At 45.0% G+C, this 57,671-nt stretch carries 57 protein-coding genes and 1 other RNA gene (2 of these 58 running past the window's edge); 31 read left to right on the top strand and 27 right to left on the bottom strand.

Translation table 11 applies throughout. The features are described 5' to 3' along the window. The 7 genes from AC07M6_RS12420 to rpmB form a co-directional block, all read right to left on the bottom strand. On the bottom strand, positions 1-100 hold the 5' end (the start) of the coding sequence (locus AC07M6_RS12420) for an AIR synthase related protein (protein WP_494889813.1). 1,082 nt of this gene lie to the left of the window's left edge; the window shows 100 of its 1,182 coding nt (coding positions 1-100); it begins with the start codon at positions 98-100; its stop codon lies beyond the left edge, outside the window. 40 nt (positions 101-140) lie between these two features. Beyond that, the gene (bshC, locus tag AC07M6_RS12415; RefSeq protein WP_494889811.1) at positions 141-1,742 is read right to left on the bottom strand and encodes a bacillithiol biosynthesis cysteine-adding enzyme BshC; all 1,602 of its coding nucleotides are present in this window, start codon (positions 1,740-1,742) and stop codon (positions 141-143) included. Between the two features lie 387 nt (positions 1,743-2,129). Beyond that, entirely contained in the window at positions 2,130-3,467 is a 1,338-nt protein-coding gene (rimO, locus tag AC07M6_RS12410) for a 30S ribosomal protein S12 methylthiotransferase RimO (RefSeq protein ID WP_494889809.1), read from the bottom strand. A 107-nt stretch (positions 3,468-3,574) separates the two neighbouring features. Continuing rightward, positions 3,575-4,537, bottom strand: a complete 963-nt coding sequence (ftsY, locus tag AC07M6_RS12405; protein ID WP_494889808.1) for a signal recognition particle-docking protein FtsY — start codon at positions 4,535-4,537, stop codon at positions 3,575-3,577. Positions 4,538-4,729: 192 nt separating this feature from the next. After that, entirely contained in the window at positions 4,730-4,885 is a 156-nt protein-coding gene (locus tag AC07M6_RS12400; RefSeq protein ID WP_494889807.1) for a DUF4295 domain-containing protein, read from the bottom strand. 54 nt (positions 4,886-4,939) lie between these two features. Next, complete coding sequence (gene rpmG / locus AC07M6_RS12395; RefSeq protein ID WP_194106904.1) at positions 4,940-5,122, bottom strand: 50S ribosomal protein L33; 183 nt, start codon at positions 5,120-5,122, stop codon at positions 4,940-4,942. 82 nt (positions 5,123-5,204) lie between these two features. After that, on the bottom strand, positions 5,205-5,438 hold the full coding sequence (rpmB, locus tag AC07M6_RS12390) for a 50S ribosomal protein L28 (protein ID WP_494889805.1): 234 nt from the start codon (positions 5,436-5,438) through the stop codon (positions 5,205-5,207). 260 nt (positions 5,439-5,698) lie between these two features. Here rpmB and acs point away from each other — a divergent pair, with 260 nt between their 5' ends. The 7 genes from acs to surE all read left to right on the top strand — a co-directional run bounded on the left by acs (position 5,699) and on the right by surE (position 13,206). Further along, entirely contained in the window at positions 5,699-7,600 is a 1,902-nt protein-coding gene (gene acs, locus AC07M6_RS12385; protein ID WP_494889804.1) for an acetate--CoA ligase, read from the top strand. Between the two features lie 726 nt (positions 7,601-8,326). Then, positions 8,327-8,512: a CsbD family protein gene (locus AC07M6_RS12380; protein WP_494889803.1), complete on the top strand. Its 186-nt coding sequence runs from the start codon at positions 8,327-8,329 to the stop codon at positions 8,510-8,512. A gap of 210 nt (positions 8,513-8,722) precedes the next feature. Further along, complete coding sequence (locus tag AC07M6_RS12375) at positions 8,723-9,640, top strand: carbohydrate binding domain-containing protein (protein ID WP_494889802.1); 918 nt, start codon at positions 8,723-8,725, stop codon at positions 9,638-9,640. Between the two features lie 38 nt (positions 9,641-9,678). Further along, positions 9,679-10,365: a hypothetical protein gene (locus AC07M6_RS12370; RefSeq protein WP_494889800.1), complete on the top strand. Its 687-nt coding sequence runs from the start codon at positions 9,679-9,681 to the stop codon at positions 10,363-10,365. A 60-nt stretch (positions 10,366-10,425) separates the two neighbouring features. Then, positions 10,426-11,361, top strand: a complete 936-nt coding sequence (locus tag AC07M6_RS12365) for a T9SS type B sorting domain-containing protein (protein WP_494889798.1) — start codon at positions 10,426-10,428, stop codon at positions 11,359-11,361. 44 nt (positions 11,362-11,405) lie between these two features. Then, positions 11,406-12,383: a PorP/SprF family type IX secretion system membrane protein gene (locus tag AC07M6_RS12360; RefSeq protein ID WP_494889796.1), complete on the top strand. Its 978-nt coding sequence runs from the start codon at positions 11,406-11,408 to the stop codon at positions 12,381-12,383. A 52-nt stretch (positions 12,384-12,435) separates the two neighbouring features. Beyond that, a complete protein-coding gene (gene surE / locus AC07M6_RS12355; protein WP_494889794.1) occupies positions 12,436-13,206 on the top strand; it encodes a 5'/3'-nucleotidase SurE in 771 nt (256 codons plus the stop codon). Here surE and AC07M6_RS12350 read toward each other — a convergent pair whose 3' ends face one another. Beyond that, entirely contained in the window at positions 13,207-13,761 is a 555-nt protein-coding gene (locus tag AC07M6_RS12350; RefSeq protein ID WP_494889792.1) for a hypothetical protein, read from the bottom strand. 158 nt (positions 13,762-13,919) lie between these two features. Here AC07M6_RS12350 and AC07M6_RS12345 point away from each other — a divergent pair, with 158 nt between their 5' ends. Then, a complete protein-coding gene (locus AC07M6_RS12345) occupies positions 13,920-14,342 on the top strand; it encodes a hypothetical protein (protein ID WP_494889790.1) in 423 nt (140 codons plus the stop codon). An 86-nt stretch (positions 14,343-14,428) separates the two neighbouring features. Here AC07M6_RS12345 and AC07M6_RS12340 read toward each other — a convergent pair whose 3' ends face one another. The 3 genes from AC07M6_RS12340 to pgi form a co-directional block, all read right to left on the bottom strand. Then, positions 14,429-14,908, bottom strand: a complete 480-nt coding sequence (locus AC07M6_RS12340; protein ID WP_494889788.1) for a GyrI-like domain-containing protein — start codon at positions 14,906-14,908, stop codon at positions 14,429-14,431. 1 nt (position 14,909) lies between these two features. Then, entirely contained in the window at positions 14,910-15,344 is a 435-nt protein-coding gene (gene tnpA / locus AC07M6_RS12335; protein WP_494889786.1) for an IS200/IS605 family transposase, read from the bottom strand. A gap of 343 nt (positions 15,345-15,687) precedes the next feature. Further along, positions 15,688-17,334 (bottom strand): glucose-6-phosphate isomerase, encoded by a 1,647-nt coding sequence (pgi, locus tag AC07M6_RS12330; protein ID WP_494889784.1) that lies wholly within the window; start codon positions 17,332-17,334, stop codon positions 15,688-15,690. Positions 17,335-17,659: 325 nt separating this feature from the next. Here pgi and AC07M6_RS12325 point away from each other — a divergent pair, with 325 nt between their 5' ends. From AC07M6_RS12325 to AC07M6_RS12280, 10 genes are all read left to right on the top strand, one after another. Continuing rightward, complete coding sequence (locus AC07M6_RS12325; protein ID WP_494889782.1) at positions 17,660-18,097, top strand: hypothetical protein; 438 nt, start codon at positions 17,660-17,662, stop codon at positions 18,095-18,097. A 175-nt stretch (positions 18,098-18,272) separates the two neighbouring features. Further along, entirely contained in the window at positions 18,273-19,241 is a 969-nt protein-coding gene (locus AC07M6_RS12320) for an ABC transporter substrate-binding protein (protein ID WP_494889780.1), read from the top strand. After that, complete coding sequence (locus tag AC07M6_RS12315; RefSeq protein WP_494889779.1) at positions 19,241-20,107, top strand: ABC transporter permease; 867 nt, start codon at positions 19,241-19,243, stop codon at positions 20,105-20,107. Before AC07M6_RS12320 ends, AC07M6_RS12315 begins: the two co-directional genes overlap by 1 nt. Then, on the top strand, positions 20,104-20,853 hold the full coding sequence (locus tag AC07M6_RS12310) for an ABC transporter ATP-binding protein (RefSeq protein ID WP_494889777.1): 750 nt from the start codon (positions 20,104-20,106) through the stop codon (positions 20,851-20,853). Before AC07M6_RS12315 ends, AC07M6_RS12310 begins: the two co-directional genes overlap by 4 nt. Positions 20,854-20,977: 124 nt before the next feature. Beyond that, positions 20,978-21,229, top strand: coding sequence for a hypothetical protein (locus tag AC07M6_RS12305; protein ID WP_494889776.1), 252 nt, complete (start codon positions 20,978-20,980; stop codon positions 21,227-21,229). A 247-nt stretch (positions 21,230-21,476) separates the two neighbouring features. Further along, the gene (locus tag AC07M6_RS12300; RefSeq protein ID WP_494889774.1) at positions 21,477-21,869 is read left to right on the top strand and encodes a hypothetical protein; all 393 of its coding nucleotides are present in this window, start codon (positions 21,477-21,479) and stop codon (positions 21,867-21,869) included. Positions 21,870-22,042: 173 nt separating this feature from the next. Further along, positions 22,043-22,141, top strand: an RNA gene (gene ffs / locus AC07M6_RS12295) — signal recognition particle sRNA small type. Between the two features lie 86 nt (positions 22,142-22,227). Beyond that, positions 22,228-22,887: a fructose-6-phosphate aldolase gene (gene fsa, locus AC07M6_RS12290; RefSeq protein ID WP_494889773.1), complete on the top strand. Its 660-nt coding sequence runs from the start codon at positions 22,228-22,230 to the stop codon at positions 22,885-22,887. A gap of 262 nt (positions 22,888-23,149) precedes the next feature. Further along, complete coding sequence (locus AC07M6_RS12285) at positions 23,150-25,345, top strand: penicillin acylase family protein (RefSeq protein WP_494889771.1); 2,196 nt, start codon at positions 23,150-23,152, stop codon at positions 25,343-25,345. A gap of 267 nt (positions 25,346-25,612) precedes the next feature. Continuing rightward, a complete protein-coding gene (locus tag AC07M6_RS12280) occupies positions 25,613-26,110 on the top strand; it encodes a hypothetical protein (protein ID WP_494889769.1) in 498 nt (165 codons plus the stop codon). 171 nt (positions 26,111-26,281) lie between these two features. Here the strand turns inward: AC07M6_RS12280 and AC07M6_RS12275 are convergent, their stop codons facing one another. Then, positions 26,282-28,357, bottom strand: coding sequence for a TonB-dependent receptor (locus AC07M6_RS12275; protein WP_494889768.1), 2,076 nt, complete (start codon positions 28,355-28,357; stop codon positions 26,282-26,284). 232 nt (positions 28,358-28,589) lie between these two features. On the opposite strand from AC07M6_RS12275, the gene AC07M6_RS12270 reads away from it, so the two are divergent. The 3 genes from AC07M6_RS12270 (at position 28,590) to AC07M6_RS12260 (ending at position 32,239) form a co-directional block, all read left to right on the top strand. Next, positions 28,590-29,456, top strand: a complete 867-nt coding sequence (locus tag AC07M6_RS12270; RefSeq protein WP_494889766.1) for a ThuA domain-containing protein — start codon at positions 28,590-28,592, stop codon at positions 29,454-29,456. Between the two features lie 131 nt (positions 29,457-29,587). After that, complete coding sequence (locus AC07M6_RS12265) at positions 29,588-31,750, top strand: alpha-galactosidase (RefSeq protein ID WP_494889764.1); 2,163 nt, start codon at positions 29,588-29,590, stop codon at positions 31,748-31,750. Between the two features lie 273 nt (positions 31,751-32,023). Continuing rightward, positions 32,024-32,239, top strand: coding sequence for a hypothetical protein (locus AC07M6_RS12260; protein ID WP_494889762.1), 216 nt, complete (start codon positions 32,024-32,026; stop codon positions 32,237-32,239). 10 nt (positions 32,240-32,249) lie between these two features. Here AC07M6_RS12260 and AC07M6_RS12255 read toward each other — a convergent pair whose 3' ends face one another. The 4 genes from AC07M6_RS12255 to AC07M6_RS12240 form a co-directional block, all read right to left on the bottom strand. Then, on the bottom strand, positions 32,250-33,452 hold the full coding sequence (locus AC07M6_RS12255; protein WP_494889760.1) for a sensor histidine kinase: 1,203 nt from the start codon (positions 33,450-33,452) through the stop codon (positions 32,250-32,252). A gap of 109 nt (positions 33,453-33,561) precedes the next feature. Next, a complete protein-coding gene (smpB, locus tag AC07M6_RS12250; RefSeq protein WP_494889758.1) occupies positions 33,562-34,014 on the bottom strand; it encodes an SsrA-binding protein SmpB in 453 nt (150 codons plus the stop codon). Positions 34,015-34,200: 186 nt separating this feature from the next. Continuing rightward, positions 34,201-36,111: an Nramp family divalent metal transporter gene (locus AC07M6_RS12245; RefSeq protein ID WP_494889757.1), complete on the bottom strand. Its 1,911-nt coding sequence runs from the start codon at positions 36,109-36,111 to the stop codon at positions 34,201-34,203. Then, positions 36,108-36,758 carry a metal-dependent transcriptional regulator gene (locus AC07M6_RS12240; RefSeq protein ID WP_494889756.1) on the bottom strand — a complete coding sequence of 217 codons (651 nt, stop codon included), beginning with the start codon at positions 36,756-36,758 and terminating at the stop codon, positions 36,108-36,110. The genes AC07M6_RS12245 and AC07M6_RS12240 overlap by 4 nt, the downstream gene beginning before the upstream one ends. A gap of 117 nt (positions 36,759-36,875) precedes the next feature. Here AC07M6_RS12240 and AC07M6_RS12235 point away from each other — a divergent pair, with 117 nt between their 5' ends. Beyond that, positions 36,876-37,346 (top strand): Lrp/AsnC family transcriptional regulator, encoded by a 471-nt coding sequence (locus tag AC07M6_RS12235; protein WP_494889755.1) that lies wholly within the window; start codon positions 36,876-36,878, stop codon positions 37,344-37,346. Positions 37,347-37,434: 88 nt separating this feature from the next. Here the strand turns inward: AC07M6_RS12235 and ung are convergent, their stop codons facing one another. Next, positions 37,435-38,112 carry a uracil-DNA glycosylase gene (gene ung / locus AC07M6_RS12230; protein WP_494889753.1) on the bottom strand — a complete coding sequence of 226 codons (678 nt, stop codon included), beginning with the start codon at positions 38,110-38,112 and terminating at the stop codon, positions 37,435-37,437. Positions 38,113-38,185: 73 nt separating this feature from the next. Here ung and AC07M6_RS12225 point away from each other — a divergent pair, with 73 nt between their 5' ends. Continuing rightward, positions 38,186-38,731, top strand: coding sequence for a DUF2892 domain-containing protein (locus AC07M6_RS12225; RefSeq protein ID WP_494889752.1), 546 nt, complete (start codon positions 38,186-38,188; stop codon positions 38,729-38,731). Between the two features lie 77 nt (positions 38,732-38,808). On the opposite strand, the gene AC07M6_RS12220 is transcribed toward AC07M6_RS12225, so the two are convergent. The 4 genes from AC07M6_RS12220 to AC07M6_RS12205 form a co-directional block, all read right to left on the bottom strand. Further along, the gene (locus AC07M6_RS12220) at positions 38,809-39,093 is read right to left on the bottom strand and encodes a hypothetical protein (RefSeq protein ID WP_494889751.1); all 285 of its coding nucleotides are present in this window, start codon (positions 39,091-39,093) and stop codon (positions 38,809-38,811) included. Between the two features lie 239 nt (positions 39,094-39,332). Further along, entirely contained in the window at positions 39,333-40,037 is a 705-nt protein-coding gene (locus AC07M6_RS12215; RefSeq protein ID WP_494889749.1) for an SDR family NAD(P)-dependent oxidoreductase, read from the bottom strand. A gap of 101 nt (positions 40,038-40,138) precedes the next feature. After that, positions 40,139-41,914, bottom strand: a complete 1,776-nt coding sequence (locus tag AC07M6_RS12210; RefSeq protein WP_494889747.1) for an aromatic amino acid hydroxylase — start codon at positions 41,912-41,914, stop codon at positions 40,139-40,141. Positions 41,915-42,087: 173 nt separating this feature from the next. Further along, positions 42,088-43,017 carry a lysylphosphatidylglycerol synthase transmembrane domain-containing protein gene (locus AC07M6_RS12205; RefSeq protein WP_494889745.1) on the bottom strand — a complete coding sequence of 310 codons (930 nt, stop codon included), beginning with the start codon at positions 43,015-43,017 and terminating at the stop codon, positions 42,088-42,090. A gap of 254 nt (positions 43,018-43,271) precedes the next feature. Here AC07M6_RS12205 and AC07M6_RS12200 point away from each other — a divergent pair, with 254 nt between their 5' ends. From AC07M6_RS12200 to AC07M6_RS12170, 7 genes are all read left to right on the top strand, one after another. Then, a complete protein-coding gene (locus tag AC07M6_RS12200; RefSeq protein ID WP_494889743.1) occupies positions 43,272-44,141 on the top strand; it encodes a carbon-nitrogen hydrolase in 870 nt (289 codons plus the stop codon). 111 nt (positions 44,142-44,252) lie between these two features. Next, positions 44,253-45,299, top strand: coding sequence for an agmatine deiminase family protein (locus tag AC07M6_RS12195; protein WP_494889741.1), 1,047 nt, complete (start codon positions 44,253-44,255; stop codon positions 45,297-45,299). A gap of 719 nt (positions 45,300-46,018) precedes the next feature. Further along, positions 46,019-46,579: a hypothetical protein gene (locus AC07M6_RS12190; RefSeq protein ID WP_494889739.1), complete on the top strand. Its 561-nt coding sequence runs from the start codon at positions 46,019-46,021 to the stop codon at positions 46,577-46,579. Positions 46,580-46,752: 173 nt separating this feature from the next. Then, positions 46,753-47,589 carry a LiaF transmembrane domain-containing protein gene (locus tag AC07M6_RS12185; RefSeq protein WP_494889737.1) on the top strand — a complete coding sequence of 279 codons (837 nt, stop codon included), beginning with the start codon at positions 46,753-46,755 and terminating at the stop codon, positions 47,587-47,589. Between the two features lie 23 nt (positions 47,590-47,612). After that, on the top strand, positions 47,613-47,948 hold the full coding sequence (locus AC07M6_RS12180) for a DUF4288 domain-containing protein (RefSeq protein ID WP_494889735.1): 336 nt from the start codon (positions 47,613-47,615) through the stop codon (positions 47,946-47,948). Positions 47,949-47,970: 22 nt separating this feature from the next. After that, positions 47,971-49,005 carry a sensor histidine kinase gene (locus AC07M6_RS12175; protein WP_494889733.1) on the top strand — a complete coding sequence of 345 codons (1,035 nt, stop codon included), beginning with the start codon at positions 47,971-47,973 and terminating at the stop codon, positions 49,003-49,005. Beyond that, positions 49,002-49,742 (top strand): LytR/AlgR family response regulator transcription factor, encoded by a 741-nt coding sequence (locus tag AC07M6_RS12170; RefSeq protein ID WP_494889731.1) that lies wholly within the window; start codon positions 49,002-49,004, stop codon positions 49,740-49,742. The genes AC07M6_RS12175 and AC07M6_RS12170 overlap by 4 nt, the downstream gene beginning before the upstream one ends. Before the next feature lie 82 nt (positions 49,743-49,824). Here the strand turns inward: AC07M6_RS12170 and AC07M6_RS12165 are convergent, their stop codons facing one another. From AC07M6_RS12165 to AC07M6_RS12155, 3 genes are all read right to left on the bottom strand, one after another. Beyond that, positions 49,825-51,117 (bottom strand): HAD-IB family phosphatase, encoded by a 1,293-nt coding sequence (locus AC07M6_RS12165; RefSeq protein WP_494889729.1) that lies wholly within the window; start codon positions 51,115-51,117, stop codon positions 49,825-49,827. Between the two features lie 91 nt (positions 51,118-51,208). Beyond that, positions 51,209-52,648: a DUF3943 domain-containing protein gene (locus tag AC07M6_RS12160; RefSeq protein WP_494889727.1), complete on the bottom strand. Its 1,440-nt coding sequence runs from the start codon at positions 52,646-52,648 to the stop codon at positions 51,209-51,211. Positions 52,649-52,865: 217 nt separating this feature from the next. Beyond that, positions 52,866-53,705 carry a sugar phosphate isomerase/epimerase family protein gene (locus tag AC07M6_RS12155; RefSeq protein ID WP_494889725.1) on the bottom strand — a complete coding sequence of 280 codons (840 nt, stop codon included), beginning with the start codon at positions 53,703-53,705 and terminating at the stop codon, positions 52,866-52,868. A gap of 266 nt (positions 53,706-53,971) precedes the next feature. Here AC07M6_RS12155 and AC07M6_RS12150 point away from each other — a divergent pair, with 266 nt between their 5' ends. After that, the gene (locus AC07M6_RS12150) at positions 53,972-54,379 is read left to right on the top strand and encodes a VOC family protein (RefSeq protein ID WP_494889723.1); all 408 of its coding nucleotides are present in this window, start codon (positions 53,972-53,974) and stop codon (positions 54,377-54,379) included. A 65-nt stretch (positions 54,380-54,444) separates the two neighbouring features. On the opposite strand, the gene AC07M6_RS12145 is transcribed toward AC07M6_RS12150, so the two are convergent. The 3 genes from AC07M6_RS12145 to hutI form a co-directional block, all read right to left on the bottom strand. Then, a complete protein-coding gene (locus AC07M6_RS12145) occupies positions 54,445-54,903 on the bottom strand; it encodes an SRPBCC family protein (RefSeq protein ID WP_494889721.1) in 459 nt (152 codons plus the stop codon). Positions 54,904-54,946: 43 nt separating this feature from the next. Then, entirely contained in the window at positions 54,947-56,581 is a 1,635-nt protein-coding gene (gene ftcD, locus AC07M6_RS12140; RefSeq protein WP_494889719.1) for a glutamate formimidoyltransferase, read from the bottom strand. A 131-nt stretch (positions 56,582-56,712) separates the two neighbouring features. Then, positions 56,713-57,671: the 3' portion of an imidazolonepropionase gene (gene hutI, locus AC07M6_RS12135; protein WP_494889717.1), read on the bottom strand. Its footprint extends 268 nt past the window's final position; only the last 959 of its 1,227 coding nucleotides appear in the window; its start codon lies beyond the right edge, outside the window; the stop codon is at positions 56,713-56,715.

The raw sequence follows: 57,671 nt of genomic DNA, 5'->3' as shown, positions 1-57,671 counted from the left end.
CCTGGGGAAATATACCCTTATCAATGTTTTTGATGGCATTGTGTACATCATCCTTTGAGGCGGATACGCCCCGCTGGTCATACCTTTGCGAAGAAGTCATGGGCAAATATAAGGAAATTGTCAGCAATGACAATTGGTTATTACTCGGCCAAAATACTAAACTCAAAAGCCAGCGGCTGGAAATTGCGGATAAGCTCGTCAATAAAGCTTTGGCCCCATTTTACATAGAACAAGCCAAAGTTTTCGGTACGTTCCTGCAGGCTGTCTTTAGGGAATAAATCGGCTTTAATATGATCTATCTGGGTAAGCCGCGTACTATAATTGCGTTTTTCGGCACGGGTGAACTTCTTTTCAAGGTTATCCATGGCGTGCTTTAACCGGGCTTCTACCGCAGCGGTTGATGGGGCAAGGGTAGGGTCTATTTGTGTTGCACGCTCTTTTATGCTTTTAAAAATAGCGCCTAATTGCTCCCATTCCTTTTGCAGGCTCAGGTCTTTGTCGGTATTCTGCTTGATCCAGTAGTTTTTCAACTCATCGGCAGGTTTAAAAAAATCCTGAGGGGATAAACCCATCTTAGCTATTTTGGGTGTGTATTCTTTGGGGATAATCAAGCCCGAGTTGCGCAGGATCAGGATAGGGAAATCAACTTTGTAATGATCGAAGTTGGCTTTCAGTTCCAGCCAGTAAACCATCTCGGCGCCACCACCTATGTAGGCAATGTTGGGCAATATCACTTCCTGGTAAAGCGGGCGCATTACTACGTTCGGACTAAAACGTTCGGGATGCGCGGCTATTTCCTGCTTCAGTTCCGCCTCCGAAAAAGCGATTTCCGTATTTAAAACCTTATAGCTGTTATCTTCAAATACAATCCGCTCGCGCAGGCTATCCTTCAAATAAAAGAAATTGATCTCGCGCGGGTTAACCTGGATATGAACATCAATGGCTTGCAGTAGTTTATTAGTTTCAGTAATATGTTTAAAGCTGTTTTGCTCAATAATATCCTGCTCGATGATAGGGGCGAATTGCTTTTTCAATTCATGATCGTCAGCATCAATGATCACTAAACCGTACTGACCGAACAAAGCATCCACCATATACCGGGTAGCATCGGCCAGTTTGTCAAATTTGGTATAGGCGGTGCTCACTATTTCGCCAAGCTCTAAAGCATAACCATCCAAGCCCAGTACGCCTTTATATTGATTTAATGCCTGGCGGATGGTATCAGGATTGATGCGACCGGTGGCGCCGCTGGCCTCGTACCACCAATGTACTTTTTTACCGCCTATGTTGGTGTAATTGATCTCGGCAAAGTCGTGGTCTTCGGATGCCATCCAGTAAACCGGTACGAAGTTTTTATCCGGGAAGGCTTCCTTTAACTGGCGACTAAGCTTTATGGCGGTAACTATTTTATAAATAAAATACAGTGGCCCTGCAAATATGTTGAGTTGATGGCCAGTAGTTACGGTAAATGTATCGGGCGATTTTAACAGTTCGATATTGGCCAGCACGGTTTGGGCATTGTGGCTTTTACCTTTTTCGTTATCAAAATATTGATGAGTTAACACCCTGGCCAGCAATTCCCTGTCGGCCACAACTTTTTTATGATTAAAAAGTTCGGCAAAGCCTTCCATAGTAGGGCGATGGCTATAAAATGAGCGCAGATCGGGCGCATCGTCCAGGTAGTTTGCAACTGTTGGCGAGAAAAACCCGGTGTCTTTATAGCTGATACAACTGATGTCCATGTAAAAAGTTCGAAATGCGAAAGTTCAAGTTCGGAATTAAAACAAAACCCGCTTACAAAAATCGAATTTAGATTTTATATTCTTAATACAAACATCGCCGCAAGGCAAACCGTATTATTTTACAATTTGTCCATAAAGGTCAAAATCCTCGGGCTCAACAAAATTTCGCGATAGGGATTGCAGAGGAAAGCCCGGAGCCGTGGTGGACGGTGCGTGGGAATGGCGAGGACTTGGAACGAAAAGCCCGGGCCGCAGGCATCGCCATATAAATTTTCTACCGATCCTAATTTATAAGGATTATTGTTCATGAAGTCACAGACTTCATTTATCTGTAGGCTTCAGTCGCAGACTGAAGCCAGTCGTACGCAGACTCAAAGCCATATAAACTTATTTCACTATTCCCCCATAAAGGTCAAAATCTTCGGCGTTGTCAATTTTTACATTTACAAAACTGCCAACGGTGGCGTAATTCACCTTCGCGTCAATCAGAACTTCGTTATCTACCTCGGGCGAATCGTATTGGGTACGGCCCACAAAAAAGTCGCCGTCCTTTTTATCAATCAGTACTTTAAAAGTCTGACCGATCTTTTCCTGATTTTTATCAAACGAAATACCCTGCTGAATTTCCATAATAGCATCGGCACGTTCCTGTTTTACTTCTTCGGGCACGTCATCAATCAGGGTATGGGCATGTGTTTTTTCCTCGTGCGAGTAGGTGAAGCAACCCAGACGGTCGAATTTGGTATCGGCTACCCATTGCTGCATTTCCGCAAAATCCTGTTCGGTTTCGCCCGGGTAACCAGTAATAAGTGTGGTACGCATGGCAATGCCCGGCACCTTATCGCGGATCTGGTTCACCACGTCGATGGTTTTTTGTTTGGTGATCCCGCGGCGCATCGATTTCAGCATGTTATCGCTGATATGCTGCAATGGCATATCCAGGTATTTGCAAATATTCTCGCGCTCGTTCATCGCATCCAAAATTTCCATCGGGAAACCGGAAGGGTAGGCGTACTGCAAACGGATCCACTCGATGCCATTTACGTCGCTCAGGCGGCGTAATAACTCATCCAGGTTGCGTTTACCATACAGGTCTAATCCGTAGTAAGTTAAATCCTGGGCTATTAAAATCAGTTCTTTAGTGCCGTTTTTAGCCAGATGCTGTGCATTACGCACCAGTTCGTCCATCGGTGTGCTCAGGTGCTTACCGCGCATCAATGGGATGGCGCAAAACGAGCAGGGCCGGTTACAGCCCTCGGCAATTTTAAAATAAGCAAAGTGCGATGGGGTGGTCAGCATGCGTTCGCCAATCAGCTCATGGCGATAGTTAGCGCCTAAGGAACCCAGCAGGTTTTGCAGATCGTTAGTACCGTGCCACGAATCTACATTGGTAATTTCGGCTTCCAACTCGGGCTTGTAGCGTTCGGACAGGCAGCCGGTAACAATTACCTTGCCTATTTTACCCTGATCCTTCAGCTCGCTGTATTGCAGAATGGTATCGATAGATTCCTGCTTGGCATTATCAATAAACCCGCAGGTGTTAATGACAACAATGTCGTTCTTATTCACTTTATCCGCCTCGTGCACCACATCAAATTGGTTACCGCGCAGTTGCCCCATTAATACTTCGCTATCGTAAATGTTTTTGGAGCAGCCTAACGTTACAACGTTCACGCGCTGTTTAACCGGTTGCTTTGGTGTTTTGCTTACTTCTTTTGTTCTCATTACCTATTATTATGTCATTGCGAGCGATAGCGTGGCAATCTCGTAGTTTGATTTGCGTACTACGAGATTGCCGCGTCGCTACGCTCCTCGCAATGACAATTTGTATTCTATTTGAATAATGACTCTACAAAACTCTTCCTATCAAACAGCTGCAAATCATTCATACTTTCACCAACCCCTATATACTTCACCGGGATCTTAAACTGATCGGAAATGCCAATCACCACACCGCCTTTGGCCGTGCCATCCAGTTTGGTGAGGGCTAAGGCATTAACGTTAGTGGCTTCGGTAAATTGCTTGCATTGCTCAATGGCGTTTTGCCCGGTTGATGCATCCAGCACCAGCAAAATCTCGTGCGGCGCGCCGGGGACTACCTTTTGCATCACGTTTTTAATCTTGGTCAGCTCGTTCATCAGGCCAACTTTATTGTGCAGGCGGCCGGCTGTATCTATTATCGCTACATCATCGCCATTGGCTACGGCCGATTTAAGCGTATCAAAAGCCACCGAAGCGGGGTCCGACCCCATAGGTTGCGCCACCACCCTTACATCTACACGTTTGCCCCAAAGCAATAACTGGTCTACAGCCGCCGCGCGGAAGGTGTCGGCAGCGCCTAATACTACCTGGTTGCCGGCTTGCTTTAGCTGATGCGCCAGTTTGCCGATGGTAGTGGTTTTGCCTACACCGTTAACACCCACCACCATAATTACATAGGGTTTGTGCGTGCCGTATTCAAAGCTGCTGAAATCGTTACTGTTATTTTCGGCCAGCAGTTGCTGGATCTCGTCGCGCAGGATGCCGTTCAGTTCGGATGTGCCGATGTATTTATCGCGGGCTACGCGGGCTTGTATACGCTCAATAATCTTGAGGGTGGTTTTAACGCCCACATCTGAAGTGACCAGGATCTCTTCCAACTCGTCCAGCACATCATCATCAACGGTTGATTTGCCGGCAACGGCCTTAGTTAACTTGGCAAACAGGTTATCCTTGGTTTTTTCTAAACCGGTATCCAGCGCCTGCTGTTGCTGCGGGGTAGTTTCCTTCTTTTTAAAAAAATCAAATAAGCCCATTATGGATATGCAAATGTGTGGATGTGCAAATATGCAGATTATTGTTCGACCCTGATTTTCAAGATTGGAAGGATCGCATGATTTTACATAATCCTGTAAATCCTTAAATCCGTTTAATCACGGTTCAGACCGATAATAAAAAAAGCCCTCTCGTAAATACAAGACGGCTTTTATATTCTTTTATGCTCGTAATTAGTTCTTACCAATCACGTCCTTAACCATATCATTAGGAACAATTGCTTCCTTAAATGAATAAGCACCTGTTTTTGGCGACTTGGTCATGGTGATTACTTTTGAGAATTCTTTGCCTTTACCTGTTTGCAGGGTTGCAACTACTTTCTTTGCCATCTCTTTTTAATTATTGAGTTATTGAATTAGTGAATGATCGATAGATCAGTTCAACTATTTAATTTCTTTATGAACGGTTACTTTTCTTAATACCGGGTTAAATTTTTTCATCTCTAACCTTTCAGTGGTATTTTTCTTGTTCTTGGTGGTAATGTAACGAGACATACCCGGCATGCCGCTTTCTTTATGCTCGGTGCACTCTAATATTACCTGAACCCTGTTGCCTTTTTTTGCCATTGTAGTATGATGTTGTGATCGGGGCGATTTTTAAGGGACATCAGTTTCACAACTAAAGCCCATCGCCAGATCTAATTTACTATTAAATTTTTCCTGTTTTTACAAATTTGTTGATGCAGGCAGTGATGCCGTTCTTAGTAATGGTTTTTACAGCCGAAGTAGAAACTTTCAGTGTGATCCATTTATCTTCCTCAGGGATATAAAACTTTTTCAGTTTTAAATTCGGGTAAAATCTGCGTTTGGTTTTACGGTTCGAATTAGAAACGTTGTTACCGGTCATAGCAGCTTTTCCGGTTAAATCACATATTCTTGACATGACAAATCTTTTTAATTGTGTTCTTTTTCTCAAAAGAGTTTGCAAATATCAGGTTTTTATGTCAAATATTCAATAGGGTGTTCAAAATATTTTTAAATTCTTTTTGATGGGGTAATCAGCCATTTGTTAACCCTAAAACTTGCTGATGAGAACGGTTGCAACATAAAGTAATCCGGTAAATGGTATAATCCTGTATTTCTGATATTTTTCATTTACACATCAAGCAGAAATTACTAATTTACGCCACCATTTACTTAGTTATGAAAATTACCTCTTTCGACGAATACAAGCAGATCTATCAGCAAAGTGTAGAGCAACCCGAGCAATTTTGGGCAGGCGTAGCCGATACCTTTCAATGGCGAAAAAAATGGGATAAAGTGCTGGATTGGAACTTTACCGAGCCTAAAATACGCTGGTTCGACGGGGCGAAACTAAATATCACCGAGAACTGCCTCGACCGGCATTTAACAACCATTGGCGACAAGCCTGCTATTATATGGGAGCCTAACGACCCATCCGAAGACCACCGCGTGCTGACTTATAAACAACTGTATGATAAGGTTTGTGAGTTTGCCAATGTGCTAAAAAACAACGGCGCTAAAAAAGGCGACCGTATTTGCGTTTATATGCCCATGGTGCCCGAACTGGCTATCGCTATTTTGGCCTGCGCCCGTATCGGCGCTATCCACTCGGTAGTATTCGGGGGATTTTCGGCACAATCTATTGCCGATAGGATCCAGGACGCAGAGTGTAATATCGTGATCACTGCCGATGGTGGTTTCCGCGGCGCCAAGGATATCCCGTTAAAGAATGTAATTGACGATGCGCTGGTACAGTGCCCCTCGGTTAAGCGCGTAATTGTGCTTACCCGTACCCGTACACCAGTGGCCATGATAAAAGGCCGCGATGTATGGTGGGAAGATGAAGTTAAAAAAGTAGAGACACAAGGGAACAAAGCCTGCCCGGCCGAAGAAATGGAAGCCGAAGACATGTTGTTTATCCTGTATACATCCGGCTCAACCGGTAAGCCTAAAGGCGTGGTGCATACCTGCGGCGGCTATATGGTTTACGCCGGGTATACGTTTGATACCACCTTCCAGTATCAGCCTGAAGAGATCTTTTTCTGTACGGCCGATATCGGCTGGATCACTGGCCACTCGTACATTGTATACGGGCCGCTATCGCAGGGGGCTACCTCGCTGATGTTTGAAGGCGTGCCTACCTGGCCGGATGCCGGGCGTTTTTGGGATGTGGTAGATAAGCATAAAGTTAACATATTATATACCGCGCCAACCGCCATTCGCTCGCTGATGAGCTTTGGTGAAGAACCGCTGAAAGGTAAAAACCTGAGCACGCTGACTAAATTAGGATCGGTAGGGGAGCCGATTAACGAAGAAGCCTGGCACTGGTTTGATGAAAAAATAGGTCACGGTAAATGCCCAATTGTGGATACCTGGTGGCAAACCGAAAATGGCGGTCACATGATAACGCCTATTGCCGGCGTTACACCGCTTAAACCTGGCTATGCCAGTTTCCCGTTGCCGGGCGTGCAACCTATTTTGGTTGACGAAAAAGGTAACGAGATTGAGGGTAACGGTGTAAGCGGCAACCTGTGTATTAAGTTCCCGTGGCCCGGAATGCTGCGCACCACTTATGGGGATCATGAACGCTGCCGTTTAACCTATTTTGCCACATATCCCGGCAATTACTTCACCGGCGATGGCTGCCTGCGCGACGAGGATGGCTATTACCGCATTACCGGCCGTGTGGATGATGTGCTGAATGTATCCGGCCACCGTATTGGTACGGCCGAGGTGGAGAACGCCATTAATATGCACAGTAGCGTGGTAGAATCGGCCGTGGTGGGCTATCCGCATGATATTAAGGGACAAGGCGTATACGCCTTTGTAGTAAGCCCTAATCAGCATGGTGATGAAGAGTTATCCCGCAAGGATATCATGATGACTGTGGCCCGCATTATAGGCGCTATCGCCAAGCCAGATAAGATCCAGTTTGTAAGCGGATTGCCTAAAACACGTTCGGGTAAAATTATGCGCCGTATTTTACGCAAGATAGCCGAAGGCGATACCAGTAATTTGGGCGATACTTCTACACTATTAGATCCGGCTGTTGTTGAGGAGATCAAGGCGGGGGCGTTATAGTCATTTCGCTGCGCTGTCATTATGCTTCGCGTCATTGGGTCATTCTTCGTCTCCGCAGGGTCTCTCGGTTATTTAAGTTAACCCATAAAACCAAAACCTTTTATTTAGGCTAAAGGGCATCGCCCCGGTTCATATTTTAGCAACGGATTTCAATCCGTTGATTAATGGAATAGTTTATAGGAGAGCCGTAGGTTCGGGCCATATCATTATCGTTACTATATTCGACAGAATATTTGCCGTTCCCATGGAACTCCTGTTGGTTTTATTCATTAATCAACGGGTTAAAACCCGTTGCTACAAGATATTTCGTCCGCTATGCGGACTTGCTAACAGTATTTATAGCAAATTTGTGGGTTAACTTAAACTCGGGGAAGGCCCTGTGGAAGCATGAAGGTCCGACAAATATCCGCTTTGCAGCCGTGCGTAGGGTCCTCTACGAGAGGCGCGGCGATAACAAAAATGTGAGCCCTGCGGACCGCTATTATAGGATCCTATCCGATACAGGGTTAACACGACTTAACACTATTTCGAGAATAATTAATAATAAATTATTGATAATCAATTAATTAATTCAAAAATCAGGTAAATCATGTTAAGCCAAAATTTTAGAACTTTTCCTCCTCTCCGAGAGAGCCTGTGAAGACGTTGTAACTGATTTACCTTATCGTTTTAAAACCAATCCCTTTTCCCAGTGTTCTTCTAATACATCTAAAAAAGAAAAACACCATGGACAGATTAGAAATTAAAGGCAAGTGGAACGAGATAAAAGGCAAGGTTAAACAAAGCTATGCCGACCTGACTGATGATGACCTGAAATACGAAGAGGGCCAGGATGACGAATTGTTAGGCCGGCTCCAGCAAAAAACGGGCAAGGCCCGCGATGAGTTAGTGAATTGGATAAACAATTTGTAACACTAAAAAAGACCCGATTGTTCGGGTCTTTTTTTTTTATACCGGAAATCTGAAATTGCTTAGAAGTTATAACGCAAAGTAATAAAGAGATTAATATAAGTAACTGTTAAGAATTTTATTATCCTAATATGAAATAAATCGTAACTAAAGCTAATGCTTTGCCGTACAACGTATTGTTGTATTGATTAAAGTATTACCGGGGTTGGATTTATGCAGGGGATTTATACTAAACAATTTACGCTTTCTTATTATTCCGTTTTGCCGTTTGTTATCGGCGGGCTATTGTTATTCCTGTTCGGGAGCGCCGGCGCAATTTTTAACAATAGCAATAACTCATCCAAAACATCCAATACCAATACCGCTGCCGCGCGTGCGCCGGAAATATGCCAGATCTCGGCTGATGAAACCATCACCAAATGTGGCACCAGTGTAGTATTACATACCGATCCGGGTGTCAGCAATTATACCTGGAGCAATGGCGCGGTTGATCCGGATATGACGGTTACCCAGTCCGGCCAGTATTGGTGGCAATTTATTGATCTGAGCCGTAATACGGTTACCAACGGTAATTTTACTAATGGCCGCAACGGCTTCAGCAGCGATTATACTTATATCAGTCCAACCGGTTCAACCGGATCGTTCGGCGCCCTGAGTGCCGAAGGTTACTATTCGGTTAGTACCAGTCCGCGCGTTACCCATACCAATTTTTCAAACTTTGCCGATCATACAACCGGCAGCGGCACTATGATGGTGATCAACGGATCGCCGGTAAATAACGCCAAAGTATGGTGGCAGAACATTGCGGTTGAGCCCAACACTACCTACATATTCTCTATCTGGGCAGCATCGGCGCATCCGGCTAACCCGGCTAAACTTAATTTTTCTATCAACGGCTCACAATTAGGGGTAATACAACTAACCGCAAATACGGGCGTTTGGACAAACTTTACCGTACAGTGGACATCGGGTACCAGCACATCTGCGACTATTGGCATTATTAATCAAAACACCATTGCCAACGGCAACGATTTCGCGCTGGACGACATTGTTTTTGCGCCCATTTGCCGCAAGTATTTTAATGTTACGCTAAACCCTAATCCGCCAAAGCCAACTATAACTGGGAATTAACACACGCACAGACACAAACTATATAACTATTAAATAACATGTATTCATTTATTAAAGCAACACTAACTATTTTATTATCTGTGGCAACCATGGCTGTTTTTGCACAGTCGGTTACGCCCGGTCCAAGCGATGCTATTACCGCTCCGCCAGCCAGTGCCTCGGCTGTGGCGCAGGTATTATGTTATGGGTCCACTATTAGTTTAAAAGGCCCTGCTGATCCGGGATCTACCTACAAAAAGTATCAATGGTACAAAATGGATAATGCCGGCAACAAGCAATTAGCTAAAGATGGTACCGATAACACCTATACCGAAGTTTCGACGGGTGCGGGTTATTATACCTATCAACTGGTAATTACCAACACAAACGATTGCTCGTCTGATATCTCCGATCCGTTTAAGGTTTACGTATTGCCGCAGTTAACGCCGGCCATCACACCAACGGGTAATGTTACCTCGGTTTGCGAGAAGGGGGCATCAACTACGATATTAACTGCAAGTGTGGCTAATACCAATTTTACTTACACTTATCAGTGGACAAGAAATGGTACCGATATAGCCGGGGCTAATACCAATACCTACACCGTTACCGAGCAAACGGCCGGCAGTGTAACCTTTGGTGTAAAAGTGGCTTACACGCTTAATAATAGCTGTACGCAAACTGCAACGCAGGTAATAACAGTAGTACCTGTGCCAGGTAAACCGGTAATTGTAGCCGGTCCGTAACCAGGATAAACCATACAGACCTTGCGGTACAAATATTACATAGCTGTTATCAGCATACTAATGCTTTGGATAAATGCCTTTGCCTTTAATAAGGTAAAAGGCATTTATGCCAACGGCAATGTAATTGTTTTACAACCAGGGCAAAAAGTGGTGTTACATGCCGGTGTAGCTAACGCTGCGGCCTATCAATGGTATAATCAAAAAAAGGCTATACCCGGCGCGGTAAAAAGCGAGTATACGGCTTCGGCAGCCGGGATGTACACGGTAATTGCCTATAATAAAGAGAGCTGCCCTTCTGATGAATCGGAGCAGTTGCAGGTAATTATGGCCACCTCAACCATATCTACACAGGTAGATTTAGATGTACTAAAAGTAGTTGAGGCCAAACCCGTAGCAACCGGCGAGGTATTTATTTACCGGATAACAGTAGGGAATAAAACCGGGCAAATTGCAACCAATGTGAAAATGAGGGATGCTTTACCGCTTAACCTGGTGTATGTGGGGATAAAAGGGGCAACTACCGGCACCGGGCAATATGATGCAGACAGCCGGACGATTACCTGGTATATAGGCGATTTAAAAGGGAAAAGCAATGCCGAGATCCAATTACTGGTAAAGGCCGGCAAGCACGGTATGGTAAGTAATACGGCCATTGTTAGCTCGGCCGAGATTGATATCGATCCGTCTGATAACAGTTCGACCGCCATAAAAGATATTAAAGGGCTAAACGTGCCCAATGTATTTACCCCTAACGGAGATGGGGTGAACGATACGTTTGAGATACCCGGTTTAACAGATTATCCGGATAATACCATCGATATTTTTAACCGTTGGGGCAACAGTATTTATCACAAACAGGGATACCTGAGCGACTGGACAGGGAATGGCCTGAACGAGGGTACCTATTTTTATGTGCTGCAGGTTAAGGATGCCAACGGGGTATCCGAAACATATAAAGGATATATCACCCTGCTGCGTTCGCGGGGTGCGGAATGATAGTCCCTCCCTGGGAGTTGGGCTGATAAATTTAAAAGGACAAAATGATGAAGCGTTTTTTATGGATTTTTTTATGCCTGTCGGCCGGGATGGCCAGGGCGCAACAGGATACGCAATACAGCCAATACGTGTTTAACGGGCTGTTTATTAACCCGGCTTATGCCGGTTATAAGCAGGATATTTACCTGCAAAGCTTTTACCGCTCGCAATGGACGGGACTGGATGGGGCGCCGAAAAGTTTTTCGGTATCGGCCGATGCTGCCTTAAATGATAACAGGGTAGGCCTTGGGCTGCTTGTAGCGCAGGATAAAATAGGCGCGCAAAGTACGCTGGCTGCTTATGCCAATTATGCCTATAAATTACAAATAGGCGATAACGAAAATAGCCGCTTATCTTTTGGTATAGGGGGCGGTTTTGTACAGGCTGGCATTGATGGCTCGCAACTGCATGCCGTACGTGATGACGATACCTATGTGCCCGCCGGCTATCAAAGTACTTTACTGCCCGACGCGCGTTTAGGCATATTGTATACCAACGACGATATTTTTGTGGGCCTTTCGGCTGATAACCTTTTGGCGCAGCATTTAAAGCGCGATCAGTCGCTGCTGGTACCTATCCCCAAGCCGCATTACTACTTTACAGCGGGCGCCTTATTTGAATTAAACGATGCTACTAAATTTAAACCATCGTTTTTATTGAAAGATGATGCCGCCGGGCCAACCAGCCTGGATATTAACGCCTTCTTTTTATTAGGTGAAAGAATTTGGATAGGCAGCACTTACCGTACAGCCGTGCCGCTGTATGCTAAACCGCATTTGCAAAGCAACCTCCAAAAATCTAATTCAATTACCGGGATGGCCGAGTTTTTTGCTACGGAGAAGTTTAGGGTAGGTTATGCGTTCGACTATTCGCTTACGCCTATCGGCACAACTAACTACGGCACACACGAGGTATCGGTAGGGATCTATTTAGGTTCGCGCGGCAGCGGCAGCCGGGATGGCCGGCCTAAGTGTTATTTTTAAGAGTGTATAGTATTATTTACAGACTATTGGCGGATATCGTTAATTTCGCACCATGAAAACCCAACCTACCATACTTGTTGTAAACGACGACGGCATAACCGCTCCCGGTATTAAGGCCCTGATTGATGTAATGAAAGAGCTTGGGAATGTGGTTGTGGTTGCGCCCGATAGCCCGCAATCGGGCATGGGGCACGCTATTACCATTGGCAAGCCGCTACGTTTAGATAGGGAGGAAGTGTATGAGGATGTAGAGATGTACCGCTGCTCGGGCACACCTGTTGATTGTGTGAAACTGGCCGTTACCCGGGTGTTTAAAGGTAAAAAGCCCGATTTGTGCGTATCGGGCATTAACCATGGTTTAAACAACGGCATCAATGTGCTGTATTCGGGCACCATGTCTGCAGCGGTTGAAGGGGCTATCGAAAGCATTCCATCCATTGGTTTTTCGCTGGATGATTACACCATGCAGGCTAATTTTAGCCATTGTTTAAAATATGTAAAGGAAATTGCCCAGCAGGTATTACAAAATGGTTTGCCTGTGGGTACCTTGCTGAACGTAAACTTTCCTAATACCCCGCATATTAAAGGCATTAAGATCTGCCGCCAGGCCAACGCCAAGTGGGCCGAAGAATTTGATGAACGGGTTGACCCTTATAAACGCTCCTATTACTGGCTTACAGGGGTGTTCCAGTTAAACGATAACGGGCAGGATACCGACTCGTGGGCGCTGGATAACCACTACGCGTCAGTAGTGCCCGTACAATTTGATATGACGGCGCACCATGCTATCCCAGTATTAAACAGCTGGACTTTTAACGTGTAATTATTTCAGATCGGTAAACGAATAATCTATTCCGCCCGAACTGCCTTTCATGGCTAAAGTAAGCGGGAAATCGGGATTGTTTAAGATCCATAGGGATGTTTTTCCATCGGCTGTTGCTGCAAAAGTGGCGTCCATAACCTGGCCGCCAATTTTAAAGCCATCGGCGTTATCTTTAACTACATAGGTAAGTCCGCTGTAGATAAACGTTTTGTTTTTTACCAGGCTTTGATAGGCCGATTTGGAAATGCACATAAAAGTTTCCTCATCGGTTAATGCAGTAACTGCATCCGGTGTTGGTTGGTCGCCGCCAAATTTGGTTCCGTTTTCCAGCGCTTTGGCTTTCATGGCAAAGGTGCCACCGCTGCCGGATACATTCCAGTCGATATTAATCACATCGCCCATACTTTTAACAAGTATGCCTAATTGCAAAGGCTGTCCGTGGTAGTCCAGGTCCATAGCAGCAGCAGTGCCTGCTTTTATTACCGGCTTCACTTTTTGTGCCATGGCGGCGGTGCTTAACAGAGCTATAATAGCCAAAAGATATATTTTTTTCATAAAAATGTATAGGTGTTGGGTGCCTGACTAAGATAAGCAATTAGTTTTATATAAATAATTACAGGCCAACAAACTATTTACATTTTACCGACGTATAATTAATATAAATACTGCTACCTTTATTTTAAATAAATCAGCAGCTTACCGCGCCGTTATTAATGAATAAATATTTAAGATATTGTACTGTCTTGTTTGCCTTGCTCAGCATAACCGCGGGTTGCAAGAAAGATGATGGCGTGCAAAAAAAGGCTGAAAGTAAACTGGTACAAAGCACCATAGCCGGGGTTAACGGGCCTACCACAGGATCGGTTAACCAGGAGCTTACTTTTAGTATTATATGGCAAAATACAGCAGGCACTACAAAGTTTGATCATCTGAAGGATTCTACATCCGATAATACCAAATTCATCAGGTTGTTTGCTTTAACCAACGTGCCTGATACCGCCTCCGTATCTCCAGGCGGCCCCAATTCAGTTACTTATAAATTTAAAGCAGCCACTGCAGGTACTTATTACCTTAAGTTCTACAACTCGGATAATTCTGATAAAACCGCTATTGTGGATACGCTGATTATTAAATAATTAATCCTTTTGTCTTCGTGCATTTTTTCACAAAGCTAATCCCGGTCATTGGAATCAGGGTGCATGGTAAAATACTTAGATAAAAGCTACCTGGGTTTAACCGGGATCCAGATCTCTTCCTCCGAATTTGGGTCTTCCTGTTTATACTTTTCGCCCATAACGGCAAAATGTGGCCGGTCATCCAATAAGTAGGCTGAATTTGGCAACCAGGTTTGAAAGATATATTGATAGGTCTGCGGTCCGTTGCTGGCTGGCCCCACATGTAAAAATACAGCATATTGCCCTGCTGGTGCGGTTAAGGTTTCCATATCGGCGGGTACAGCCTCCAGATTCTTTACTTCTACAGCCGCCCATTTTTCAAACTCAACAGCTGGATTAAATTGTTTAAAGTATCCCGCGGGATAAACTTCCATGGAGTACAGATCGGTGCCGATGCTGTTTTGAATTTCCTTACGCCGGGGCATAAAGCTTTGCCACAGTTTAAAGGTTTTGTTTTGGGTGAACGACATAGTGAACTGTTTACCGATGAAGTGTTTTTTGGGGATGGATTCTACTCTAAAGAACATGTTAATCTTTAATAATCTCCCAGCCGTACCTTCTCATAAACTCATCCACTTCTTCAGCAAATGACTTTTTTGAATGATGTTTCTCCTGGTTTTTAATGTAACCGACAACTGCTGCAACCTGCGATTCGCTTATCGAAACAGCAAAGTAATCGTCCTGCCAGCTAAATTTATCGGCAAGAAAACTATTTTGGTTGATCCAGAATGATGATTCGCCTTTAATAAGCTGACTTATTTTGGCAACAGTTTGATCTTTACCTAACGAAATAAGGCAATGTATGTGATCTGTATAACCATTAATAGCTTGTAAAAAAATGTCTTTGGCTAAGCAATTTTCAGCAATGTGCTTATATACATCGTACCTGAATTCATTTTTCAATAACGGCTCGCGGTTTTTTGTCGCGAAAACTAAATGAATCCAGATCTTTACAAATGACATGGTTTGATATATGAATGAAATTTACGCTTGTGTAAAGTTTAGTTTGGCTAAAGCCAATAGTTAACGCCTGTTTATCCGTCCCATAAATGGGGCGGCAATGAATTTCCTTGCTTCGTTCTATTCATTGCCGTTGGCTTCAGCCAACGGGATAGCAAAGCAAGGTTCTTGGCTTTAGCCAAACTTCTATTCTCGATGTTCAGTTTGGCTAAAGCCATTTAGTTAATGCCTTTTTATCCGTCCCATAAATGGGACGGCAATGAATTTCCTTGCTTCGTTCTATTCATTGCCGTTGGCTTTAGCCAACGGATAGTAAAGCAAAAGTCTTTGGCTTTAGCCAAACCCCTTACCGCCAAGCCTTATACAAATTAATCAACCCATTAGTCGATGCATCATGCGATGTTACTTCCCCATCGCCCTTTAGCTCTGGTAATATTTTACCGGCTAATTGCTTGCCGAGTTCAACACCCCATTGGTCAAAGCTGTAAATATTCCAAACAATGCCCTGAACAAATATTTTATGCTCATACATGGCAATCAGCGAACCCAGGCTGCGCGGGGTGATCTTTTTAACCAGGATAGAATTGGTTGGGCGGTTACCCTCAAATACTTTAAATGGTGCCAGTTTCTCAATCTCCGCATCACTTTTTCCGCTGGCTTTTAGTTCGGCTACAACCTCATCATAAGTTTTACCGTTCATCAGCGCTTCGGTTTGCGCGAAGAAGTTAGAGAGCAACATGGTATGGTGTTCGCCCAGCGGATTGTGCGATTGTGCAGGCGCTATAAAATCGCAGGGGATCAATTTACTGCCCTGGTGTATCAATTGGTAAAATGCGTGCTGACCGTTAGTACCCGGTTCGCCCCAAATAATAGGGCCGGTTTGGTATTCCAAAGCCTTGCCGTTACGGTCGGTTGATTTGCCGTTACTTTCCATATCGCCTTGTTGAAAGTAGGCAGCAAAGCGGTGCATGTATTGGTCGTACGGCAGGATAGCCTCGGTTTCGGCTTCGAAGAAATTGTTATACCAAATGCCATTCAGCGCCAGTATCACAGGGATGTTCTCCTCAAACTCAGCCGTACGGAAATGTACATCCATGGCATGGGCGCCGGCCAACAGTTCGTTAAAATTGTCGAAACCAATGCTTAGGGCAATGGATAGGCCAATAGCGCTCCACAGCGAGTAGCGGCCGCCAACCCAATCCCAAAATACAAACATATTGGCGGTATCAATACCAAAAGCTTCAACGGCCTTTGAATTGGTAGATAGGGCCGCGAAATGCTTGGCTACATCAGCATCCTTTGCACCTGCAGCCAGGAACCAGTCGCGGGCCGAGTGGGCGTTGGCCATCGTCTCCTGAGTGGTAAAGGTTTTACTGGCAATCAGGAACATGGTAGTTTCGGGATCAAGTCCTTTCAGCGTTTCCGCGATATGGGTACCATCCACGTTGGATACAAAGTGCAGGTTAAGCCGGGTTTTGTATGGCTTTAAAGCTTCGGTAACCATCACCGGGCCCAGGTCCGAGCCACCAATACCAATGTTTACCACATCGGTAATTGGCTTGCCGGTATAGCCCTTCCAGGTACCACTAATTACAGCTTCGCTAAAAGTTTTCATTTGCTGCAGCACCGCGTTTACATCGGGCATAACGTCCTTACCATCAACCAACACCGGCTGATTAGTTTGGTTGCGCAGGGCGGTATGGAGTACCTGCCGGCCCTCGGTAACGTTAATCTTTTCGCCGTTAAACATAGCCTCCACTGCATCTTTTAACCTACACTCCCTGGCCAGTTGAATCAACAGCGCAAGGGTTTCGTCGGTAACGCGGTTTTTTGAATAGTCAACCAGGATATCTTCAAACTGGATAGAGAATTTTTTAAAGCGCTCATTATCAGCTTTAAATAAGGCTTTAAGGTCAATAGACGCGATATCTATAAAATGATCCGTTAAATATTTATAGGCGTTGGTAGTTGTAAAATCGATGTTTGGCAGCATAATTGAAGTATTTGTATCAAATAAACAAATTAATGCCCAAACCTGCATTATTGTTTTTTAAAATCTGACATTGTTTTGTTATAAACCGTCCCTAATTGTGTGTTTGATACACATTTTGCTAAGTGTCTGATTAACACTGCTCCTAAGTGTAGCTATAACACTTTACCATAGTGTTTAAAATACACCATCTGATTTGCGATATTTTGAAATTATTTTGACATATATTTTGAATATTAAAACTTTTAATTACTATCTTTGTCTTATTGATAAATAAAGATAGATTTTTTAATCATTTTATTAATCGACCTTAAAAACAAAAGACACCATGTTTGAAAAACTGTTTTTGCTTGTAAAAAATAACGCCGGGACGGCTGTTATTGACAATCCGGTAATCGCTGCCAAGGATCGTGATGCAGTGATCATTGAAGCTTCCAGCTCAATTATTGAGGTGCTGAAGAATCAGATGGAAAGTGGAAAAATAAATGACCTGATCAAATTTTTCAAATACTCGGGTATTTACAGCACGGCATTAATAGCAAGTATGGTAAACCGCTTCGCCAATAAACTAAACAAGTTTTATGGGGTTGAACCTGAAGCTGCCCACAAAACAGCCGAAATGCTGATCCCTGGTGTATTGCAGCAATTGGTACAGCAATCAAAAAGCGGCGAAGAACAGGAATTTGCGGTGGGTAATATGCTATCAAACCTTAACGGCAACCGCGCCGATATCAGCATGATGGTAAATAACATGATGGTAGCTTAAAGCCCTTAATTAACTCTTATTATATAAGCCCTGCTTTGGAAACATTGCAGGGCTTTCTTTTTGTTAATGATCGTTTCTGCTGCGGTGATCAACGACATGCGGCCTATATTTATCTATTGTAAATTCTATATTTCCCTAAATTTGGGTTACAGACAAATTATTTAACTTAGCCTGCATGAAACTGCTTAGAAACATCGCCTTTATTTTTGCTGTTTATTTAATTGCCGGCTGTTCACCGGCCAATAAAAAAGTGCCTGTTGTAGGTTTTATCGATGCATTTGAGGATGCTACCATAGCGCAGGCCCGTACCGGCTTTACCGACGCGTTAAAAAAAAGCGGTTACAGCGAAGCCGATCATACCGTGAAAATTGAATACCGCAATGCGCAGGGCAGTATACCCAACGTGGTACAAATAGCCAATTACTTTATACATAAACCGGTTGATATTTTAGCCACATGTACCACTTTAGCCACCCTGGCCGCAGTGCAAAAAACCAGCACTATTCCCGTTTTTGCTATGGTATCGCCAACTCCCGAACGTATGAAGGTGATGGATAAGAACGGTAACCTGCCCAAAAACCTGTATGGGGCTGTGGAAGACCTGAATTATATTGACACCTCTTTTTTGCTGATCCCGCAGTTACTGAAACCCAAAATGGGCAAACTGACTATCGGTATAGTTTACAACGATGCCGAACCGCAATCGGCTGATGCCTTGCGGCTGATACAGGCTTTAGCTGATAAAAACAACATCACCATACTGGCTACTCCGGTAGTTACCTCGTCCGACGCGCAACTGGTTACCCAATCCTTATTGAATAAAAACATCGATGCCTTTTTTGCCTTACCGGATAATATTGTTTTCTCGTCGTTTGAGACCATTGTAAAAAGCTGCAACCAAAAATATGTGCCCATTTTTACCAGCGAAGCCGGTTTGGTTAAGCGTGGCGCGGTGGCTGCCTTTGGCGCCGATATGTACCAATGGGGTTACCAGGCCGGCGAACAGGCCGCCCAATACCTGAAAAACCGCGATACCACCGGTTTAACAACCGAGATGGTGAAGGTCAGAAAACGGGTATATAATGCCGCTGTTGCTGCTAAATATCATATTGCTATCCCTGCAAATTTTCAGGCAGTTAAATAATGGATTTTTACCTCACCGCGTTATTACAAGGCCTTTGCTACGGCGCCCTGGCGTTGGGGATCTATATTTCCATGAAAATTTTTAACATCCCCGATATTACTACCGACGGGAGTTATACACTCGGTGGGGCCGTTACGGCCATTATGCTGACACACCAGCAGCCTGTTTACATGATTTTGCCGGTAGTGATTGCGGCTGGTGCGCTTGCCGGGGCGCTGACAGGGCTTATCCATACCAAATTAAAAATAAACGCCTTGCTGGCGGGCATCCTGGTCATGACGGCGCTATACTCGGTCAACCTCACCATAATGGGGCGGTCTAATTTACCGCTGATCGATCTGCCGTCGTTATTTACGCTGGTGAATATCAGTGCCGATGCTAACTATAATACTTTTTGGATCCTGTCGGCCTTTATAGCTATGGTTACGCTACTGATAGGCTACCTGTTAAAAACCGATTTCGGTATAGCCATGCGTGCTACCGGCAATAGCGAAAGCATGGTTAGGGCGTTGGGTGTAAATACCGATAAAATGAAGATCACCGGCCTGGCGCTGGCCAACGCGCTGACGGCGCTAAGCGGTTACCTGATTACCCAGTTGCAGGGCTTCGCGGATATAGGTATGGGGATAGGGGTGGTAATAGCGGGCCTCGGCTCGGTTATTATTGCCGAAACGATGATCAACTGGCTGCGCATTACGTCGGTTTGGGGAAGTTTGGCCCTGGTGCTGGGGGGCGCTGTTGTTTTTCAGTTGGTGCTGGCATTAACGTTAAGCAGTGGCGTTGATGCCATTTATCTGAAAGCTGTTACGGCCTTATTTGTATTGTTGATTGTAGGCATACCACGTTTATTAGGGAGGGCGGCATGATCCGGATTACATCACTCCATAAAACATTTAATAAAGGCAAGCCTAACCAGGTGAAGGCCGTTAACGGGATCGATCTGCATATTACAGCCGGTGAGTATGTGATTATTGTGGGATCGAATGGATCGGGTAAATCCACCCTGTTAAATCTAATTGCAGGCAGCATCTTGCCTACCGGCGGCAAAATTATTATTGATGGTACGGATGTAACCAAACTGGCCGATCATCAACGCAGTAAATGGATAGCCCGGGTATTTCAAAATCCATTGAGCGGTACCGCGCCCGATCTCAGTATATTGGATAACTTTCGTCTTGCTGCCTTGCGCACTAAAACTAAAGGCTTTGGCGTTGGGGTTACCGATGCTTTTAAGCAAGAGGTAAAAGACAAAATAGCTTTGCTGAATATGGGCCTCGAAAACAAAACCGATCAGTTGATGGGCGCCCTCAGCGGTGGGCAACGCCAGGCGCTTACCCTGCTGATGAGCGTGATGGATGATGGTAAGATCCTTTTGCTGGATGAACCCTCTGCCGCGCTCGATCCCCGCTCGGCCCAGGTAGTGATGCAAACGGCCGATAGATTGGTGAAAGATTTTAAACTGACCGCAATACTGGTCACCCATAATTTAAAGGATGCTTTTACCTACGGCAACCGTATTATTCAGATGAGCGAAGGTGCCATCCTGCACGATTTGGCTGCCGAAAAAAAGGCTGCATTATCTCAAAACGACTTATTTAATTGGTTTTTATAAAGGTAAAAGGCGAGAGGTAAAAGGTTAAAGATCTTTAATCTATGTTGGTTTTCGTGCTACCTTTCGCCTTTTACCTCTCGCCTTTAACCTAAACTGGCAAAATAATTGTATAGGCATGTATACCATGAAAAACATCAGTTTTAACGATATAAAAGATGCCTATCAGTTAGTGCAAGGCGCTAAAATAAAAGGCAAAACACAGGAAGAGGTTTTTGAACTTGGCGAATACGATGCCAACAAACGCGGCTACATCGTTTATCCGTTTGAAGGCGGCGTTATTTATAACGATTTCAGCATGATCATGACTGAAAAGGAATTGATGACCAACTATATGATAGAACCGGTTAAGGCAAGCCCGTTCCAGCGGGCGGCGTAGTGAATGTGCACATGCGGGGATCTGCAGATTTGCAAATGAATGCCTATTTATATCAGTAAAGGCCGTTATGCTTATTATAAACGCATAATGGGCTTTTACGTTATTGTTGTATTCCAGCCAGTTATAAGCACTTTGCTTTATTTAAGTTTCCGTTATTATAAAAACTCATAATGCACGATTGAATTTGCTTTTTAAGAAAAATTTCATTTAACTTTAGTTAATAACTTCACTTAAACCCTTTGATCTCATGAAAAAGCAAATGTTTCCTATTGTAGTGTTAATGATGCTTGTGTTGCCATTTTTGTTCTCTTTTACAACCAATCACCGGGCAATGCATTTAAAAAACAGCAACTTAACAGCCGGTAAGTTTAAAGTTCACAATCTTAGCGACACTATTGAAGTTGGTGATTTCCAGGATATGTATTCGGGCATCTGGTATTCTGTTTTTGCGGATACAACCACAAACACGGTGGTGTACATTGGCGATACCTATGGTGGTTTTGCTGATGTAGGGCACTCCTTTTCTATAGGTGCATTTTACGGCAACCCTATTGATGGCTATTATCTTAGCATAGCCGGTTATGACGACATCCATTCAGTCGCTTACGATTATGGCGATTATCTTGTAGGATTCGCCTGATCAATACAGTTGATATTACAACAAAGTCCCCGGCTAAAACCGGGGGCTTTGCTGTTTATGGCATCCCCGCCAAATGCAATTTAAATCCACTCACTATTAGTTGATTAATTGCGCCATCCCAATAATTTCACAATTATTTAACCCTGCCCCGCCTTTTTTGCTATATTTGCGGTGGGTAAGTCTTTTACGACCAGCTCCTTTTGAACTCCCCCAGGGTGGGAACACAGCAAGGGTAGAAGGTTGAGCGGTGCGATAGAAGTAGCTTACCCATTTTTTGTGCCTTTATATTTGGTTTTCTGTTCAGCAGTGCTGATATTCGCGCCATTCAATCGATTGCACACAATTAACAGTTCCCTACATGAAATTTTTTATTGATACTGCCAACCTTGCCCATATTAAAGAGGCACATGAGCTTGGTGTACTTGATGGTGTAACCACCAACCCTTCCCTGATGGCTAAAGAAGGTATTTCGGGCCATGATAATGTAATTGCCCACTATAAAGCTATTTGCGAAATTACCGATGGCGATGTAAGCGCCGAAGTGATTGCCACCACTTTTGATGAAATGGTGATAGAAGGTGAAGCCCTTGCCGCCCTGCACCCGCAAATTGTAGTTAAGGTGCCTATGATAAAAGACGGTATTAAGGCTATTAAATATTTCTCACAAAAAGGGATCCGTACCAATTGCACACTGGTATTCAGCGCCGGGCAGGCTATTTTAGCCGCCAAAGCCGGAGCGACTTACCTGTCGCCGTTTATTGGCCGCTTAGATGATATTTCGGTTGATGGCCTACAATTAATAGAAGATATCCGCCTGATCTATGATAATTACGGTTATACCACGCAGATCCTGGCTGCATCGGTACGCCACCCTATGCATATTGTAAACTGCGCTAAAATCGGCGCTGATGTAATTACCGCGCCACTGTCAGCCATTACCGCCTTGCTGAAACACCCGTTAACTGATAACGGCCTGGCTACCTTTTTAGCCGATCATGCTAAGGCAGCGGGCAAATAAAGTGATATACCGTCTGCAAAGCAGATAATTTGGATTTGATCATAGCATCCCCGCTATTTACAGATAGTCTGTACATAGCGGGGATTGTTGTTTTCTGCCTGCCAGTTAAATCCTCAATTTATATTTATCTTGCATAATCCTCACAAGGCTTTACATAACGATGGGCCGGGCCTGATTTAGAGGTATGTATAATCAATATTACAAAGTGCCGCAGAGCTTTCCCGCCATAAATGCATAAATTAGAGCTGATATTCCCAAATATATGATGAATAAACAGCTACTTATCCTTCTGCTTTTCCTGGCCCCGGTTGATAGCTTTGCCCAAAAGGCTACGCCAAAAGAGATAATCCGATATCAACAACAAGCCAAGGCCGTTACCATCATCCGTGATAATTATGGGGTGCCGCACATCTATGCGCAAACCGACGCGCAGGTGGTATTTGGCCTGATGTATACCCAATGCGAGGATAACTTTAAAGGGATTGAGCGCAATTACCTGTACCAACTGGGCCGTCAGGCCGAGGTAGATGGTGAGGGGAACCTTTACACCGATGTGCAGCTGCAAATGATAGCCGACAGCGCCGACGCGATAAAAGACTATAAAGCCAGTCCGCCCTGGTTTAAAAAACTAATGGATGCCTTTGCGGATGGCATTAACTATTACCTGTATAAGCATCCCGAAGTAAAGCCCCTGGTATTTAAACATTTTGAGCCCTGGTACGCGCTGATGTTTACCGATGGTAGCGTATCGGCCACAGTAACCGGTGGGTTGAGTTTGAACGAGACCGCCCGTTTTTACGGCCAGCCGGGGATGGATATGGGTAAGTTAAACTTGCCCAAACCAAAAACTGTGCAGGATGAAATGGACGAGCGGGAGATAGGCTCTAATGGCTTTGCCTTGTCGCCGGCTGTTACGGCTTCCAAACATGCCATGTTGTACATTAATCCGCATGTGCCCTTTTATTTCCGCAGCGAGGTGCAATTGGTAAGTAACGAGGGATTGAACGTATACGGAGCGGTTACCTGGGGGCAGTTTTTTGTTTACCAGGGCTTTAACCAACACTGCGGCTGGATGCATACCAGCAGTAATGCCGATGTGGGCGACCTGTATGCCGAAAAGGTGACCAAAAAGGACGGCAAATGGTACTATGAATATGACGGCCGGCAAAAGCTGGTAACCGAACGCAAACTCACCGTTAATGTAAAGCAGGGTGATAAGATTGTCCCTAAAACATTTACCGGATATTACACGCATCATGGCCCGGTGCTGGGTGCGCGTAACGGCAAATGGTTGGCGCTGCGTAATGATAACCGGTCGTACCTGGCATTGCTGGAATCGTGGCTGATTACTAAGGCCAATACTTTTACCCAATATAAAAAGGCTATGGATATAGGCCATAACGCCACCAATAATACCGTTTACGCCGACGATCAGGGCAACATCGCCTTTTGGTATGGTAATTTTATGCCGAAGCGTGATCCCAAACTGGACTGGACACAGCCTGTAGATGGTACAACACCGGCTACCGAATGGCAGGGCCTGCACAAGCAGGACGAGATCGTCCATGTTTATAATCCATCAACAGGCTGGATCCAGAATTGTAACTCCACGCCCTTCAGTTCGGCGGGAGCGGCCAGTCCGGATAAAACTAAGTATCCTGCTTATATGGCCCCCGATGGCGAGAACTATCGTGCCGTAAACGCCATCAGGTTATTCAGCAATGCCAAAAATATAACGATGGATGAACTCATTGAAAAAGGATACGATAAATACCTCGCGGCGTTTGATGTAATGCTGCCGCCATTATTTAAAGCTTATGCATCGGCCCCTGATAGCACCCGGGCGTTGTTAAAAGAACCGATACAGGTTTTGCAGCAATGGGACAGGCGTTCGGCAGTTAATTCGGTGGCAACTACACTGGGGTTTGAATGGGGGACACGGTTAATGCAATCATTGCCACGTGCAAAATCATCAGAAGAAGGCACCTATCAAACCGGGCGCGTGGACGCGATGCTGAAAACCGTAAGCCCAAAACAATTATTGGATGATTTGGCCGGCGCAGTAAAAAGCCTGCAAAGCCGCTATGGCGACTGGAAAATACAATGGGGCGATATTAACCGCTACCAGCGCCCGGCCAATGGTGTGTTTGATGACAGCGCGCCGAGCATCCCGGTAGGGCAGGTGTCTTCGCTGTTTGGTCAGTTACCATCGTTTGTGAGCCGGCCTATAAATGGCACTAAAAAGCGCTACGGTTATTCGGGCAACAGCTTTATTGCCGCCGTTGAATTTGGCCCGAAGGTCAAAGCGAAAAGTATCATGACCGGCGGCCAATCATTCGACCCGCAATCCAAACATTTTAACGATCAGGCCGAAGGCTACATTAACGGGCAATTTAAAGATGTGCTGTTTTACAAAGCAGATGTGCTGAAACATGCGGAGCGGACGAATCATCCGTAAATATAATCACCATGTCATTGCGAGGTACGAAGCAATCGCACACCCAAAAATCGGTCTTGCATAATTCGCGATTGCTTCGTACCTCGCAATGACAAATTTGTGAATGTGTTAGGGGTTGAAGCGGATATTGGCCCGTGTTTAAACCTGTAGGGGGTATGAGTGGAAAACCTGGGCCGCAGGCAACGCCCAACGCACTTTAAACATACCAGATGTAAATAAACACCCCCAAATATTAAAAATTTGTTTATTTTTGATCACCCTGATTAAATGAAGAAGTACCTGGTTGCCACATTTTTACTGTTTTGCTGTGCTGTGTCGCATGCGCAAAGTATCGCATTTTCTGATCTGGCCGACCTGGTTAGTCTGAGCCTGCCCCAGGCAGATAACATCCTGATCCAAACCGGAAAATTTAAAATAAATGACAAGGAAGAACAGTTTGGGCAGATCCTTACCCACTACCAAAGCATTGATAAAAATAAGAAAGTTATAAAAGGTGAAAGCATGGTTATAGGTGCTTACCGTACTACTGCCGATGGTATTAAACTAAAAACGATAACCTACCAAACTATTTACCCCGCTTATATTGATAGCCTGCGTAAACAGATCATGCGCTTTGGTTACAGCCTTACTTTTACCGGGAAGGATGCACAGCGTAAAATATTTATTTACGATAACCTGCTTAACCACATTACCGTCCTGATGCCGCATGACCATACCCAAAACTCGGTCGTTATCCGCCAAAAGGAAAAAGGTATGGAACTTTGATTGTCATTAGTCATTACGCTTCGCTGTCATTGGGTCATTCGCTTCACTGTCATTAGGTCATTTGTTTAACCAATAAAAATCTCTGTGCCCTTTGTGGCTCCTCTCTTTGTGACCTTTGTGGTTAAATCTGCACAATACCTCTGTGGTTAATCACCACAATAAAGCCACCACTTAAAACATCAAATTAAAACCGGCAAAGTAATTACGTAATGGCGACGGATTAAAATACCGGCTACCTACAGCATTCAGATCGTTGCCTAAGCTGTAGCGTGCGTTTAGCAAATTATCGGCGCCGGCATAAATTTCAAGCTTTATTGTTGAGTTGATTTGATGCATCCAGCCTGCTTTGGCTTGCAGCAGGTGATATTGCGGCGCAAATACAGTATGGGCATCATTTAGAGGGATGCTGGCGGTATAATTATGCTGAATAAACGCGTAAAGCTGCTGCGGCAGTTTAACCTGCAAACTGCTCACTATTACGTGGCGTGGCACACCCGTTAAAGGGTTGCCGGAGTAATTGGTAGTAGCATCGGCGTAATCCCTGAAAAAATAACTGCTTAGCGTGTAGGCTGTATTTAATTGCAACCCGCGGATAAACTGGATATGGTTTTGACGGATAAGCCAATCGGTAAAGGCCAGTTCAAAGCCGGTTTGGTTGGTACCGCCGGCATTAATGTAGTATTCGGTTTCGTCGGGATGCAGGCGGCGCACAATGGAGTTTTTTATCCGATAGTAAAACACCGAAGCATCCAGCAGTAAAGTTTCATCGTGATTACGCAAACGCAGGCCGGTTTCATAGTTCCAGCCGGTTTGGGCCTGCAGGCTGGTGTTCACCACATTATCAGTTGGGCGTACTTCGGCGGTAGTGGGGGTAGAGTAGCCCCGGCTTACGGATGCCCGTGCAATAAAATTGTTAGTTAACTGGTAGGATAATGCCAGGCGGGGCATCAACTGCGGCGTAAAACCGCGATCGGTAAATGCAGACTGATTTAATGGATAAATGTTTTTAAAATCGTAATCATAATCATTGAGGCTTAGGGCTGCTTCAATATGTAAGCGCGCGTCAATGTCGGCGGTATACAGCCCGAAGATGAAATGCTGGTTGCTGTTTACCTTATCCAGTTTTTGCGGGTTCCCTTTTACGCCCTTGTTATTATCGTAATTATTAATAGCCGAATTGGTTTGCTGCCATTCCAGCCCCAGGTTAAGTTTCCAATTGTATGGCTGCCCGCCGCCGGCCAGTTCAAAATAGCTGCGCAGGCTGTAGGTGTTTTCGGTGCGCTGCTCGTAATTGGTGATAAATGGATTAGCAAAATCAACATGCATAGTTGATAGGGACGTCACGTTTTTAAGATGATCGCTCAGTTTGGCCTCGTTCACCAGGCCGCCTAAAAAAACCTTGGTACTGATCTGGATCTGCTGATCGATAGCGCTGGGTAAGGTTTTGGTGGCCTGCCTTGACCATTGCGGGTTGGCCTGCATTTGGGCCAGTGTTAAACCGCCCGGCGTTTGATAGCTCAGGTTGGAATATAAGGCCAGGGCTTTTAGCTGGTCGTTTGCCGAAATGGTGTATTTATCTGTAGCCTGGAAATAATGGCGCTGCATATAACTGTGTTCGCGATAACCGCCATAGCTTTGGTAAGCCTGGCTGATGTTAAGCTGGTTGCGCCCGGTGCTGTTTTGCAATTTAGCGTTCTCATGGATCAATCCGTACGAACCTCCGTTTAACCCTACCGCGGCGTAATTACTATCGGCAGAAGTGCCCATAGGGCGCAGTATGACCACACCGCCCGAGTTGGCGCCAAACAGACTGCCGTCGGGGCCTTTCAATATCTCCAGGCTGCGCACACTGTTAATATCAATAGCATTTAAATAAGTATTGCCCCCGGCATCGGTGAGGGGGATCTCATCAAAATAAACCTTTACATCCCGCACACCAAATGGCGAGCGCAGCAAACTCCCCCTGATAGACAAGCGGTAACTCCCGGGCGAACGTTCTTCCATTTTTACCCCCGGAATGGTATTCATAGCGGGCACCAGCGAATTATCGGCCTGTAATTTTAACTGTGCCGGGTTTAATACACTTACCGATGCGGGAATGCTCAGTACAGGCTGATCGGAAAGGTAGGCCCTGATGGTAACTGTTTTAAGGGTTTTTGAAGTATCGGCATCCGTTTTTGTGGTTTGCGCGCGTACAAGCGTTGCAAACAACAGGACACAAATTAACAGGGGGAAGCGTTTAATCATTTACCAATGGTTTGGGATACTACAAAAATAGCCTTTTTAAATAAAGGCTATTTGATATCAGCAGTAATTTTATTGCTGTTGTTTACCCGTTTAGTATAATTGCTATACACGGTGATCAGGTTACATGGCATATACGCTTTACTCATCTGCTGATTTTAAATAACATGATCCATCTGCGTTTAACCGTAAAGAATAATAGCTTTACCTTTATATAAACCAAACTAACCTATATATGAACCTGATCAGCAAACTGAAGTTAAGCTTGTGCATTATTTTTTTATTGATAACCTGTTTTAATATTGATCAAAGCCTTGCACAAGGCAGAAAGCCTAAGTTTAAGGTCATCGCGTTTTTTACGGCCAAAAACGATCTGGCGCACATTAGCTATGTGCACGAGGCTAATCCATGGTTTGCTAAAATGGCTGTTAAATATAATTTTCAGTACGATTCAACCAAAAACTGGGATAACCTGAATGCCAAATTTCTGGCGCAATACCAAGTAGTATTGTTTTTAGATACCCGTCCCGAGGGCGCCGCACAGCGCCTGGCTTTTCAGCAATATATGGAAGGGGGAGGCGGTTGGCTGGGATTCCATTTCGCGGCATTCGGGCTTAACCAATCGGGCGTGCCGCAAAATTGGGACTGGTATCATAACCAGTTTTTAGGATCGGGGCAATATGGCAGCAATACCTGGCGGCCAACAACGGCTGTTTTGCGGGTAGAAAATAAAAAGCATCCGGTAACCAAAGGCCTGCCTCAAACCTTTAAAGCATCGCCAAACGAATGGTACCGTTGGGAGAAAGACCTGCGCCAGAATCCGGATATACAGATCCTGTGTGCTATCGATTCCAGCAGTTTCCCGCTGGGTACGGGGCCCAAACAAAGCGAGATATGGCATAACGGCTATTATCCCGTGGTATGGAGTAACCGGAATTACAAAATGGTATACATCAATATGGGCCATAACGATATGGACTATGAGCATAAGTATGATACAACCAATAAAACCCTTTCCAGTACCTTCGGCAGCGAAGCCGAATGCAGGCTGATCATCAATACATTGCTATGGTTGGGCACCGGTAAAAAGATGGCACCGTAATTTTGTCCATTCGATAATGGATTAGTCCATTGAATAAATGGGTAAAATCGGTTATAATTGCCCCGCAAGGTTACCGTAGCTTTATGCCGAAGTAAAGGTATGATAACCATTAACCCAATTATTCCTTAGGTATGATCAAAAGAACATTTACCACCCTGTTAGCTATGGCCTGCTTTTTTATTGTCCAGGCGCAAAATGTTAAGCAAATTATTATTGAGACAAAAGATCTGAACCTCGTATTGAGGGTTTATGGCAATAACAGGGTTTATCAAACCTATTTTGGAAAAAAATTAGCTAACCCGGCAGAGTACGCGGGTTTACCTATCGGCAGGAAAGAGGTTTATATGACCGGCGGTATGGAAGACCAGTTTGAACCAGCCATTAAGGTAACCCATACCGATGGTAACCCATCCTTAGTGCTGGAGTACGTATCCCATAAGCAGGATAAGCAGGGCGATATCACCGAGACCACCATCGAATTAAAGGACCCCAAATACCCGATTGGCGTGGTGCTACACTACCAGTCCTACGCACAGGAAAACGTAATTAAGGCCTGGACCGAGATCAAAAACGACGAAAAAGGCGCGCTTACGCTAACCGATTATGCATCAAGCATGTTGCATTTTGACGCGCCTAAATACTGGCTCACCCAGTTTCATGGCGATTGGGCCATGGAAATGCGCCAGCAGGAAAGCCAGCTAACCAGCGGCATTAAAACAATCGACAGCAAGCTTGGTGCCCGTGCCGATAAATTCCAGGCGCCCATGTTTATGCTGGCCTTAAACAAACCAGCCGACGAAACTACGGGCGAAGTAATAGCCGCTACCCTGGCATGGACAGGTAACTTCCAGTTTCAGTTTGAACTGGATGAGGTAAATGGCCTGCGGGTAATATCGGGCATTAATCCATACGCGTCCGAATATCATCTGCCGCAAGGCAAAACCTTTACCACCCCCGCGCTGATATTCACCTACAGTAATACCGGTAAAGGGCAGGCCAGCCGTAACATGCATAGCTGGGCGCGTAATTATGGCGTGCTGGATGGTACCAAACCCCGCATGACACTGCTGAACAACTGGGAAACTACCGGCTTTAAATTTGATGAGCAGAAACTGGTTGCCTTGTTTGATGATGCCAATAAGTTAGGCGTCCCGCTGTTTTTGCTGGACGACGGCTGGTTTGGTAATAAATATCCGCGCGTAAACGATAAGGCCGGTTTGGGCGATTGGGAAGAGAACAAAGCGATATTGCCGCATAATATTGAATACCTGGTAAAGCAAGCCGAAGCGAAAGGCATTAAGTTTGGGATATGGGTTGAGCCCGAAATGGTAAACCCTAAAAGCGAACTGTACGAAAAGCATCCGGAGTGGATTTTAAAACTGCCAAACCGCGATGAAAATTATCAGCGCAACCAGTTAGTGCTTGATCTGACCAACCCTAAAGTGCAGGACTATGTTTACGGTATACTGGATAACATGCTGACTAAAAACCCGGGCATCGCTTATATTAAATGGGATTGTAACCGTACCATGAGCAATACTTATTCGGCATATTTAAAGGATAAGCAAACACATTTATACGTAGATTATACACTTGGCCTTTATAAGGTACTGGACAAGCTAAGGGAAAAATACCCGCACCTGCCGATAATGCTTTGCAGTGGCGGTGGCGGGCGCACAGATTACGGCGCGATGAAGTACTTCACCGAGTTTTGGCCCAGTGATAATACCGACCCAATGGAACGGGTATATATCCAATGGGGGTATTCTAATTTCTTCCCATCCAACACTATTGCCGCCCACATTACCTCGTGGAATAAACAGGCCACCATTAAATTCCGTACGGATGTAGCCATGATGGGCCGTATGGGTTATGATATCGACGTAAGTAAAATGCCTGCGGCCGACGTGAAGTTTAGTCACATGGCGGTAGAGAACTATAACCGGCTTAGCCCCGTAATTTGGCAGGGCGATCAGTACCGGTTGATATCGCCGTATGATGAAAGCCGCGCGGTTTTAATGTACGTGAACGAGAAAAAGGATAAGGCGGTAGTGTTTAGCTATATCCTGAACGTGCGCTACAAGGAGCCGTACAACAAAGTAAAACTGCAGGGCCTTGATCCACAAAAGCTATATAAAATTGAAGAGATCAACCTGATGGAAGGTGCTAAAGCTACCATGCCCGAAAATGGGAAAATATTAAGCGGCGACTATTTAATGTCGGTAGGGATCAGTCCGGCTACCGGCCGTGCTATTGAACGCACCAGTACAGTGCTGGAGATTACGGCGCAGTAAAAATCTGCAAGTCATGCCGGCGGGGTGACAGAGAGGGGGGCTGTCACCCTGAGCCTGTCGAAGGGTGCGTGCGTAGGCCTGCCCACCATGGTTCGACAAGCTCACCATGACACCTTGCCTAAATCTGCCATAACGAACGTGGCTATCCCCGACTTGTAGAGCCGCTCTGCCTGTCGGGGATTGCCACGCTATCGCTCGCAATGACGTGGTGGAAGAATAGTCCAAAACATTTCCCCCTATTTCTGCATTGTTACCTAAACAGGTAACAAGATCATGAATAAACCAATCGGAATTATATTGCTGGCTATAGGCATCATCATGCTCATTTGGTCGGGCTTTACTTATACAAAAAAAGAAAAAGTGATTGATGCCGGGCCCATACAGATCTCGGCAGATAAGCAACATACCGTTAACTGGCCACCCTATGCGGGTTGTATATTAATAGTTGGCGGTATTGTGATGCTGCTTACAGGCAAAAAGAATAGCTAATAAAAGCCGGCTATTTAGGTATAGCGATAAAAAAGGTTGTCCCCTCGCCAGGGGTGGATTGTAAATGGATTGCGCCATTAAGGGCCTTTATCAGTTCGTTAACGGTTGAGAGGCCAATGCCCGACCCCTTCTTGTTAAAGCGATCGGTGATTTTAAGTGTGAAATTATTACTGAAGATCTTTTCGTGGTATTGCGGGTCGATACCTATTCCATTGTCTTCTATTTCAAAAAGATAATTGTCATCATCATAATTAAAGCGGATAGTTAATACGCCCTGATCTTTATCATTATAACGGATAGCATTGCTGAACAGGTTAATAAATATCTGTTCGACGGCTACGGGCGAAATATTTAACTGGTAGCCAGGAGCAGGCATATTGATTTTAAAATGTTCGGGCAGTTTAACGGAACTAAGCACCTGGCCCAAAATATCACTCAGGTAAATGCGCTCTTTTTTAAGCAATAGCAATTCCGGGGATTTAGAATAGTTCAGCATTTCGTCCAGCATCAGTATTAAACGCTTGGTTGCGGCAATATTCATACCAACCAACTTTTCGCAACTGGTATCTTCCAGCTTTATCAAGCGCATTTGTAATGCTTGCGATGATAGCAGGATACTGCTTAGCGGGTTTTTAATATCATGGGCGGCCATGCTGGCAAACTTTTCGATAAACACATTTGCTGTCAGCACTTGCTGGTGCAGTTTTTCAAGCGCTATGGCCTTGCGCCTTAACTCTAATTTAGTAACTACCTGCCTGGCAATAATTTTCAAGGCGTTGGTCTGGCTATCAGTTAATTCCTTATGCTGATGATCTATTACACATAATGATCCCAGCGCGAAGCCATCCTCATTTACCAATGGGACACCCGCGTAAAAAATCACTTTGCTATCGCCGGTTACTAAAGGGTTATCGGCAAAACGCTCGTCGCGGGTGGCATCGTTCACCACCATAATATCGTCGTCGGCTACAATAGTGTGTGCGCAAAAGGAAAGTTCTTTGGCGGTCTCTTTATGCGGTACGCCCGGGTGCGATTTAAACCATTGGCGTTTATCATCCAGCAGGGTAATTAATGCAATGGGGGTTTGACATACGGCAGATGCCAGTGTGGTTAGCTCGTCAAAATCTTCTTCTTCGCCGGTATCTAAAATATTGTATGATTTAAGCGCAGCTAACCTGTCTTCTTCATTTTCAGGCAGCGGAATAAGGGACATAACGTAGATTTAATTAATTACGAGTGAATTAATAGGATAAATGTACGTATAATAAACAGCAAACAAGTTTTATTTAAAGCGCGGAGGATGGTACGGAATAAGGCCGAAATTAGCGCTTCATTACCCGGTCCATTTCTACTTTAGTGTCGCGTTCTTTCATGGTTTCGCGCTTATCGTACAGTTTTTTACCCTGGCCAAGGCCTATTTCCAGTTTGGCAAAACCACGCTCGCTGATAAAAAGGGCCAGAGGGATAATGGTAAAGCCTTTTTCTTCGCCGCGGGTTTCCAGCTTTTTTAGTTCCTTTTTATTGAGTAATAGTACGCGGTCGCGTTTTTGCTCGTGATTGTAAAACGAGCCGAAGCTGTATTCGGAGATATGCAGGTTACGCACATAAAGCTGGCCGTTAATAAAAGTGCAAAAAGCATCGTTTAGGTTGGCTTTGCCTTCGCGGATAGATTTGATCTCGGTACCAAGCAGTTTTATCCCGGCCACATATTTGTCAGATATGAAGAACTCGAAATAGGCCTTTTTATTCTTGATATAGATATTATCCTTACTCATCACTTTTCCTTTTGGGATTGCAAATATGCGAAAATTATTACTCACCCCGACATCGTTTCACTCGTCGGCCCTCTCTTCGCCTTCGGCGGAAAGAGGGCAGGAGGTGTAATGGCTAAATATTGCTTTTACCCTCTTTCCGCCGAAGGCGAAGAGAGGGTGGTCCAGCGAAGCGTAGACCGGGTGAGTTTATTTCTTCGGCGGCTTAACAATCAGCACCGGGATGTTCACCTTGTGCCGTACTTTATCCACTGTCGAGCCATAGATCAGGTCCTTTATTACCTTATGTCCATGCGATCCCATCACCAGGAAATCGATCTTTTCGGCTTTAACAACTTCGGCTATTGCTTTAGCCGGAATACCGAACCCAATTTGTCCCGTGCCCTGGTAGCCAAGGGTTTTTATTTCTTCCACATATTTATCCAGGTTGTCGGCATCGCTTTGTGTTTCGTGGTCCATTACTTCGGTACCATGATAGCGGGCCCCCGCAGTTTCTACTATGTGGATAAGTGTATAACGCGCTTTTTTACCACCCTGCATAATCGCATGGCGAATGGTCTCCCGGTCGTTTTTAGAAAAATCTATCGTAATGCCAATATGATGATAGATAATAGCATTCATTTCATACAGTGCTTCGGCCAGGCCATGTGGTACATAAATTGGCCGCTCCCTGTACTTAAATATCAGCGGGCGGATAAATACATAGATCAGCAGCAAGCCTACACCTATCACAATAGGTATTACCAGCGTATAGATCCACACACGGGCAGCAGGGTTACCCGTCAGCCAATCGCCAATCTGATCAACTACCAGTTTGGCATTCAGCGATACAATTAATATCGCGCTGCCCCATGCTAATATTTTAGCTGTTAAACCGATAGCAAATTTGCCCATGCGTTTTTTATCGGATGTAAAGTGGATGAGCGGAATTACAGCAAAACCCAGCTGCAAGCTCAAAACAACCTGACTTAAAATGATCAGACTGCCCAGGCCGCTATCGCCATAATACAATATCGTAAAAACCGCGGGGATGATAGCCAGTAAACGTGTAAGCAAGCGGCGCATCCACGGTTCAACACGCAAATTGATATGCCCTTCCATGATAATTTGCCCGGCCAGCGTGCCGGTTATGGTTGAGCTTTGCCCCGAGGCTATCAGCGCGATGGCAAACAGCGTAGGTGCGGTAGCGCCAAAAATATGTTCCAGTAGTTTATAAGCATCCTGTATTTCGGCCACCTCAAAATAGCCATTCCGGAAAAAGGCGCTGGCGGCAAGTATCAGTATGGCCGCGTTTACAAAAAAGGCCAGGTTAAGGGCTATTACCGTATCAAACAAATTGAATTTGATGGATGTGCGGATCCCCTCGTCGGTGCGGTTGATCTGCCGCGTTTGTACCAGTGACGAATGCAGGTAAAGGTTATGCGGCATTACCGTGGCGCCAATAATACCTATGGCGATATAAAGCATTTGCTGATGGATCTTATCGCCGTTGAACAGGTTACCGGGGATAAAGCCTTTGGCCAGTTCCAGCACATCAGGCTTTACAATAAACATCTCTACCAAAAACGATATGCCGATAATGAATATCATCGATACAATAAAGCCTTCCAGCTTGCGCATGCCCTTGTTCATCAGCCAAAGCATCAGCACGGTATCGGTAATGGTAAGGGATACCCCCCATATCAGCGGCAGGTTAAACAGTAGTTTTAAGCCGATGGCCATGCCGATGATCTCGGCCAGATCACAGGCTATAATGGCTATTTGGGCCAGTATATACAGGCAAAAATTTACAAAGCGCGGATAACTATGCTTTGATGCCTGGGCCAGGTCCAGCCCGCGCACAATACCCAGCCGCGCCGACAGCGATTGCAGCAGCAGGGCTATCATGTTTGATGCCAGCAGCACCCATATTAACTTGTAACCAAAAGCGCTGCCGCCGGCAATATCTGTAGCCCAGTTGCCGGGATCCATGTAGCCTACGCTTACTAAATAAGCCGGGCCAATAAAAGCCAGTAAACGTTTCCAGCCGGTTGCCTTATTGGTATCAACTGTACTATGTACGTTAGCTAATGATTGCGATTGTGTATGTTTTGTTGTCATAAAGCCACCAGTAAATTTTTTGCCACCTCGCGGCTGATGTTGAATTTTTTACTTCCAATTTCCAGTATAACCGAGTGATCATAATCTACCACTTCCAGTACGGTTAAATTTGTACCCAGGGTAAGAGATGCTTTCTCCAGGTATTGCAAATAGGCGGTGGAATGATCGCCCACACCGGCCACTACGCCGCTTTGGTTAACCAGCAAAGCCGAAACAGGTTTAAGTTCGGGCTGTTTAAATTGGCCTTCACGGTCGGGGATAGGGTCGCCATGGGGATCGTACTTGGGGTACTCCATAAATTTATCCAGGCGGTCTATCAGTTCGGTGCTGGAAATATGTTCCAGTTCCTCGGCAACTTCATGCACCTCATCCCATTTAAAATGGAGTTTTTCTACCAAAAAATATTCCCACAGTCGGTGCTTCCGGATAATGCCCAGCGCAATCTTCTCGCCGTCTCCGGTTAAGGTAACGCCCTGGTATTTAGTGTAATTGATCAGTTTTTTATCGGCCAGTTTTTTCAGCATATCGGTTACCGATGCTGCACGGGTATTGGTAGCCGCCGCTATTTGATTGGTACTGGCGCAGCCGGCATTAAGAGAGCAATGGTAAATTGTTTTTAAGTAGTTTTCCTCGGTAAACGTGTTCATTTAAGGCAAATCTAAGAATAAATTTAGACTTATCTAAAAATCAGAAATAAAAATTATTTTTTGTTTTGTGGGTATTATAAAAAATTTAATTTTGTTAAATCCTATATTTGTTCCAATATGGCAGCAGAACTTGATAAAACAGATTTACAGATATTAAAAATATTACAGGAAAACGGCAGGATAACCAATCTGCAGTTATCTAACGAGATTGGCCTTTCGCCCGCGCCAACGCTGGAACGCGTGCGTAAACTGGAAAATGCCGAATACATTAAAAGCTACCATGCACTGGTAGACGAGGAAAAACTGGGTTTGGGTATTAAAACCTTTATCCAGATCTCGCTGGATTTCCATCAGAAGAATACCATCCAGATATTTTTGGATGAGATACAAAGCATTAAAGAGATAACCGAGTGCCACCACGTAACTGGTCAGTGCGATTTTTTACTGAAAGTATACGTCAGCAATATTAAAGCTTACGAGCAATTGATTATGGAAAAGATCAGCCGCATCCCCGTGGTAAAAACTTTCCAAACCATGATGATCATGTCGACGAGCAAGAAGGAGCCTATTGTGCCTTTGGAGTATTAATTAATGTGCAAATGTGCGTACATGCAGATGTGCAAATGCATTTGCTAATTCCTTCATCTGCATATTTGCACATCCCCGCATCTGCACATTAATAAATCTGCCAATCAATCGGTTCAATTCCTTCTTTTTCTAAATAAGCATTGGCTTTAGAAAAAGGTTTCGATCCCCAAAAGCCACGCTCAACAGATAGGGGGGATGGGTGTACCGATTTAATAATATGATGTTTGCTTTGGTCGATCAGCGGGATTTTTGATTGCGCATAGTTTCCCCACAGGATAAATACCAGGCCTTTGCGTTCATCAGATAGTTTTTTGATCACCGTATCTGTAAAAACCTCCCATCCCTTTTTTTGATGTGATGCTGCTTCGCCGGCCCGTACAGTTAGGGTGGCATTTAATAGCAGTACACCTTGTTTGGCCCAGTCTTCCAGGTTGCCGTGCGCGGGTTTTACAAAGCCGGGGATATCGGCTGCCAGTTCTTTGTAAATATTAATGAGCGATTTAGGTATAGCAATACCCTTTTGCACCGAAAACGACAAACCATGTGCCTGATGGGGGCCATGGTAGGGGTCTTGCCCCAGGATCACTACCTTCACTTGATCAAAAGGCGTATCGTTAAACGCCCGGAAAATATCGGCGTTTTTTGGGTATACAATTTGCCCCGCTTCTTTTTCCTTTTGCAGGAATTTTTTCAGTTCTGCCATGTAGGGCTTCTCAAATTCATCCTTTAAAACAGCCAGCCACGATGGGGGTAATGCAATCGACATAATTATTACGTAGTATTTGATTTAGAGTGCAAATTAACGGATATTTGCATCCTGTAAAATAGAATAGCAAATTATGTCAAATATTGTTCGTTTAATTATAGCGTGTGTGATTATGGGAGCCGCCGTTACTATGGCCGGCTTTGGTATATGGGGATGGGGAATACTGGTCCTGTTTTTAGGGGGCGTAGTATTATTAAGCTTCTTTTTTAACGAGAACATGATCATTTCGCAATTTTACCTGCGTAAAGAGAACCAGGAAAAAGCAGAATTATGGTTGCTGAAGATTACCGATTACGAAAAACAACTGCATAAAGGCCAGTGGGGTTATTACAACCTGCTGATGGGCCTGATAGAATCGCGTAAAACGCCGATGAAATCTGAGAAATTCTTCAAGAAATCATTATCGCTGGGTATGAAGATGTCGCACAACATTGCGCTGGCTAAGTTAAGCCTGGCCGGTATAGCTATGGCTAAACGCAATAAACGCGAAGCACAAATGTACCTGCAGGAAGCCGCTAAAGATGATAAAAACAAGCTGCTGGCCGAACAGATCAAGATGATGAAGGGCCAAATGGCGCAGATGGATAAGCAGGTAGTACGCGGTTACCGAAATTTTTAATCCAAAGTCTTAAGTCTGTAGTCTCAACTCAAAGTCTGCTGACTAAAGACTGATATCTTAAGACTAAAGACTCAAAACTACTTCTCGTCCAGCGAATCGAAATAGTCGGGCTCCGAATTGTGGTTTTGGCCGGGCGAGATATGCCTGTCGGGTATTTCCACATCATCGTCATCATCTAAAGATGATGAAGCATGAGCCTTAACCTTACGATTGGCCGATACACGTTCAGCGGTTTTTTCCTCGTCAGCCGGACTTGAAAACTCTACCATCTTCAACAAGCTACGCACAAATGATAAGTTAAACCGTGAGCGGTTTAATTTGATCAGGTATTCATTTTCGGTTATTTCCAGTATAGAACTCATGGTTTTCAAATTATTAAAGTGTCACACACAATAATAATCATCCTGATGTTGTGTTTGTTTTAAACTTGTGTTAAGAAATTGCTGTGGAACGGGTGATAGTGGCGATTTAACCACAGAGATCACAGAGATTTTTTCACAGAGTACACAGAGTGATTTTGTAATAAATAAATTTTAAAACAACTCTGTGTTGTCTGTGATTTCTCCCTTTGTGACCTCTGTGGTTAAATTCTTAAAAATACTTACGGCGTGGTTACCGCCACCGGCAATATCTTCCCGTTAAAAAACCGGTGCCCGCTCAGTGCGAAATCGGCAATATACTTACCCATTTCAAAAGCCATCACCGGCGATTCGTATCCCGGGAAGGCTTGTTCCAGCATCTCTGTTTGTGCTGAACCGAGGGCCAGGCAATTTACTTTGATCTGCTTGTCGGCTAATTCCAGCGCCAGGCACTCTGTAAGCGTATGTAAGGCACCTTTGCTGGCCGAATAGGCCGATAGTCCCGCAAACTTGGCGCTGCCCTGGAAGGCGCCCATACTGCCAATATTGACGATATGCGATCCTTTAGCCATCAGCGGAATAGTAGCCTGGATCATGCGCACATGGCCTATATAATTGCTTTGCAGCATTTCCACAAAGTCAGTTTCGTCCAGATCGGTAAAGGGTTTGTTAATGAGTACGCCCGCGTTATTGATCAGGATATCGATGCCTCCCTCAAAACGGGTTTGGATAAACTGCTGCAGATCGTGATAATCATCGTGCACAATATCAAATACCAGCGGGTAAAGCACAGCATCGGGGTTTAATCCCAAAGCTATCTCTAATAAACGGCTCAACTTATCCTGCGACCGTGCCAGGGCAATCACCTGATGCCCGCCGGATAAACATAACTCCAAAACGGCCTCGAAGCCCACGCCACTGCTGGCGCCTGTTATAATGATATTCATATACCCCCTAACCCCCTAAAGGGGGAATTATTGTTTTTAACAGCGCTAAAAATATGAAAAACTTGTCGAACCAATAACAAGTTCGGCATGGCCGTAGTGGTTTAAACCACCAATTTCTGTTCTACCGGATGCTTGATCAAATAAAACCCATCGCTGATCAATTTTTTCAACTCAGGTTCGGTAGTCGCCTTGTTCTCCAAAAAGGCGCGGATATCAGCAGCCAGTTGCGGTTCAATTCCCTCATGGTCTAGTATTTCTAAAATTTCCATGGCGCATAGCCAATCATCATGATGGGTTTTCTCTAATTGTTCCCACACGTTGCCCAAAAAATCGTAATCCGTTTGTGTTTGGCGGCAAGTGCGTACCTGCTGGTACAGACGGTGTAATTCCAGCATCTGCGCGTCGTATTGGATATGGTGTGTCCCGGTGTTTGATTTATAGCTGATCTCTTCAAAGGCCTCCTTATCGGCCGCGCCGCAAAACACCGATGTAATGAGTTCGCCCACTGCCATATCGTACGTTCCCCACGATGGGTCGAACAGGATCTGTCCATCGGCATCCTTAACTGTACAATCTACAAAAGTGATCAGCTGCAGCTTGCCGTTATTCATCATCAGCGATTTTACCTTACCCACCAGGCTAATTCCGCTTTCAAAATCAAGATAAGCGGTTTTTCCCTCCCGTATGCCGGCAACTATAAGCTGTTCCTCGGTAAAATCTTCTAAGGGGGCGCTGTTGCCTTTCAACTTACCAACCGGCGAACTGAACCCATCTTTATGATAATCCTTACCGTGCCCTTTTAACTGCTTTTGGTTATAAGCCAAAGCAGCGGGGCCGCTTAGTTTAATAAAAGATGGGGTACCTTTATGTTGTTTAAAATCAGTAACCGTACCACTCACCTGCAAGCCCGAGCTGTAAACCACGGTGCAGGTATTTTTACTTTCTATAGCCTTTTTTAACCCGTAAGCGCCGCCTTTGCGGAACGACATGCTATCGGCGAAAGCCTCCAGCACATCTATCAGGTTTTGGAAGGTAGGGGTCACAAACAGCTGTGGCTGTTGTTTGGTAATATCGTAGGTATACTTTACGGCATCAATGGTATAGGGCAATTTCTTCACTTCGGGGAGCATGCAGCTTACGCTTTCGCCGATAGAGGAGAGCAGGCCCGCGCCATAGATCTTTGGGTTTTCCAGCGTACCGATCAAGCCATATTCCACCGTCCACCAATGCAGGCGGCTTAGCAGGGCCATTTCGGATGGCGGCCCCATATTTTCCTGCCGAAAGGCTACCAGATCTTCAGCTGCTTTTAATTCATCAGGATCAGCATCGGGCATTTCTTTTAATATGGATAACGCGCGGATAGCCTCATATAATTCAAAGTCTTGTGCCGAGAACATAGCTTTGGCACCTATCGAACCAAAATAGCTCAGGTATTCGTGATAATCCTTATCGGCAATAATTGGCGCGTGCCCCGCCGACTCATGAATGATATCCGGCGCGGGTGTATATTCAATATGCTTCAACTGGCGGATATCAGCAGCTATCACCAACACCCGGTAGGCCTGATATTCCATAAAGGCAGCAGGGGGGATAAAACCATCAACCGTAACGGCGCCCCAGCCAATTTTGGCCAGCGCGTTGTTCATGTCCTGCAGGTTGGGTATTTTCTCAATGGTTAACCCGGCTTTTTGCAATCCGGGGATATAAGGGTAATAGGCTACATCTTTAAGATAGCTGTAGTTTTGCCGCATCACGTAGCGCCAAACGGCATGATCTATCGGTGTGTAATGCTCGTAATGTTGGTCGACTATAAATTGTTTTAAGTGCGCCGGCAAGGCAGCTACCTGCGGGTTATTAAAATCGTTAAACTGGCTCATACCGCTGTTGGTTTATAACAGAACGCCAAGTTAAAGAAATGGTTGGGAGGTATGCAAATTTCAGAATATGATTCTAATTCCGTATCTTATTTCAGAATTATATTCCTTTTTATTAAGTTAAAACAAATTTGGTTCTTTACAGGAAAAGGTAATCAGAGAATTGAACTATTTCTTCATCTTTTCTGCATTGCTGGTAAGCCATCGGCTAAACGGCTTGGGCGCAGTACATAATAAATACCTAATAAGGCCACCAGTAACGAGATCAGATAAAAAGTACCCGGTAAAAATACGGCCAGGGTTTTATCCATAGGGAACCATTTGGTGAGATAGGTAAACACGGTTTCGCGTACACCGGCACCGCCCACACTGATAGGGATAATAGTAGCCAGGGCCGATATTAAAAAGGATAACAGGTAAGGTGAAAACTTGCCCTGGAAATCCTGCCCCATTAAAACAAAAACAATAGCCATTACCTGGAAACCCTGTACCAATACCGCCTTTAGATGCGCCTCGAAAAAGAAGTGGGTATATTCCCTGAAGAATTTATAGGCCACAAAATAATAGATAACCGAGGCTACCGTAAAGATCCCCAGCGGAATGCCAATATGCACATCAATTTGGGGGATCATGAATATCAGGGCAACCGTAATTAAACCAATAGCCCATAAACCGCTCAGCCTGTCGAACATAATAGCCCAGAATACCTTTTTTGCTGGCATATCGTAGTTTTTATGCAGCAGGTAGATCTTATAACCATCGCCGCCAATGCCGCCCGGCAACAGGAAATTATAAAATAACCCAAGCAGGTAAAGACGGAAGTTGAATTTAAAATCGAGCTTAAGATTGATGGACTTGAAGAAACTGATTAACCGCGATGAAGATATCACCATCGAAACAAAAAAGCTAAGCAGCGCGGCCAGCATAAACCAGTAATTGGCATGTATCAGTCTGTTTTTTACAGCGTTTAAATCAACCTTGCGAAAAACAAAATATAATAAAACGGCACTTACGGCAACTTTAAGCAACGTTTTTGTAATGTTCCAAAGCTGTTGCTTCCAGGTTTTTGCGGGCTGGTACTCTACTGATTCTTCTATTTCTGACATTCGGGTGCAAAGATAATGATTTAGTTAAATAGTGATTAGTTGATTGGTGATTAGGACAATATCGTTACGTAGAATTAACAAAGTTTAACATTTGTAGTGATTGGAGGTTAGTTGATTAGAGATTAGTATGTTGAAAATGTAGCGATAAAGTTGATCAGCATGGTAAACCTATTTGTCATCATTTCCTCCTAATCTCTAATCACTAATTAACTAATCTCTAAAAAGAACTATTTTTGCGCAAAATTTGATCTAATATGAGCAAGGTTAAAGTTGGAATAGTGCAAATGACCTGTGTGGCTGATAAGCAGCAGAATTTGCAAAAGGCAATAGTGAAAGTGCGCGAAGCTGCGGCTAAAGGCGCGCAGATCGTTTGCCTGCAGGAGTTATTTACATCGCTTTATTTTTGCGATGAGGAGAACTATGATAATTTTAAACTGGCCGAAGCTATCCCCGGCCCTTCAACTGATGAGCTATCTAAAGTAGCGGCCGAACTGGGTGTGGTGATCATCGCGTCATTATTTGAGAAACGCGCGCAGGGGGTATACCACAACACTACCGCCGTGCTGGATGCCGATGGTGCTTACCTGGGTAAGTATCGCAAAATGCATATTCCGGACGATCCGGGTTTTTACGAAAAGTTTTACTTTACCCCGGGCGATTTGGGCTATAAGGTTTTCAAAACCAAGTTTGCTACTATAGGTGTGTTGATCTGCTGGGATCAATGGTACCCCGAAGCAGCCCGTATTACCGCCCTGATGGGTGCCGAGATCTTATTTTATCCCACCGCTATAGGCTGGGCTACCACGCAGGACGAGGCGACTAATACTAAGCAATACAATGCCTGGCAAACTATTCAGCGCAGTCATGCGGTAGCCAACGGCGTACACGTGGTAAGTGTGAACCGCGTAGGTGAAGAAGCCGGCGTTAAATTCTGGGGAGGGTCTTTCTTTGCCGATCCCTTTGGCGAACTTTTACACCAAACTACTGTTGATGAGGAAGAGGTTGTGGTAAAGGAATTGGATCTGGATAAATCGGATTATTACAGGAGCCACTGGCCGTTCCTGCGTGATCGCAGGATTGATTCGTATCAGCCCATTACCAAACGCCTTTTAGATAATGACTAACAAACCCCCATGTCATTGCGAGGTACGAAGCAATCGCACACCCAAAGAGTGGTATGCATAGTTCGCGATTGCTTCGTACCTCGCAATGACAATAAAGAGAATAATACCACTATGAACCAAAACACCTTCCCCGCCGCAAGCGGCTTTACATTTCCCGCTGAATGGGCCAAACACACTGCCACCTGGCTCAGCTGGCCGCATAAGGAAGAATCATGGCCGGGTAAGATCAGCCTGATATACGGTAAGTATGCGGAGTTTGTGAAGGAGGTGGCCAAAGGCGAACTGGTGCGCATTAACGTGGCTGATGAGCGGATGCAGGCCTTTGCCCGTTTGCAATTGGAAATGGTTGGTGCGGATATGAGCAAAATCCAGTTCTTCCAGTTCCCTACTAACGATGCCTGGTGCCGTGATCATGGTCCGGCGTTTTTGGTGAACCGTGCGACTAAGCAAAAGGCTATTGTGGATTGGGGCTATAATGCCTGGGGTGGCAAGTACCCGCCGTTTGATTTGGATGATGTGATCCCAACTAAGATTGGCGAACATTTTGACCTGCCCGTATACCATCCCGGTATTGTGATGGAAGGCGGATCGGTTGATTTTAACGGTGCGGGGACTTTGTTAACCACCACCGCCTGCCTGCTTAACCCTAACCGTAACCCACATTTAAACCAGCAGCAAATAGAAGGTTACCTGCAAAACTATTATGGGGTAGAGCAGGTCCTTTGGCTGGGCGACGGCATTATCGGCGACGATACCGACGGACACATAGATGATATTACCCGCTTTACTAATGAGGATACCGTGGTAACTGTTGTTGAGCAAGATAAAAACGACGAGAACTACCACATTTTACAGGAGAACCTGCAAAGCCTTAAAACCATGCGCCTGCTGAACGGCAAGCAACTGAACATAGTAGAACTCCCCATGCCCGACGCGGTGATCTGGGACGACCAGCGCCTGCCGGCATCGTATGCTAATTTTTATATCGCCAACTCGGCGGTTATTGTGCCTACTTACCGCTGCGATAAAGATGATAAAGCGCTGGACATCCTGCAGCAATGCTTCCCCGACAGGCGGGTAGTCGGTATAGATTCAACGGATATCATCTGGGGATTGGGCAGCTTCCATTGTTTAAGTCAGCAGGAACCAGAGGTGTAAAGGTGGGTAACACGCCTTAACATAATTCAATTTTACAATTTATTAAGTAGTTAATAATCAGATATTTAACTACTTTTCGGGATTAACATAAAATGACTTAAAAGTCAGTGTGGCCCGTGCAAGACAAAGCGTTAAGTGCCTGTGGGGACACAGGCACCGGGCAGTTTGTTAATTCATTGCCGTTGGCTTCAGCAAACGGATACCATGGGGTATGTATCCCGGCTTTAGCCAAACTCCTATTCTTACCCGGTGTTCAGTTTGGCTAAAGCCGATAGTTAATGCCTGTTTATCCGTCCCATAAATGGGACGGCAATGAATTTCTTTGCATATTATCCATTCGCGTCTTCGCAGGGTCCCTCTCCGGGTTTAAGTTACCCCCCCCCCCCCAAAAAAAAAATTGCTATAAATACTGTTAGCAAGTCCGCATAGCGGACGAAATATCTTGTAGCAACGGGTTTTAACCCGTTCCATGGAAATGGCAAACATCCTGTCGAATATAGAAACGATAATGATATGGCCCGAACCTACGGCTCTCCCTCCCATAAACTATTCCTTTAATCAACGGATTTCAATCCGTTGATTAAATATGAACCGGGGCGATGCCCCTTTAGCCTAAATAAAAGGTTTTGGTTTCTTTGTCCTCTCCGAGAGACCCTGCGAAGACTTTAACTATTGAATTTATACCCCGGACTTATTATCTTGCCTCAAAATCATCAGCCTTGCCTAACGAATTGCAACTTTATATTGAAGAACTGGAAGCCGAGGCCGAAACGTTACAGCTTGAGTTAAACCGTTGCGTGGCTGAAGGTGATTATAAATATGCCAGCCATAACCAACGTGCATTAGGCTTAGTTTTAACCCAACTAAAAACAATTAAAAACCTGATAGCTTCCGCCCCTGGTTTTGACGGGCAGCAAATAGACGATGCCCTGATCGAACTCCGTGACGGTAAGATCAAAGGCTTCACGCTGATGCTGCAACCGCACCAGGATCTTTACCTCTCGTTTACTCGACAAGCTGATGACAACCTTTATTGCGAACTACCCACCAAAGCCGAACTGAATAATGCCTACAGTTACTGGTATGATCCTAACATCAGTAATAAGCAAATTAAAAGGCTGGGCTTTGCTAAAAACAAGGAACGTAATAAACGCTTCGGGCTGTTGTTTACTATCCCTTCCAATAATTCCTGCATCGAAATTAAAACTAAACTGGCGCTTTTGTTATATGATATTTTTCATGTAGCGTTTGGGTCGAAAGCGATATTGATTAAGCACTAACGCGTATTTATCCCTTTAAGCCTGCGCGCCCAAATTTTTCACCGACTTTTCTACCGCTTTTACCGACTTTGTTCATCAACCTGCCAACTATGGGTTTGCAAAACTGTAGCATTATATTAGTTTTACATCATCAATAATTTACAACAGATATAAATACCAACACAACATAGATCATGAGTATCGAATCAAAATATCCTAACGGGCCGCGCAACGGAAAAATAATTGCCGGTCTTATTTTACTCGCAGTAGGTGCCATATTGCTGCTGGAACAAGTGGGGGGCTTTCTTTTCCCCAACTGGCTTATTAGCTGGCCTATGCTTTTAATCGTAATCGGTTTATACCAGGGCGCCAAGCACGATTTTAAAAAACCTACCGCCATTATACTAATCGTAATAGGTACCGCTTTCCTGGCCAATGATATTATACCCGGCTTACATGTTTGGCGTATATTCTGGCCGGTAATGATCATCAGTTTAGGCCTGTGGATGATTATGGGCAAACGCCATCAGTGGGATCATAAAAGCTTTGATAAATTAAAAGGAGGCAACCCCTTCGATAAGCACGATTTTACTAACCCGTTCGATCCAAACTACAAGCCCGATCCTAACTTCGACCCAACAGGGCCAACTGCCGACTTTACAAATACTTCGGGTATCCCACCTTACACCGGCGACGACCATATAGATACCGTTTCTGTTTTCGGCGGCGTAAAGCGTACCATCTTATCAAAAACCTTTAAAGGCGGCGAGATCGTCAATATTTTCGGCGGCACCGACCTCGACCTTACCCAGGCCGATATTAATGGCCGCGTTGAAATAGAGATCGTGCAATTATTTGGCGGCATCAAACTTATCATTCCGCCGCATTGGCAGGTAACCTCAGATGTGGCCGCGGTTTTTAGCAGTGTAGATGATAAACGCCGCAGCATGGGCACACCGCTTAGTCCCGATAAGGTACTGGTGATAAAAGGTGTATCCATTTTTGCCGGGGTTGATATCAGGAGTTTTTAATCAATACCAAAAATAAAACAGTAATGAACTGGTACGTAGCAAAAATAGTTTTCAGGATCATCAGCGGCGAGGGCAACCACGATGCACAGTTTGATGAGCAACTGCGCCTGATTAGCGCCGATAACGATAAGCAGGCATTTGATAAGGCCGCGCGACTGGGGCAAATATGCCAGGATAGCTTTATGAATAACGAAAAACAACCCGTGCGCTGGGAATTTATTGACGTAGCCGAGATTAACCAGCTGAATGAGCTGGCCGACGGTACCGAACTTTATTACCAGATACACGAGCCTGCCGATGCCGACTTATACACGGCATGGGCGCATCATAAATCGGCACTGTTAGGTGTTGGCAACTAAAATAAATTAACTGTTAATAGTTTTGAGCAATCAAACATCGTCTTCGTTAAAATTAGACTGGGCATTTGCCGGCTGTGGCGTGGCGTGGTTTGCTTTGCAAACCTACATCATCCACAGCTTCGGTTTCGATTGGTATACCGCCCCGATAGATGGACTGGTGAGTACCGTTCTACTGGCCGCTGCCTGCTGGTTAATTAATAATAACCTGCGCTATTACCAGCCGGGCAAGGGCAGCTACATCAACCTGTTTATATGGTGCGTGGCGCTGGCTGCTTTCAGCATGGCCGGTAGCCGGTATTGTTTGCCTTTTATTAATTCAGAGGCTACTTATCTCAACTTCCTGTCGCAATCGCTGGTTATCCGTTTTTTCACTAACTTTTTAGCTATTGGCTGGATGGCTATGATTAGCCTGATATGGTTTGCACAAATTGACAATAAAGAAAATGAAAAGCGCAAAGGCGAGGCCGAGCGCCTGGCCCGCGATGCCGAACTTTATAACCTGCGCCAGCAATTGCAACCTCACTTTTTATTTAACAGCCTAAACTCTATTAACGCGCTGATAGGCTTTAAACCCGATGAGGCCCGGAAAATGATCCACCAGCTATCTGATTTTTTGCGTGGCACACTTAAAAAGGACGATCAGCAACTGGTAACCCTAACCGATGAACTGGCGCATTTGCAATTGTACCTGGATATAGAGAAAGTACGCTTTGGGCATCGCCTTAATACCGAGATTAGCTGCGATAATTTGTGCGGTACAGCCATGTTGCCGGCATTATTGCTGCAACCTATTGTAGAAAATGCCATTAAGTTTGGCTTGTATGATACTACCGATGATGTAACCATCAGCATACGTGGCGAAGTGGAAGAGAATTACCTGGTTATAATGGTGCAAAACCCATACGACGCTAAAACTACCCGCCCGCGCACAGGCACGGGTTTTGGTCTGCGCGGGGTACAGCGCCGCCTATACCTGCTTTTTGCACGTAATGATTTGGTGGAAACTCACGCAAATGATGATATATTTACAACCATAATAAAAGTACCGCAGGCATGAAACGCGTATTGATAATTGATGATGAACCTTTGGCCCGGATGGTTGTACGGGAATATTTACAAGACATAGACGGTATTGAGGTAGTGCAGGAGTGCGGCGATGGCTTTGAAGGTATTAAAGCCATTAACTTGCATAAGCCCGACCTTGTTTTTCTGGATGTGCAGATGCCCAAAATAAACGGCTTTGAAATGCTGGAGTTATTGGAGCAGCAGCCTGCCGTAATATTTGCCACCGCTTTTGATGAATACGCCATTAAAGCCTTTGAAGCCCACGCGGTAGATTACCTGTTAAAACCTTTTAGTAAAGACCGTTTTCAAAAAGCGGTAGAGAAATACCTGGCACAAACACCGGCCCAAACCAAAAAGCAGAACGAGGAATTACTGGAAAGCCCGGCGCTATCACCTGCCCAGCACGAGCGGATTGTTGTAAAAACAGGCACCAAGGTTAAGATCATCCCCGTGCACGATGTGTTGTACCTGGAGGCTGATGATGATTATGTAAGCATCCATACTGCCGAAGGATCATTCCTGAAAAATAAAACCATGGGATTTTTTGAGCAAACGCTTGATCAGCGCCATTTTGTACGGGTGCACCGCTCGTTCATTGTGAGGGTGCAGGAAATTACCCGGATAGATCCTTACGAGAAAGACGCCCACCTGGCCATCCTGAAATCGGGCGCTAAGATCCCGGTAAGTAAATCGGGCTATGTAAAGCTGAAGCAGGTATTGGGGATCTAATTTAAATGCGAAATTCGGAATGCCAAATGCGAATTGCCTTATCATTCCGCATTTGACATTCCGAATTTCGAAATCCTTTCTTTTAATACAGCAACCTGAATCTTATCGTCTGCTCAATCGCTTTCAATTCTTCAAGTACCTGGGTATCGTAACCGGTGTTAACGTCGGTAATTACATAGCCAATTTGCGGGTTGGTCACCAAAAACTCGCCAACGATATTAATGTTGTGGCGGGCAAATACCTCGTTTATTTTAGCCAGTATACCGGGCACGTTCCTATGGATATGGATCAGTCGGTGGGCATTGCTGACGCGCGGCGGCTGCAGATCGGGGAAATTACAGCTGGTATGGGTTTTACCCTCGTTCATAAAAGCGATCACCCGCTTAGGGATAAAATCCACATTACGGGGGTTATCCTTCGGGTCGTCAAATATGATGATCCCGGCGGCGCAGGCCGTGTCGGCCAGTTTGCGGCTTTGTATCTTGCCAAAGCAACCAATTACTTTTAACCGGCCGGCGTTTTCTATCTGCTCGGGTGTTGGCTGGTTGGCTTCATCGCAAAACAAAACCCCGGCTTCCTGCAAGTATTTATCTTCAATAGTTTCCTTTTGGCGGATGTTATAACCCTCTTTGCGCATCTGCGACAGCGCCTCCTCGTCGATATTTCCCACCACTAAACACTTAATGCGGTTTTTGGGATAGGAGATAGCGCGCGGCAGCTTGTTGATATACAAAAACTCATCGAAGCTGGGCGTAATATGGTCGGCGCGCTCGGTTACCGATTTGCGTTCGATATTCTCGGTATAGGCAAAGAATTTTTTGATCATCCCCGATTCCTTCAGCTGGAAATCTGAGTACCCATCGCCAATGCCAAAAATATCGCCCTGCAGGTTCAGTTCCTTCAACAGTTTTACTTTGCCGCCTTCCTGCGATAGGGGGTTTTCTTTATCGTACCCAATGATTTTGCCTTCCTCGTCAAACACAAAGGTATTGGCGTAGATATTTTCCTTTTTGATATGATATTCGGCAACAACCGGGATAATAAACTCCTTAAACCCACCCGATACGATCAGTACCTCATCGGCATGGTTCTTAAAAAAAACGCTGTTACGGGAAAACGAGGTAGATACTTTCTTTTTTAGGTGGGTAACCAGTTGTTTCAAATGGTCGCGGTTAGCTTCCAGCAATTTTACACGGGCGGCCAGGCTTTCGGCAAAAGATAGGCGGCCTTCCATACTGGCGTTGGTATAATCTTCAATTTGCTGATAGATCTTTTCGCGGTCGGGATGGCTTTTTAACGAAATACGGGCCAGTTCATCCAGCGCCTCCACCTGTGTAAATGTACTGTCGAAATCTATAATATAGTATTGCCCCATGTTTTGCGTGCTATGGTAGTAGGCGCAAAAATGCAAAAATTGTGCGATGCTTTATCCACAAAATAGCAATGTGGATAAGTGCATGGCCAACTTACCTGATATTTACCGCCCAGCGGGCTGATATTTTTAAATAAGGATAGCTGCGGTCTACATCGGGGTGCTGCCTGTAATGGCCTTCCAAACTAAAATAACCCAATTCGGCATTGGCCGAAATGCCCTTAATGGGCATGTAGCTAAACTCGGTAGATAACGTGTGCAAAAAGTAATGGGATTGACTGCCATTTAGCGTATGTGTATAGGCGCCGTTGTAGTTGGCCGTTGCAAATATTTTATCTGCCAGGCCTATCTTGGTGCCGGCGCCATAGCTAAACCCCGATCCATAATCATAATTACGCCCGTTTACTAAATACGGACTTGGTATAGCGGCCAGTAATATCGGCCCCGCGTTAAGTATAGTATTTATCTTTAGTTTTTTATATGGCTGAAACAGGGAATACAGGTTAAACTTCACACTTTCGCCGCCATAAAAGAAAGCTACGTTGTGGATATAATCATAATTGGCCGATAGCACCAGCAGGTGCTTAACATCCTCTGAATTGTTTAACTGCCAGCCGGTAAGCGAGCCGTAAACACTGATGATATTTATCGCCGTGCTATCATCGCGGCCTACCTCGGCGTTAATGATAATATTGGTAAAAGGCTTACGGAAATTCTCGTAAGGTGTACCATAAAGTAATTTGGCGTGGGCATACCAACCCGAGTGACTTGAGCTGCTGAACAAGCTTTGATTGTTAGCGCCAAATTTACGGTAACCCAAATCAAACTCGGCACTTACCTTAGATGAGTCTACCTCCAGGGTATTATTACTATACCTGCCCCATTTGCCATCTAAAATACGGTTAAGTCCATTGGTTGGGCATACCAATAAAGCCACTACCTCGCTCATTTGCCGGTGAAAGCCGCGGGTGTGGTTGTTCACAATTTTGTTTGACATGCGAAAGGTCATCTCACCTAATATAATACCACCAAAACTGGTATTAATAAAATCGTTAGGGGCAGGGGCCTGGTTTTCGGCAAAGGTTTCCCAAAGATAACTGCCGGCAAAAGCCGCCGGTACCGATTGCCAAAAGCTGTAGCCATTGGTACGGAACGCATTGAAAAATAAGCTGCCGTGATAAGGGTGCCCAAACTGGTTGGTTTGGAAAGGGTCGTTATCCCAGGCCCAGTGGCCGGGATTAAGGTTATATGCTGTCGATTTCCAGCTGATGTTTACATAATCTTTCCCGGCTAATTTATCAATGGTAAAAGGTACCACTTCCGAAATACCCAACTCTATAAATGCGCGGCCAAGATGTTTGTAATTACGCAGGCTATCGCGTTTTTCGCGGGCCAATACCCGTGGCGAAACTTTTGGCGGTGTGTAAAAAGGTGCCTGCTGGGCCAATAACCGCAATGGTGTTAACAAAACGATCAGTAAAAGCCAAACTGGCCATTGTAATTTTTTAGGGAATATGTGTATGGCTGGTTTCATATATAGGTTGAACTTCAATACAGCCATTGGCATCAGTAGTGATGCTATAGCTGCAACGCAGGTCTTCAAGGAAATATAACCTGAAAAAGTGAATTTAGTTTTAGATGAATGTATTTAGCGTTAACAATAAATTCACATAAAAAAACCACAGCGTACACAGGATTTATTCGAACCCCGTGTAAGCTGTGGTTAATACAGTAATTTAATAGCGGATATACTAATCCTTCTTCAAACTATTCAAATACTTAATGCTTTCGGGTACCTGGGTAATAGATGAACTGCTTTCATCTTCAATATAAAAATGTTTAACACCTGCTTTGCGCGCTTCTTTAATAACGGCGGGGATATCAATTTGGCCGGTACCTAATATCACATCGTTATCCTTAGGTGTACTACCCGACAAGCTGCCGCGGGCCACACCTTTTTTCAGGTCTTTCATGTGCAGGGCTTTGTAGCGCTTGCCGTATTTTGCCAGCAATTGCGCAGGATCCTGCCCAGGGAAAAACGCCCAAAGGATATCCAGTTCCAGGCTTACATATTTAGGGTCGGTATTGTTTAGCAGGTAATCGTAAAGGGTGCCGCCTTCGTAGGGCTCAAATTCAAAACCGTGGTTATGGTAAATAAAGGTAAGGCCGTATTGGTCTTTCAGTATTTTGCCGTATTTGTTAAAATCGGCTACTGCCTGTTTGGCATTTTCCAGCGTAAAAGCGCCTTTATGCGGTATGCCTGCAACACGCACATAGCTTGCACCCATTGTTTTGGCTGCTTTGCCTACCTCGTCGGTTTTGTTTACCAGGTCATCATAGCTAATTCCGTACGATGATATTTTGATGCCTCTTTCGTCGCACATTTTGCGCAGGTCTTCGGGCGTTTGTTTAAACAGGTTCGAGAATTCAATATCCGTAATGCCGTTGCCCTTAACCATATCTAATGTGGCCGGTACATCTTTTGCAAAATTATCGCGGTAGGTAAATGAAACAATCCCCGGCGCTTCGGGAAACAGCTGCTTTTGCGCGTATGAAGAAGTACCGGCGAGGCTAACGATTAGGCCAGCCATTAATAATCCTTTTTTAATTTGACAGATCATAATTTGTAAATGTTATTAGATAGATTGGTTTTATATTCAGGTTATTGTCTGCAGAAAGCATACCACACTAAATACCGAATAATTATCCGTATTATGGAATTAAAGGATTATTTAATTTTAGCATTTCGTTCAACGCTATGTCCTGATTCACCCCCTAAAATGTCGCTTTTGCACAGCATCAGGTTTTCTTATGCGATCTATCTTTGAACTAACAATTAAAATGAAAAACTAAAATTATGGCAACTCAAATTTTTGTGAACTTACCCGTGAAGGACTTAAGCAAGTCCATCGCCTTTTTTGAAGCGTTAGGCTATAGCTTTAACCCGCAGTTTACCAATGAATTGGCCGGCTGCATGATAGTAAGCGATACCATCTTCTTTATGCTGGTTACCGAACCTTTTTTTAAAACTTTTATTAACAAGGAAATTTCCGACGCTACCAAAACTACCGAGGTATTGAATTGCGTATCGGTGGAAAGTAAAGAGAAAGCTGACGAGATGTTCGATATCGCTATCGCTAACGGTGGCGGCCCATCTAAAGAACCAACCGATTACGGCTGGATGTACGGCCGCAGTTTCACCGATCTTGACGGCCACCAATGGGAAGTAATGTGGTTAGACCCTGCCGGGCCGCCCGCGATGTAAGTCGTAAGTCCCGAGTCTTTAGTCCGAAGTCATGCTTGTCTCCGATTCAGACTTTTGACTTCGGACTAAAGACTTTCGACTAAGGACTTTATCTGCACCAAAATAGGGTTCCAGCCTTCGCCGTTATTGTAGGTTTCGGTATAGCGGCGTTCGCCATCGGCAACGTGGTCGAAGCCGTATTGGGTTACCGTTAACAGCGTTTGTCCGTTGGTTTCTTCCAATTCGTAAATTACGTTCAGGTAATTTTCCGGTATATCCGGGATGGTAGCAGAGTTGGGATCTATCACGGTGTATTCCAGTAAATGGTTAGGCTCAATACGTACAATGTGTCCCTTTACGGGGATAAAGGGTTTGCCCTCGTAGTCCATTTGCCATAACAGCGGACTGCCAACTTTCCAATCGGATACGGTTTCGCAGCCGAACATGTATTTTTTGGTTTGTTCGGGGTTAACCAGCGCATCCCAAACTGTGGTCGCCGGGGAGTTGAGGGTGATGGTGTTTTTTACTATTAATGGCTCGCTCATCGGTTATAAATTGTACTGCAATATAAGGATTGTCTTAACCTTGTTATGCTATTTTTTGATTAACCATTTCTATGATCTTCGCCTCCATAGCCATGGCCTGTTTTTCTATTTCTGTGCCGTTGGCAATAATGCCCTTGGTGAAAGTTTTATCCTGATAGCCGGCCGCGTTGATCTTTACATTCATAAACGCGCCTAACACCGCCGTGCGTGCGCAAAGGGCAGCCACCCCCGCGTCGCTTACCGAATTGGGGTTACCTGTTTCTACCATGGCCTTAATCACATCCATGCTGTTTAAGGCGGTTTGCATCACTTTAAATGGGATTTCTATAGCATATTTGGTAGCATCCTGTATCGCTTTGCTCCTGGCTGCTTTTTCGGCATCGGTAGCTTTTGGTAAGCTAAATGCCTCCATAATGCGGTTAAAGGCTACGGTATCCAAATCAACCAGTTTCAGCAATTCATCTTTGTAATGCTGGCCTTTTTCGGCCCAATCGCTAAACTCCTCCCAGCGGCTATCCCAGCCTTTTTTGTGCGAGCTTAAATTGGCCACCATAGTTGCCAGCGATGCGCCCAGCGAACCTACATAAGCCGATATAGAGCCACCGCCCGGTGCCGGGCTTTCACTCGCAGTTTCATCTGCAAAATCCGTTAAGGTCATGCCAATAAGCTTGCTGTCGGATGGGTTTTTCAGCAGGTATTCAATAATCCGCTCCTGCGGATGAAAGGGTGCCAGTTCATCCAAGCCCATGCTTTTAATAGCGATGTGGATCAATGCGGCCTCGCTTACCCCAACCGAACGCTGCTGCTTGCGCAGGAAGTATTTGCCGGCATCAAGCATAGCTTTCAGGGGTACCAAGCCCACTAATTCACTCCCGGTTACCCGAATACCACGATTGGTTGCTTTGGTGCAAACCTCATCAAAGGCGATATGTAAAGGGGTAACCTCGATATTGGTCAAATTCATAGAGATCTGCGCCACGCCGTATTCCTCAATAAACCAACCGATAGCTTTTACTGATTTTAGCGTGCCGGGCTGGTTCACCCCATCAACCATACGGCCGGCCTCCCTCACATCAAAAGCAATAGCGTTTGCCCTGCGGGTAGAGGTGGTGTTGAGGTTCACGTTATAAGCGATCAGGAAATCGCGCGCGCCAATCACGGTAGCCCCACGTTTGGCATCAAATTCCGCCGGACCAAAATCGGGCTTCCATTCGGGTTGCTTGATCTTTTTAAAGAAACCTTCGTACTCCCCGGCACGGATCACCGACAGGTTGCTGCGGGTTTTATCGGGTTGCGCCCCTTCGTATAAGTAGATCGGTAAAGCTAATTCTTCGCCCACACGTTTGGCCAGTTTACGGGCATATTCGGCGGTTTCCTCCATCGTAATGTTACTAATGGGTATTAGCGGACAAACATCAGTAGCGCCCATACGGGGATGCTCGCCTTTGTGTTGGCTCATATCAATCAGTTCGCCGGCTTTTTTGATGGCTAAAAATGCGGCCTCAATTACCTGATCAGGCTCACCTACAAAAGTTACCACGGTACGGTTGGTGGCCTTGCCGGGATCAACGTTTAACAAACGCACACCATCTACCGATTCGATCTCGTTAGTGATCTGTTTAATAATATCAAGGTTTACACCCTCGCTAAAGTTGGGTACACATTCTATTAGTTTCATGTCGGTGATTAGTTAATCAGAGGTTAGAGATTAGTAAACAATATGTCATTTCGAACGAAGAGAGAAATCTTATATGAGCGGACTGTCTGCACGCATAAGATTTCTCCTCGTACCTCGTTCGAAATGACAAGCTATATTTGGTTGCCATTTGTATAAACAATATCGGGTTTAAATTTCCCCTGATAATACAATATCTCCCGGTAATCCCCGCAAGGGTAGGCCTGCATATCCGCCAGCATACCTTTAGCTAAAATACCGCGGTCATTCAATTTTAAAGCCTTTGCTGCACGGAACGTTAACCCGGCAAATACTTCGGCTGTGCTTAGTTTTTCGGCGGCGCTCATTACAGCGGCTTGTATCAGCAAGTCGCCCATAGGTGCCGATCCGGGGTTCCAGTCGCTGGCAATGGCCAGGCAGGCTCCGGCATCCAATAACTTACGGGCAGGGGCGTAGGGCATCCCTAAACCCAAAGATGCGCCGGGCAAAGTTACGGCCACGGTATCCGAATGCGCCAGCAGCCTGATCTCGTAATCGGTACTGGCTTCCAAATGATCTGCCGAAGCAGCTCTTGCTTTAACCGCTACTTCGCTGCCGCCCGTAGTAAACTGATCGGCATGGACAGTTACCTCAAAGCCCATTTGTTTGGCTTTGGCCAGATAGTGCAGGGCATCGCTGGTATTAAATGCGCTTTCTTCGATAAAGATATCTACCCGGTTAGCCAGGTTTTGCTGTTTGATAACCGGCAACAGGTTTTGCAAAATATAGTTCAGGTAATCCGTTGCCGAACCATCAAAGTCTTTTGGTTTCATGTGGGCGGCCAAACAGGTAGATATTAAGCTTGCGTTGGTTTTATGAGCTGCGGCTTTAATGGCCCGCAACTGTTTTAACTCGTTTTCTGTACTTAAACCGTAACCGCTTTTCACTTCGATGGTAGTAACACCTTCGGCCAAATGGCGATTAACGCGCTGCAACAACAATTCTGTCAGTTGCGCTTCCGTTGCCTCACGCGTTTGCGTGACCGAATCCCAGATGCCGCCTCCGGCTTTGGCTATCTCCAGATAGGTTTTGCCCTGGATCCGCATGGCGTAGT

The sequence above is a fragment of the Mucilaginibacter sp. GW821-FHT07H05 genome, assembly GCF_059418485.1.
Note: the sequence above shows the minus strand (reverse complement) of the source record. Positions and strands in the feature narration are given on the sequence as shown.

Coding starts and splice junctions, on each gene's coding strand:
- rpmG (WP_194106904.1), bottom strand. CDS start 5,122: ATGGCAAAAAAAGGCAACAGGGTTCAGGTAATATTAGAGTGCACCGAG.
- AC07M6_RS12155 (WP_494889725.1), bottom strand. CDS start 53,705: ATGGCTGGCCTAATCGTTAGCCTCGCCGGTACTTCTTCATACGCGCAA.
- AC07M6_RS12215 (WP_494889749.1), bottom strand. CDS start 40,037: ATGAATATCATTATAACAGGCGCCAGCAGTGGCGTGGGCTTCGAGGCC.
- AC07M6_RS12375 (WP_494889802.1), top strand. CDS start 8,723: ATGCAGGGGATTTATACTAAACAATTTACGCTTTCTTATTATTCCGTT.
- AC07M6_RS12310 (WP_494889777.1), top strand. CDS start 20,104: ATGATCCGGATTACATCACTCCATAAAACATTTAATAAAGGCAAGCCT.
- AC07M6_RS12345 (WP_494889790.1), top strand. CDS start 13,920: ATGAATAAATATTTAAGATATTGTACTGTCTTGTTTGCCTTGCTCAGC.
- AC07M6_RS12200 (WP_494889743.1), top strand. CDS start 43,272: ATGAGCAAGGTTAAAGTTGGAATAGTGCAAATGACCTGTGTGGCTGAT.
- AC07M6_RS12220 (WP_494889751.1), bottom strand. CDS start 39,093: ATGAGTTCTATACTGGAAATAACCGAAAATGAATACCTGATCAAATTA.
- AC07M6_RS12370 (WP_494889800.1), top strand. CDS start 9,679: ATGTATTCATTTATTAAAGCAACACTAACTATTTTATTATCTGTGGCA.
- rpmB (WP_494889805.1), bottom strand. CDS start 5,438: ATGTCAAGAATATGTGATTTAACCGGAAAAGCTGCTATGACCGGTAAC.
- bshC (WP_494889811.1), bottom strand. CDS start 1,742: ATGGACATCAGTTGTATCAGCTATAAAGACACCGGGTTTTTCTCGCCA.
- AC07M6_RS12300 (WP_494889774.1), top strand. CDS start 21,477: ATGAAAAAGCAAATGTTTCCTATTGTAGTGTTAATGATGCTTGTGTTG.
- AC07M6_RS12400 (WP_494889807.1), bottom strand. CDS start 4,885: ATGGCAAAGAAAGTAGTTGCAACCCTGCAAACAGGTAAAGGCAAAGAA.
- ftcD (WP_494889719.1), bottom strand. CDS start 56,581: ATGAAACTAATAGAATGTGTACCCAACTTTAGCGAGGGTGTAAACCTT.
- acs (WP_494889804.1), top strand. CDS start 5,699: ATGAAAATTACCTCTTTCGACGAATACAAGCAGATCTATCAGCAAAGT.
- rimO (WP_494889809.1), bottom strand. CDS start 3,467: ATGAGAACAAAAGAAGTAAGCAAAACACCAAAGCAACCGGTTAAACAG.
- AC07M6_RS12185 (WP_494889737.1), top strand. CDS start 46,753: ATGAGTATCGAATCAAAATATCCTAACGGGCCGCGCAACGGAAAAATA.
- AC07M6_RS12255 (WP_494889760.1), bottom strand. CDS start 33,452: ATGTCCCTTATTCCGCTGCCTGAAAATGAAGAAGACAGGTTAGCTGCG.
- AC07M6_RS12305 (WP_494889776.1), top strand. CDS start 20,978: ATGAAAAACATCAGTTTTAACGATATAAAAGATGCCTATCAGTTAGTG.
- AC07M6_RS12205 (WP_494889745.1), bottom strand. CDS start 43,017: ATGTCAGAAATAGAAGAATCAGTAGAGTACCAGCCCGCAAAAACCTGG.
- AC07M6_RS12365 (WP_494889798.1), top strand. CDS start 10,426: ATGCTTTGGATAAATGCCTTTGCCTTTAATAAGGTAAAAGGCATTTAT.
- AC07M6_RS12275 (WP_494889768.1), bottom strand. CDS start 28,357: ATGATTAAACGCTTCCCCCTGTTAATTTGTGTCCTGTTGTTTGCAACG.
- AC07M6_RS12245 (WP_494889757.1), bottom strand. CDS start 36,111: ATGACAACAAAACATACACAATCGCAATCATTAGCTAACGTACATAGT.
- AC07M6_RS12315 (WP_494889779.1), top strand. CDS start 19,241: ATGGATTTTTACCTCACCGCGTTATTACAAGGCCTTTGCTACGGCGCC.
- surE (WP_494889794.1), top strand. CDS start 12,436: ATGAAAACCCAACCTACCATACTTGTTGTAAACGACGACGGCATAACC.
- AC07M6_RS12265 (WP_494889764.1), top strand. CDS start 29,588: ATGATCAAAAGAACATTTACCACCCTGTTAGCTATGGCCTGCTTTTTT.
- pgi (WP_494889784.1), bottom strand. CDS start 17,334: ATGCTGCCAAACATCGATTTTACAACTACCAACGCCTATAAATATTTA.
- ftsY (WP_494889808.1), bottom strand. CDS start 4,537: ATGGGCTTATTTGATTTTTTTAAAAAGAAGGAAACTACCCCGCAGCAA.
- AC07M6_RS12180 (WP_494889735.1), top strand. CDS start 47,613: ATGAACTGGTACGTAGCAAAAATAGTTTTCAGGATCATCAGCGGCGAG.
- AC07M6_RS12285 (WP_494889771.1), top strand. CDS start 23,150: ATGATGAATAAACAGCTACTTATCCTTCTGCTTTTCCTGGCCCCGGTT.
- AC07M6_RS12260 (WP_494889762.1), top strand. CDS start 32,024: ATGAATAAACCAATCGGAATTATATTGCTGGCTATAGGCATCATCATG.
- AC07M6_RS12350 (WP_494889792.1), bottom strand. CDS start 13,761: ATGAAAAAAATATATCTTTTGGCTATTATAGCTCTGTTAAGCACCGCC.
- smpB (WP_494889758.1), bottom strand. CDS start 34,014: ATGAGTAAGGATAATATCTATATCAAGAATAAAAAGGCCTATTTCGAG.
- ung (WP_494889753.1), bottom strand. CDS start 38,112: ATGTCGATTGCATTACCCCCATCGTGGCTGGCTGTTTTAAAGGATGAA.
- AC07M6_RS12270 (WP_494889766.1), top strand. CDS start 28,590: ATGAACCTGATCAGCAAACTGAAGTTAAGCTTGTGCATTATTTTTTTA.
- AC07M6_RS12235 (WP_494889755.1), top strand. CDS start 36,876: ATGGCAGCAGAACTTGATAAAACAGATTTACAGATATTAAAAATATTA.
- tnpA (WP_494889786.1), bottom strand. CDS start 15,344: ATGTCATTTGTAAAGATCTGGATTCATTTAGTTTTCGCGACAAAAAAC.
- fsa (WP_494889773.1), top strand. CDS start 22,228: ATGAAATTTTTTATTGATACTGCCAACCTTGCCCATATTAAAGAGGCA.
- AC07M6_RS12325 (WP_494889782.1), top strand. CDS start 17,660: ATGTTTGAAAAACTGTTTTTGCTTGTAAAAAATAACGCCGGGACGGCT.
- AC07M6_RS12320 (WP_494889780.1), top strand. CDS start 18,273: ATGAAACTGCTTAGAAACATCGCCTTTATTTTTGCTGTTTATTTAATT.
- AC07M6_RS12280 (WP_494889769.1), top strand. CDS start 25,613: ATGAAGAAGTACCTGGTTGCCACATTTTTACTGTTTTGCTGTGCTGTG.
- AC07M6_RS12150 (WP_494889723.1), top strand. CDS start 53,972: ATGGCAACTCAAATTTTTGTGAACTTACCCGTGAAGGACTTAAGCAAG.
- AC07M6_RS12360 (WP_494889796.1), top strand. CDS start 11,406: ATGATGAAGCGTTTTTTATGGATTTTTTTATGCCTGTCGGCCGGGATG.
- AC07M6_RS12340 (WP_494889788.1), bottom strand. CDS start 14,908: ATGTTCTTTAGAGTAGAATCCATCCCCAAAAAACACTTCATCGGTAAA.
- AC07M6_RS12165 (WP_494889729.1), bottom strand. CDS start 51,117: ATGGGGCAATACTATATTATAGATTTCGACAGTACATTTACACAGGTG.
- AC07M6_RS12240 (WP_494889756.1), bottom strand. CDS start 36,758: ATGAACACGTTTACCGAGGAAAACTACTTAAAAACAATTTACCATTGC.
- AC07M6_RS12380 (WP_494889803.1), top strand. CDS start 8,327: ATGGACAGATTAGAAATTAAAGGCAAGTGGAACGAGATAAAAGGCAAG.
- AC07M6_RS12160 (WP_494889727.1), bottom strand. CDS start 52,648: ATGAAACCAGCCATACACATATTCCCTAAAAAATTACAATGGCCAGTT.
- AC07M6_RS12170 (WP_494889731.1), top strand. CDS start 49,002: ATGAAACGCGTATTGATAATTGATGATGAACCTTTGGCCCGGATGGTT.
- AC07M6_RS12225 (WP_494889752.1), top strand. CDS start 38,186: ATGTCAAATATTGTTCGTTTAATTATAGCGTGTGTGATTATGGGAGCC.
- AC07M6_RS12145 (WP_494889721.1), bottom strand. CDS start 54,903: ATGAGCGAGCCATTAATAGTAAAAAACACCATCACCCTCAACTCCCCG.
- AC07M6_RS12195 (WP_494889741.1), top strand. CDS start 44,253: ATGAACCAAAACACCTTCCCCGCCGCAAGCGGCTTTACATTTCCCGCT.
- AC07M6_RS12210 (WP_494889747.1), bottom strand. CDS start 41,914: ATGAGCCAGTTTAACGATTTTAATAACCCGCAGGTAGCTGCCTTGCCG.